Annotated in this window: 39 protein-coding genes and 1 riboswitch (1 of these 40 cut by a window edge); of the genes, 20 read left to right on the forward strand and 19 right to left on the reverse strand. The window is 47.7% G+C overall.

Going from position 1 to position 41,110, the window contains the following annotated elements; genetic code table 11:
• Both I4W93_RS05510 and I4W93_RS05515 read left to right on the forward strand, forming a co-directional pair.
• Positions 1-597, forward strand: partial view of an NlpC/P60 family protein gene (locus tag I4W93_RS05510; protein WP_205310392.1) — the 3' portion only. Its footprint begins 216 nt before the window's first position; 597 of the gene's 813 nt are visible here — the last part of the coding sequence; the start codon falls outside the window, past its left edge; its stop codon occupies positions 595-597.
• Between the two features lie 23 nt (positions 598-620).
• Entirely contained in the window at positions 621-1,064 is a 444-nt protein-coding gene (locus tag I4W93_RS05515; RefSeq protein ID WP_205310391.1) for a hypothetical protein, read from the forward strand.
• A gap of 78 nt (positions 1,065-1,142) precedes the next feature.
• Here I4W93_RS05515 and I4W93_RS05520 read toward each other — a convergent pair whose 3' ends face one another.
• Positions 1,143-2,078 (reverse strand): DUF3667 domain-containing protein, encoded by a 936-nt coding sequence (locus I4W93_RS05520; RefSeq protein ID WP_205310390.1) that lies wholly within the window; start codon positions 2,076-2,078, stop codon positions 1,143-1,145.
• Between the two features lie 215 nt (positions 2,079-2,293).
• On the opposite strand from I4W93_RS05520, the gene I4W93_RS05525 reads away from it, so the two are divergent.
• From I4W93_RS05525 to I4W93_RS05555, 7 genes are all read left to right on the forward strand, one after another.
• Positions 2,294-3,562 carry an efflux RND transporter periplasmic adaptor subunit gene (locus tag I4W93_RS05525; protein WP_205310389.1) on the forward strand — a complete coding sequence of 423 codons (1,269 nt, stop codon included), beginning with the start codon at positions 2,294-2,296 and terminating at the stop codon, positions 3,560-3,562.
• A 24-nt stretch (positions 3,563-3,586) separates the two neighbouring features.
• Positions 3,587-4,285 (forward strand): ABC transporter ATP-binding protein, encoded by a 699-nt coding sequence (locus tag I4W93_RS05530; protein ID WP_205310388.1) that lies wholly within the window; start codon positions 3,587-3,589, stop codon positions 4,283-4,285.
• A 10-nt stretch (positions 4,286-4,295) separates the two neighbouring features.
• A complete protein-coding gene (locus tag I4W93_RS05535) occupies positions 4,296-5,594 on the forward strand; it encodes an ABC transporter permease (protein ID WP_205310387.1) in 1,299 nt (432 codons plus the stop codon).
• A 5-nt stretch (positions 5,595-5,599) separates the two neighbouring features.
• Positions 5,600-6,793, forward strand: coding sequence for an FtsX-like permease family protein (locus I4W93_RS05540; protein ID WP_205310386.1), 1,194 nt, complete (start codon positions 5,600-5,602; stop codon positions 6,791-6,793).
• A gap of 3 nt (positions 6,794-6,796) precedes the next feature.
• Positions 6,797-8,122, forward strand: a complete 1,326-nt coding sequence (locus I4W93_RS05545) for a sigma-54-dependent transcriptional regulator (RefSeq protein ID WP_205310385.1) — start codon at positions 6,797-6,799, stop codon at positions 8,120-8,122.
• On the forward strand, positions 8,112-9,440 hold the full coding sequence (locus I4W93_RS05550; protein WP_224673290.1) for a sensor histidine kinase: 1,329 nt from the start codon (positions 8,112-8,114) through the stop codon (positions 9,438-9,440). Before I4W93_RS05545 ends, I4W93_RS05550 begins: the two co-directional genes overlap by 11 nt.
• A 186-nt stretch (positions 9,441-9,626) precedes the next feature.
• On the forward strand, positions 9,627-10,511 hold the full coding sequence (locus tag I4W93_RS05555; protein WP_205310383.1) for a hypothetical protein: 885 nt from the start codon (positions 9,627-9,629) through the stop codon (positions 10,509-10,511).
• Between the two features lie 4 nt (positions 10,512-10,515).
• On the opposite strand, the gene I4W93_RS05560 is transcribed toward I4W93_RS05555, so the two are convergent.
• The gene (locus I4W93_RS05560; protein ID WP_205310382.1) at positions 10,516-10,836 is read right to left on the reverse strand and encodes a DUF1840 domain-containing protein; all 321 of its coding nucleotides are present in this window, start codon (positions 10,834-10,836) and stop codon (positions 10,516-10,518) included.
• An 87-nt stretch (positions 10,837-10,923) separates the two neighbouring features.
• On the opposite strand from I4W93_RS05560, the gene glpK reads away from it, so the two are divergent.
• Both glpK and I4W93_RS05570 read left to right on the forward strand, forming a co-directional pair.
• Complete coding sequence (gene glpK, locus I4W93_RS05565) at positions 10,924-12,423, forward strand: glycerol kinase GlpK (RefSeq protein ID WP_205310381.1); 1,500 nt, start codon at positions 10,924-10,926, stop codon at positions 12,421-12,423.
• Positions 12,424-12,529: 106 nt separating this feature from the next.
• Positions 12,530-12,622, forward strand: a riboswitch (cyclic di-GMP riboswitch).
• A 120-nt stretch (positions 12,623-12,742) separates the two neighbouring features.
• Positions 12,743-13,114 (forward strand): DUF3718 domain-containing protein, encoded by a 372-nt coding sequence (locus tag I4W93_RS05570; protein ID WP_205310380.1) that lies wholly within the window; start codon positions 12,743-12,745, stop codon positions 13,112-13,114.
• Between the two features lie 96 nt (positions 13,115-13,210).
• On the opposite strand, the gene I4W93_RS05575 is transcribed toward I4W93_RS05570, so the two are convergent.
• Genes I4W93_RS05575 through I4W93_RS05585 form a run of 4 tightly spaced genes read right to left on the reverse strand, consistent with a single transcriptional unit; the run spans position 13,211 to position 15,367 of the window.
• Positions 13,211-14,761, reverse strand: coding sequence for a cation:proton antiporter domain-containing protein (locus tag I4W93_RS05575; RefSeq protein WP_205310379.1), 1,551 nt, complete (start codon positions 14,759-14,761; stop codon positions 13,211-13,213).
• A gap of 59 nt (positions 14,762-14,820) precedes the next feature.
• The gene (locus I4W93_RS20325) at positions 14,821-14,943 is read right to left on the reverse strand and encodes a hypothetical protein (protein WP_255604587.1); all 123 of its coding nucleotides are present in this window, start codon (positions 14,941-14,943) and stop codon (positions 14,821-14,823) included.
• A gap of 13 nt (positions 14,944-14,956) precedes the next feature.
• A complete protein-coding gene (locus tag I4W93_RS05580) occupies positions 14,957-15,112 on the reverse strand; it encodes a hypothetical protein (protein WP_205310378.1) in 156 nt (51 codons plus the stop codon).
• A gap of 9 nt (positions 15,113-15,121) precedes the next feature.
• Positions 15,122-15,367, reverse strand: coding sequence for a DUF1289 domain-containing protein (locus I4W93_RS05585; protein ID WP_205310377.1), 246 nt, complete (start codon positions 15,365-15,367; stop codon positions 15,122-15,124).
• Between the two features lie 149 nt (positions 15,368-15,516).
• Here I4W93_RS05585 and I4W93_RS05590 point away from each other — a divergent pair, with 149 nt between their 5' ends.
• Entirely contained in the window at positions 15,517-18,690 is a 3,174-nt protein-coding gene (locus I4W93_RS05590) for an amidohydrolase family protein (protein ID WP_205310376.1), read from the forward strand.
• Positions 18,691-18,833: 143 nt separating this feature from the next.
• Here the strand turns inward: I4W93_RS05590 and I4W93_RS05595 are convergent, their stop codons facing one another.
• The 5 genes from I4W93_RS05595 to I4W93_RS05615 form a co-directional block, all read right to left on the reverse strand.
• Positions 18,834-20,216, reverse strand: coding sequence for an FG-GAP repeat domain-containing protein (locus tag I4W93_RS05595; protein WP_205310375.1), 1,383 nt, complete (start codon positions 20,214-20,216; stop codon positions 18,834-18,836).
• Positions 20,217-20,359: 143 nt separating this feature from the next.
• The gene (locus tag I4W93_RS05600; RefSeq protein ID WP_205310374.1) at positions 20,360-21,211 is read right to left on the reverse strand and encodes a substrate-binding periplasmic protein; all 852 of its coding nucleotides are present in this window, start codon (positions 21,209-21,211) and stop codon (positions 20,360-20,362) included.
• 64 nt (positions 21,212-21,275) lie between these two features.
• Complete coding sequence (locus I4W93_RS05605; RefSeq protein ID WP_205310373.1) at positions 21,276-22,079, reverse strand: DUF1338 domain-containing protein; 804 nt, start codon at positions 22,077-22,079, stop codon at positions 21,276-21,278.
• A 46-nt stretch (positions 22,080-22,125) separates the two neighbouring features.
• Positions 22,126-23,154 (reverse strand): arginine N-succinyltransferase, encoded by a 1,029-nt coding sequence (astA, locus tag I4W93_RS05610; RefSeq protein WP_205310372.1) that lies wholly within the window; start codon positions 23,152-23,154, stop codon positions 22,126-22,128.
• A 3-nt stretch (positions 23,155-23,157) separates the two neighbouring features.
• Positions 23,158-24,363, reverse strand: coding sequence for an aspartate aminotransferase family protein (locus I4W93_RS05615; protein ID WP_205310371.1), 1,206 nt, complete (start codon positions 24,361-24,363; stop codon positions 23,158-23,160).
• A gap of 164 nt (positions 24,364-24,527) precedes the next feature.
• Between I4W93_RS05615 and I4W93_RS05620 the strand changes: the two genes are divergently transcribed.
• The 4 genes from I4W93_RS05620 to I4W93_RS05635 all read left to right on the forward strand — a co-directional run bounded on the left by I4W93_RS05620 (position 24,528) and on the right by I4W93_RS05635 (position 27,379).
• Positions 24,528-24,956: an Lrp/AsnC family transcriptional regulator gene (locus I4W93_RS05620; RefSeq protein WP_205310370.1), complete on the forward strand. Its 429-nt coding sequence runs from the start codon at positions 24,528-24,530 to the stop codon at positions 24,954-24,956.
• A gap of 103 nt (positions 24,957-25,059) precedes the next feature.
• The gene (locus I4W93_RS05625) at positions 25,060-26,112 is read left to right on the forward strand and encodes a hypothetical protein (RefSeq protein WP_205310369.1); all 1,053 of its coding nucleotides are present in this window, start codon (positions 25,060-25,062) and stop codon (positions 26,110-26,112) included.
• A gap of 119 nt (positions 26,113-26,231) precedes the next feature.
• A complete protein-coding gene (locus I4W93_RS05630; RefSeq protein WP_205310368.1) occupies positions 26,232-26,474 on the forward strand; it encodes a hypothetical protein in 243 nt (80 codons plus the stop codon).
• 71 nt (positions 26,475-26,545) lie between these two features.
• Positions 26,546-27,379, forward strand: a complete 834-nt coding sequence (locus tag I4W93_RS05635; RefSeq protein ID WP_205310367.1) for a tetratricopeptide repeat protein — start codon at positions 26,546-26,548, stop codon at positions 27,377-27,379.
• Positions 27,380-27,381: 2 nt separating this feature from the next.
• Here I4W93_RS05635 and I4W93_RS05640 read toward each other — a convergent pair whose 3' ends face one another.
• From I4W93_RS05640 to I4W93_RS05660, 5 genes are all read right to left on the reverse strand, one after another.
• The gene (locus I4W93_RS05640; RefSeq protein ID WP_224673278.1) at positions 27,382-29,295 is read right to left on the reverse strand and encodes a bifunctional metallophosphatase/5'-nucleotidase; all 1,914 of its coding nucleotides are present in this window, start codon (positions 29,293-29,295) and stop codon (positions 27,382-27,384) included.
• 183 nt (positions 29,296-29,478) lie between these two features.
• Positions 29,479-30,924 carry a GGDEF domain-containing protein gene (locus tag I4W93_RS05645; RefSeq protein ID WP_205310365.1) on the reverse strand — a complete coding sequence of 482 codons (1,446 nt, stop codon included), beginning with the start codon at positions 30,922-30,924 and terminating at the stop codon, positions 29,479-29,481.
• Between the two features lie 42 nt (positions 30,925-30,966).
• Positions 30,967-31,380: an HIT family protein gene (locus I4W93_RS05650; RefSeq protein WP_205310364.1), complete on the reverse strand. Its 414-nt coding sequence runs from the start codon at positions 31,378-31,380 to the stop codon at positions 30,967-30,969.
• Positions 31,381-31,503: 123 nt separating this feature from the next.
• Complete coding sequence (gene fghA, locus I4W93_RS05655) at positions 31,504-32,355, reverse strand: S-formylglutathione hydrolase (protein WP_205310363.1); 852 nt, start codon at positions 32,353-32,355, stop codon at positions 31,504-31,506.
• Between the two features lie 147 nt (positions 32,356-32,502).
• Positions 32,503-33,612, reverse strand: coding sequence for an S-(hydroxymethyl)glutathione dehydrogenase/class III alcohol dehydrogenase (locus I4W93_RS05660; protein ID WP_438646773.1), 1,110 nt, complete (start codon positions 33,610-33,612; stop codon positions 32,503-32,505).
• A gap of 326 nt (positions 33,613-33,938) precedes the next feature.
• On the opposite strand from I4W93_RS05660, the gene I4W93_RS05665 reads away from it, so the two are divergent.
• The 3 genes from I4W93_RS05665 to I4W93_RS05675 all read left to right on the forward strand — a co-directional run bounded on the left by I4W93_RS05665 (position 33,939) and on the right by I4W93_RS05675 (position 36,149).
• Positions 33,939-34,808: a LysR family transcriptional regulator gene (locus I4W93_RS05665; protein ID WP_205310362.1), complete on the forward strand. Its 870-nt coding sequence runs from the start codon at positions 33,939-33,941 to the stop codon at positions 34,806-34,808.
• A gap of 82 nt (positions 34,809-34,890) precedes the next feature.
• Positions 34,891-35,508: a thiol:disulfide interchange protein DsbA/DsbL gene (locus I4W93_RS05670; protein ID WP_205310361.1), complete on the forward strand. Its 618-nt coding sequence runs from the start codon at positions 34,891-34,893 to the stop codon at positions 35,506-35,508.
• Entirely contained in the window at positions 35,505-36,149 is a 645-nt protein-coding gene (locus I4W93_RS05675) for a DsbA family oxidoreductase (RefSeq protein ID WP_205310360.1), read from the forward strand. The genes I4W93_RS05670 and I4W93_RS05675 overlap by 4 nt, the downstream gene beginning before the upstream one ends.
• Before the next feature lie 43 nt (positions 36,150-36,192).
• Here the strand turns inward: I4W93_RS05675 and bktB are convergent, their stop codons facing one another.
• Complete coding sequence (bktB, locus tag I4W93_RS05680; protein ID WP_205310359.1) at positions 36,193-37,377, reverse strand: beta-ketothiolase BktB; 1,185 nt, start codon at positions 37,375-37,377, stop codon at positions 36,193-36,195.
• Positions 37,378-37,411: 34 nt separating this feature from the next.
• Positions 37,412-38,776 (reverse strand): pyridoxal phosphate-dependent decarboxylase family protein, encoded by a 1,365-nt coding sequence (locus I4W93_RS05685; protein WP_205310358.1) that lies wholly within the window; start codon positions 38,774-38,776, stop codon positions 37,412-37,414.
• Positions 38,777-38,866: 90 nt separating this feature from the next.
• Here I4W93_RS05685 and I4W93_RS05690 point away from each other — a divergent pair, with 90 nt between their 5' ends.
• Complete coding sequence (locus I4W93_RS05690) at positions 38,867-40,270, forward strand: aminotransferase-like domain-containing protein (protein WP_205310357.1); 1,404 nt, start codon at positions 38,867-38,869, stop codon at positions 40,268-40,270.
• A 5-nt stretch (positions 40,271-40,275) separates the two neighbouring features.
• On the opposite strand, the gene I4W93_RS05695 is transcribed toward I4W93_RS05690, so the two are convergent.
• Positions 40,276-41,110 (reverse strand): hypothetical protein (locus I4W93_RS05695; protein WP_224673280.1); only part of this gene is annotated, 835 nt, incomplete at its 5' end.

Below are 41,110 nucleotides of genomic sequence, written 5' to 3' on the forward strand. Positions count from 1 at the left end.
CCAGACGGCAAGATTGATGTAAATGGCAACAGCCAGCGAAAACTCAATGCCTTGCTGGCGGCTGAAGTGAGTAACACGACAAAGCCTGTTGTATTACCTACAACAACAGCATATTGGTTAAAAACAGCTGAAGCAGAAATTGGCCAAAAAGAAGTTGCTGGTACTGCAGCTAATCCGCGCATTTTAGAGTATTTCAGTGCCGGAAAATTTTGGGGTACCGATGACAGTGGCGCTAAAAACGCCTGGTGTGGCTGTTTTGTCGCTTGGGTCATGAAGCAGCATGGCTTTGAACCGGTAAAAAATGCTTTCAGAGCCAAAGAATGGGTGAATTTTGGCAAACAAATAAGCACTCCGGTGTCCGGTGCTATAGGGATTAAATCTCGTAGTGGCGGTGGCCATGTTGCCTTTGTGGTCGGCCAAAGCGCTGACGGCAGTCACTTATATATGCTTGGAGGTAACCAGGGTAACAGCGTACAGATTTCACGTTATAAAAAAGACGTTTGGGATCATTTCGTGGTACCAGCAAGTTACAATACCGACAATACAACCTTACCAATATACACCGGTAGCGCTGACAATGCGGGCAGTGAGGCATGATGAGACATTTGTTAGGCGTGGTTATGACAATTTGTATGGCGGCGTGTCAGGCAAAGCCCAGCGCTGATGACAGTTCAGACTATGCCGTAATGGGCTTAGCCGAAGCAGCAGTTCATACACCTTATCTGGCGAAAATTCAGCATGTTAATGTTGCATTAGAATTGGCTATAGATCCAAAAACTCAGGAAGAATACGCAAGACACATATACATAGCCGACGTACTGACTACATACCGCGGTAAACATTTAGCTAAGATTAGCTACGTTGCTCGTACCGAAAAAGACGATGAAGCTTTAATAGATAAAACACCAGTGATTGTAGCCTTATGCCTGGATGATTTCGGCCAACTATATTGGCCGGGCACCGGGTCACAATTTCCAGTTAACGCTAAAACTGAAATGTGGTTGAGTAATCACCAAACCACAACGTTGCAACAGCAAAGCAAAAATAGTTGGTGCCAGCAGTAACGTCTATAAGGTCGATAGCACAAGCTATCTGCCTTAGTTTCGAACCCAGCGGTTTTATTTATCGGCTTACAACCATTACTAGGCCCACAATACACTTAACACTATTAACCCCAACACTGCCGAGACGAAAAGTACATTGTATAACGAGCTGGTTAACCAGAATTTCAGCAAGGTTTTACCCCAGCTTTGCCGGTAATAAAACTTCTGGCATAACATTAAATAAATCGGGATCCAAAAAAACGTCGCACTGGCCAGCCAGTCTGTTGTTGTAGCCAGCCAACTCCAGTTGATTAGGCCGGTTAATTTTGACAATAACAGATAGAATACTGACATTTGCAAAATAAAACTGTGGCTGTGCAGTGCTACGATTAAATGCTCCATATAGTAGCGGTTAGAGCGGATGTACAGCAGCTTTAATAGCAAGGCAAACAGCGGCAACAGCAAAATCATCATTTGCGGCGCCAGGCTAAAAAATTTATTAACTGCTAATTTTGGATTGGCAACAATAGCGTCTAATTTAGTGTCGAACTCTCGCTGAGCGTCGTCAGACAAGAATGATATTTTACTATCGAATGGTGTTTCTTGCTGATTTTGCTGCAGATCCTGGTTAATTTCTGTCATGACTTCAGACAAGATAGTGCGGGCTTGCTCAGCATTCTGCAGCGGTTGTAAAGCTACAGCATCAGTGGGTGGTACGCTCGCCGAAGTATCGGGCAGTAGTTTGGCAAAAATTAGAAATGCAATTATCGACGTAAATAAATACAACCGCAGCGGCGGTACATAAGGCACGCGATGGCCATCGACATAACGGCGGCTTAAATAACCGGGGCGAAACCACAGCGGTACTAATGTGCGCCAGACCCGGGTATCCCAGTTACTAAACTCGCCGAAAAACTCGGTAACTACCCCGCTGACATTGCGGATATAGCTCTTTTTTTCCTGGCCACATTGATGGCAAAAGTCACCCTGTAACACGGTGTAGCAGTTATCACACTGCTGTACGGTTCCATTCATTTTAGTCTCATAGCTTTTAACGACTGTCCTGAGCTGATTCTACGTTAAGTAATTGTTTTGGCAATAGTTGTCCGCATCATTCTCGCGGACACTCAGGATGTCCGCGGACACTGCTTTAGTACAGGCAAAAATAAATAAATAGTTTTAATTCAGCAACTTAGGCATTGGCACCAAAACTGCTATAGCTAAACAGAAGTAACAGACGAGAACCACTAATGATCCAGGGTACCGAACAACAAGACAACATTATGCAGCGCCCGGCTAAAAGCGCGCTGCGCCGCTATCTGCCAGCGGTAGCCATTGCCGTCACCAGCCTGGCACTGGCGTTTGGCTTTTTCCAATCTGTTGGCCAAAGCGCCGGTTTAGTATTGCCGCGCAATCAAATGCAGTTTGCCACCGTGCAACGCGGCGATTTAGTGCGCGACATTGCGGTACAAGGCCGGATTGTCGCCGCTAACGCCCCTACCCTGTACAGCCAGGAAACTGGACAGGTGCAGTTATTTAAGCAACCCGGCGAAGCCGTAACCTTAGGCGATTTGCTGGCCACCATTACCAGCCCTACGTTACAAAACGACTTGCAACAGCAGCAAGCGGTACTGGCCGGCATGCAAAGCGAAGCAGAGCGCTCAGTGCTGGCGGCGCGCGAGCAGCAGCTGGATATAGAGCAAGTAATGAATAACGCTCAGGTGAACTTGCTGGCAGCACGTCGCGAGCTGCAACGGGCTAACCAATCCATTGAAATGGGCGTGATACGCGCGCTGGATTTTGATATTGCCCAAGATAATTTAACCAAAGCCGAGCTGGAATTTGACCATGCCAAACGTAAAGTCGAGCTGGCAAAAGACAAGCTGGCGTTTGAGCATAGCTCGCGTGCGCAGGACATTCATCGCCAGCAACTGGTGGTCAATGAACTTGAGCGTAAAGTGGCCGCGCTCAATATCACCGCACCGGTTACCGGCCAGCTGGGCAACTGGCTTACCGAGCAACAAAGCCATGTCTTGCCAGGCCAGGCGCTGTTAACCGTAATAGATTTAAGCCAATACGAAGCAGAGCTCGGGGTACCGGAAAGCTACGCCCGCGATTTAGCCGCCGGCCAACAGGTTGAAGTAAGCATGGGTAACCAGCAACTTAGCGGTGCAATAAGCACCATTGCCGCTGAAGTGCGCAACAACCAGGTAACGGCCAGAGTACGCTTTCCCGAGGCCGACAGTACACAGCTACGCCAAAGCCAGCGCTTAAGCGCACGCGTTATTCTGGAACACAAAGAAAATGTCTTGAAAATTGCCCGTGGTGACTTTGTCAGCTCTGGCGGGGGCCGCCAGGCTTATCAGGTGCTGGACAATCAGGCGCTGCGTAAAAATATCGAACTAGGCGCGTTGTCAGTGCAATGGGTAGAAATACTCAGCGGCGCGACAGAAGGCGAGCAGTGGGTGATCTCCAACCTGAGTGACTTTAAAGATTATGATCGGGTGAACCTGAACTAACGAACACTAAACAAGGAACAACAGATGATTACGTTAACTAATTTAAGCAAAATATTTCGCACCGAGCTGATTGAAACGCATGCACTGCGCGAGGTTAATCTGCAGGTAAATGAAGGCGAATTTGCTGCCCTTACAGGCCCGTCTGGTTCGGGTAAATCTACATTACTAAATATTCTTGGCACGCTGGAAAGCTTTGACAGCGGCGATTACCTGCTAGATGGCAAGTCGGTAAAGGGCTTGTCAGATGCAGCGCTGTCCAAACTGCGCAATGAAAAAATTGGTTTTATTTTTCAAAGCTTTAACCTGATAAAAGATTTCAGCATTTATGACAATATCGAGCTGCCACTGCGCTACCGAGGCTTAAAAGCCAGTGCGCGCAAACAGCGTATTGAACAAGCACTGGAACTGGTCGGCCTGCACGCCCGGCGCGACTATTTGCCGGGGCAGCTGTCTGGCGGTCAACAGCAGCGTGTTGCCATCGCCCGTGCCATTGCCGGACAGCCGCGTATTTTACTGGCCGACGAACCTACCGGCAACCTCGACTCATTAATGGCGCGCCAGGTTATGGAGCTGCTGGAGCAAATAAACCAACAAGGCTGCACCATTTTAATGGTAACCCACGACCCGGATCAGGCACGCCGCGCCGGGCGCAATATTCAGATTATCGATGGCCAGTTACACGACGCTACTATGTACGACCCACTGGCGGCGCAAAGCGCGTAAGGATCTGATAATGGAACAGTTTATCTACTACCTCAAAGTGAGCTTCAAAGGTATTAAGCGCGCCCCGCTACCTTATGCGCTCACCATCTTTATTTTAAGCGTGGGCCTGGGCGTGTTTTTTGCCAACGCCACCTTTTACTACCAGTTGAACAGCGACCCATTGCCGCATAAAAGCGACAAGCTGTTTTTTCCGATGGCATTAATGGCGCCCTATGAATGTAATGACTGCAAACCACCCAGCGTACTTAGCTACAGCAATATCGAAAAGCTTAGCCAGACCGACATTGCAAGCAAAGCCGCGGCCATGTACAGCGCTGATGGCTATCTGCGCCAGAGTGCAGAGCAAGCGCCGTTACCGGTAAGTATCCGTATTACCCAACGTGATTTTTTCAGCATGTTTGACGTACCCATATTGCACGGCAGTATCTGGCCGGATAACAGTGCCCGTGCTGAAGTTATTTTGACTAAAGCCAGCGCAGAAAAACTGTTTGGCCGCGCTGATGTTGTTGGCGAAAAACTGCTACTGGATGATCGCCATGTAACAGTAAGCGCTGTATTGGATAGCTGGCAAATGCTGCCACGGCTGTATGATGCCAATAATCGTAATCATTTAGGTGATGCAGACGATATTTATCTGCCATTGGAAAGTGGCTATGACATGAATTACCTGTCGAACAGCCAGTCGCAAACCTTTGATGATACCGACTATCGCCAGCTAAGTACGCAGGGCCGCAGCGGCGCTATGCACCAATTGCAGTACTGGGTGCAATTAGATACACCGGCACAACAACAAGCTTATCGCCAGTTTATGCACAATCTGGTACAGGATGAAAAAGCAGCTGGCCGCCATCCATCAGAACCGAATAATCAGTTAGTTGCTATGCGCGATATTGTGCACTACTTTGGCGGTGAAAGTAGCGATATCAAAGCCTTTGCGCTGGTTACATTGTTGTTTTTACTGGTGTGTTTATTTAATGCCAGCCATCTGTCATTAAACCGCTATTTAAGTAATCAGTACGAATTTAGCCTGCGCCGCGCACTGGGTGCCAGCCGCGCTCAGCTGCAACTACAGATGTTGGCTGACGTATTACTTATGGCATTGTTCACCATTCTTGGCGCGTTATTAACCGGTTATGCCGGTATCAAACTGATGAATCAGCTGCTACCGAGTAACCGGTTGTTTTCAAGTTGGGACATGCCATTACTGCTCAGTTTATTGGCTATTGCGTTTGCATGTAGTTATCTGGTTACGCTGTATCCCTCACTTCGTGCATCGTTTGGTTCGTTAAATCAGCAACTTAAGGAATAATGTCCATGTCATTTTATTTACTCTGCAAAGTGTTATTCAGCCGTAAAGTGGTGACCAGCTTATTGTTGCTACAGTTGGCAATGACATTGGCGCTACTGCTAAACAGTGTGTTACTGGCCCAGCAAACACGCCAGCAACTTAACCAACCAACCGGATTAGATCTGCAGAATATTTTGCTGGTACAGTTAAAACCCACTACAGCTACGCTGCGGGTATATCCGGCGCTGGAAGAGTTGTTAAACCGACAGCTAAGTGCAGTACAAGCCATTCCAGGTGTTATCGCTGCGGCTTATTCAAATCAGTCGGCTATTTTGCAAGGCGGTAATAACGGTAATGTCTATGTGGTAGAGCAGCAAGAACGCACTAATGTGTCTACGGTGCCAATGTACTTTGTCTCGACAGACTTCTTTAACGTACTGGATAGCCAGGTGCTGCAAGGTGAGCTGCCACAATACTCGGTGTCGCTGGACGCTCCGGGCGCCCCGGATGTAGTAATAACCCAAAGTTTGGCCGAAAAACTGTTTGCTGATGTGCTTGCGGCAGGCAAACACCTTAACCGTGGCCGGGTAGCTGCGGTTATCAGCGATTTTTACGGTCAGCGTAGTGGCGATCATGTCATGTATAACAGTGTACAGATCGCCCCGCCTTATAGTGTTGACTGGGGCTACAGCATTTTACTGCGCACTACACCCGCGCAGACCAATGCCGTAAGGCAACAGCTGGCCACTGTGCTACAAAACGTTGAGTCTAATATCGAAATCTTCCACATTCGCAGTCTGGCCGAGCAGCATCAGCGCCTGTACCGTAACGAATATGGCCTGGCGATGTTACTGACGATATTAAGTGCGCTGATGTTGCTGGTCACTATGGTATCAAGCTATAGCAGCAGCCACTTTCATGCCATAAAGCGCCAGCAAGAAATTGGTATCAAGCGCGCACTGGGTGCCAGCAAAGGTTTAATTTTACTGGAATTACTCAGTGAGAACTGGCTGTGTACGGCCCTGGGTGCCATGCTGGGGGTGGTGTTAGCCTTGTGGCTAAATCAGGCATTGGCTCAGGTTATTTCAATACCGGCATTAAACTGGTATCTGCCCATGGTAACTACCGCAGTACTCCTGCTTTGTGTCACTGTAGCAACATGGTATCCTGCGGCTATTGCTACCCGGGTGTCACCGGCCACTGCCACTAAAGCCTTATAAACTATGCTGAAATTATTGGTTATTGATGACAATCAGCCAATCTGCCAGGCCCTGCAAACGCTGTTTGCGCTGCACGGTTATCAGGTGCTTTGTGCTACATCGCCAGAGCAAGCCTGGCAAAGCCTTAACCAGCATGACATTGACCTGATTTTACAGGATATGAACTTTAGCGCCGGCCAAATGCAGGGCGATCAGGGCAAAGACTTGTTCTACCAATTGCGGCAACAGTATCCGGATACGCCTATCGTACTGATGACCGCCTGGACCCAACTGGAAATGGTAGTCGAACTGGTAAAAGCTGGCGCCACTGACTATATCGCTAAGCCGTGGGACGACCAACGCCTGCTGCTTACTGTCGCCAATGCGCTCAAACTTAAACAGCTAACCGAACAGCAGCAACGCACTGAGCAAGCGCGCAATGCTGCCTTTGCCGGTAAAGAATTATGTGGTTTGGTATTCGCCAGCAGCCAAATGCAGCAACTGCTGCAGATGGCTCTGCAGCTGGCCCCCTCCTCGGCCGCAGTGCTGATCACCGGCCCCAACGGTGCAGGCAAAGAAGGTATTGCCAATGTGCTACATGCCAACTCACCACGCAGTGCTAAGCCGTTTATTAAAGTGAATATGGGCGCCCTACCCGCTGATTTAATGGAAGCGGAACTGTTTGGCGCCGAAGCAGGAGCCTACAGCGGTGCCAACAAAACCCGTATTGGCCGTTTTGAAGCCGCTGACGGTGGCAGTATATTTTTAGATGAAATTGGCAATTTATCACTGACCGGCCAGGCCAAACTGCTGCGCGTATTACAAACCGGTGAGTTTGAGCGTTTAGGCTCCAGCCACACACGTAAAGTGGATGTGCGGCTGATAAGTGCTACCAACAGCGATTTAACCGCCGCAATCAGCCGCGGCGAATTTCGTCAGGATTTATTCTATCGCATTAATGTGGTGCAGCTGGCATTACCGGCACTGGCACAGCGGCCAGATGATATTTTGCCATTGGCGCGCTATTTTTTAGCCGGTAAAAAAGCCTTAAGCCCAAGTGCCGAACAGCTGCTGGCGCGCCATAGCTGGCCAGGCAATGTGCGCGAGCTGCAAAATGTGTGTCAGCGGGCGCTGCTGCTAAGCAACGATGACGTAATACAAAGCACTGAGCTTGGCTTAACCGAAGCGGGAAGCAATACTAAGCGCACTTTGGATGATTTTGATTGCGAGCAATTGCGCCAGGCCTTGTTGCAGGCCGGTGGCGTAGTATCACGGGCTGCAAAACAGCTGGGCATTAGCCGGCAAGCCCTGTACCGGCGCATGGAGTATTACGGTATTGATGCGCCCTGACCGCTGGCTATCTCTGGCCAGGCTCAGCAGTCAAAGCAGGCTTAACCTGCTGTGTCTGGCGTTAACACTGGTTGCGCTGGTGGCGCAGTTTAGCCTTTTTGGCAGCAACAGCCTTGTAACCGCAGCTATCTGTAGCGCCGCTATCTTACTGGCGCTGTTACTACATCTGTGTCTGCGGCCATTATTACAGGAAATTACCGCCCTTAACCTGCATGCGCAAAACCTACAGGACGGCAGCTTTAATACCGGCGCCAATCAGCTAAAAATCCATGCGCTGGCACCGTTAGCACAAAGTTTAAATACCATGTCGGCACAATTGCGCAGCGAACGGGCCACGCTGTATCAGCGCGAGTTGTTACTTGATACGGTGCTGCAAAGCAGTCCGACAGCCTTGCTGCTAACCGACGAGCACGATACGATTTTGATGGCAAACCCGGCCGCACGGCGATTACTTAACGCCGGCAAGGCCTTAAACGGCAGCAAGCTGGCTAGCAGCACCACTACCCTGCCCACTTTGGCACAGGCCATAACCAGCCGGCAACAGGGCTTATTGCATTTGCCGGATCACAGCATCTGGCATTTAGCGCAAAACCAATTTCAGCTAAACCAAAAGCAGCATAATTTATATCTGTTAAAACCAATGACGCGCGAAATACAGCGGGAAGAGCTTAGTGCCTGGAAAAAATTACTGCGCGTGATTGGCCATGAACTAAATAACACGTTAGCACCGCTATCGTCGGTAGCATACTCCGGTGAGCAACGCGCCTTACAACTAAAACAAACTGAGCTGGCACAGTTATTTAGCAACGTAAGTGAACGCAGTGCTGCATTAAACCAGTTTGTACAAGCCTATATTCAATTTGCCAAATTGCCCAAGCCAAGCCTTAGCCCGGTTAACTGGCCTCGGCTGATAAATCAGCTGCAGGATTTATACGAGTTTGACCTTGTCGGTGCCTTGCCAAAACTGTTATGGCAAGCCGACACAGCGCAGCTGCAGCAATTATTGCTAAATTTGCTAAAAAACGCCCATGAGTCGGGCTCTGACGCTGAACTTATTACACTACAGTTTGAAGAAAACTCACAGCAGCTGCGTATTACGCTGCAAGATGCCGGCCCCGGCATGAGCGAAGACCAACTGCAATATGCGCTGGTACCATTTTATACCAGTAAAAGTGAAGGTTCCGGCATTGGGCTTTCGCTATGCCGCGATATTATCGAAGCACACGGCGGCAGTATCAGCTTGCGTAACCTGGTTGCAGGGCTGGAGGTAAGCCTGCTGTTGCCCTCCTGCGACGCCGCTACTCGACCATTGCAGTAAACCTTGTACATTTAACTTGCCTGTTGCATTAGCGACAGGTAATGTAACGCAATATTATCGTTGTAGGCACTAAACCAAGCATTGAATTGCCTGCCTTAAAGCTGTCTATTTGGGAAAATTATGCGCGCTATTGTTTTATGCTTATTTTTAGGTGGGCTGGTTTTACCGCTTACTGCGGCAGAAAATATGAGCGATCATGAAGAGTTTTGCCAGCAATTGGCTACTGGTAGCTGCTTTGAGTATATTCAACAATCTTTAGCGTTAATGCCGCAGTACTCACCGTCCTGGTACAAAGTTAAATCTTACGAACTAGACTATTATTTTGACACCAGAGTGTTTGACACGCTTTATAAGCAAACTAGCCAACTGTTGCAACAACGCGTTCTGCCCGACGGATTCAAGCTGCAGCTGTATTTTTATCATGCAAAATCCCTGATTTCTTTTAAACGGCATGATGAAGCCAAACATTATGTCAATTTGGCTGTCGAGCAACTTGACGGTGCATTTGCTAATTTTGGTACACCACTTAGGTTAGTTGAATTGGCTAACATGCACTATTCCCTCGGTAATGTGCAGGAGGCGTTCGAGCTGTTGACACAGGCCGAACAAAATTTCAGCAAACATCGTGATCCATTATTCTGGTTTGAGCTTTACGCCAACCAGGCACTCATTATGCACCGGTGGGGCGATTTAGCCGCAGCAGAACAATTAAGAATTCAAGCATTAGAGGCAGGCTTAGTCATTGGTCATAAGAGCAAGTTAATGGTTGCCTACGGCAATCTGGCTCGCACCCAACAACTACTCGGAAATTATACATCAGCTTATCAGAACTATTTAAATTCACTACCCTACTTAATTGCCGGTGAAGATGATGTAACGCATGCGATTCATCAATTACGCCTGGCCGAAATAAGCTGGCAATCTGCGCAATATTCACAATCAGTGATGCACTTAAAACAAGTAAAACCGCAGTTACTACCCGATAGACACATGAAAAAATACCAACAACTGACTATCAAACCTGAACTTATGCCTTTGCTTGCCGCATTAAACACGCCAGATAAACCATAGCTCCCTATTCCCACAGCACCGGACAGTGTTTCTTTTGCGCTTTTTGTAACATCTCTAACAGTGGCACCGCCCGCACCGCAAGGCTGATTTGGGTTGTACCTTGCAGTTCTTCGTTATCGTTTTCAGTCTGAGCTGCTTTGACTCGCTCAGTTTCAGCTATAGCCGACAAACCTTGCTGTAATTGCGCCAACGCCTGGCTGATATCGTCGGCATACAACGCTGAGGGAACTTTATCATCGCGTCCCATTAGCTGTAGTAATTTTAGCGCGGCATCTTTAAAGTAAATCAAATCGCCACTGGCTTTGGATTTAAAGGTAACAATCATACAGACTCCGGTCGCTGGGAATAGGCAGAGTAACAGTTTACTGCTAGGCTGAACAATAACTTAAGCATAACGTTAAAAGCTGGCATCATGTCAAAATATTTGCTTGCCATCGATCAAGGCACCACCTCCAGCCGCGCCATTATTTTCAATCAGGCACTGCAGCACATTGCTTGTGCCCAACAAGAGCTAACCCTAAGTTATCCAAAGCCGGGTTGGGTAGAACAAAACCCAGAACTGCTTTGGCACAGCGTTCAACATTGCATGCTCACAGCCATACAGCAAGCAGGCCTTAGCGCTAATGACATTGCTGGCATTGGCATAAGTAATCAGCGCGAAACCACATTAATATGGCATAAAGGCAGTGGTAAAACGCTTTATCCAGCCATTGTTTGGCAGGATCGGCGCACCAGTGCACAATGCCAGCTGCTCAAAAACGCCGGGCTTGAGCCGATGTTACAGCAAAAAACCGGGCTACTGGCCGACCCCTATTTTTCAGCCACTAAACTGGCTTGGTTGCTGGACAATGTGCCGCATGCACGAGAGCAAGCACAACGCGGAGAACTCTGTTTTGGTACTGTCGATTGCTACCTGTTGTGGTGTTTAACTGGCGGTAAAGTGCACGCCACCGATGCCAGCAATGCCAGCCGAACAATGCTGTTTAATATTCATCAGCAATGCTGGGATGACGAACTGCTACAGCTGTTTAACATTCCCGCGCCGTTATTGCCCCAGGTTCGAGACAATGCCAGCCATTTTGGGCAAACACAGAGCGAAATACTGGGCAACACCATACCGGTTCTCAGTATGATAGGCGATCAGCAATCAGCATTGCTCGGACAAGCCTGTATTGAAAAGGGCATGGGTAAAAGCACCTACGGCACCGGCTGTTTTGTCGTGGTAAATACCGGCACACAGGTGCTAAACAGTCAGCATAAATTACTCAGTACTGTCGGCTGGCGCCTTGCCGGCAAAACCACTTATGCACTCGAAGGTAGCATTTTTATGGCCGGTGCTACAGTGCAATGGCTACGCGATAAATTGGGTATTATTCAGCACGCCCGCGATACTGAGGCGTTAGCACGTCAAAGTAACTATCATCAATCCGAGTTACTCATTCCTGCCTTTACTGGCCTTGGAGCTCCTTACTGGCAGCCCGGAGTACAAGCAGCGTTATTTGGTATGACACGCAACACTGGGCCTGCTCAGCTAGCTGCAGCAGCACTGTGCAGCGTGGCCTATCAAAGCCGTGATTTACTTTGCGCTATGCAGCAAGATGGCATCAGTATAGATAGCCTGCGGGTAGATGGCGGCATGACAGCAAACTACTGGTTTTTACAAGCACTGGCTGATCTTAGCCAAACTCCCGTTATCCGCTGTCATACCAGTGATGCCACAGCGTTTGGCGCGGCTTTTTTGGCCGCATTGCAACTAGGCTGGTTTAATCAAATGGCGGATATCACAGCGCTGTGGCAAAGCGATGCGCAATTTAGCCCAGGTCTGGCGGCAAATACGGCACTGGCGCTGCATCAACGCTGGCAGCGGGCCACCACTGCATTAATTGCTTTGAATTTGAGCTTGTCTGACTGAGATGTTTACTAGTTCGGTAACAAAGTTATAACCTACTGAGATAAAAATCTTTTTTAAAATTAAAAAAATAATCTTGCGTAATATTTACACAGCAATTAGAATGCGCTCGCTCGAAAGGCAAGTCTCCTGAAAAGGAGAACACGCAAAGCTTCAGGTCTAAGGGTTGCCGTAAGGCATCTACGATAGCTGGGCTGCCGTCGCAAAGTGCGATGTTTATTCTGCTCTGTCAGAGTTAAACGACATGCCTTATGTCCTTTCGTAAGCTGCAACCCAGGTTGCATAAATGATTGTAAATTAACTCACATTTTGGAGCTTGAATATGAACGTAAAATTATTCTCTTTAGCCACTGTTATCGCCGCAACTTCATTTATCAGTGCTCCAGTTGCCGCTGATGATCAATTAGCTATATCTATTTGCTCTTATGTTGCTGCCGATAGCAAAACCAATCTGCGCAAAGCCCTGTCTGACAATCGCTTACGTCTGCGTAATGTATATGACGGTATTGTGTGCGATGGTTTACCACTGGTTCGCCACGCAATTAAACACAATGCTGAAGACACAGCGGGTTTCATTATCAGCCAACTGCCAGGCAGCCAGGTTGCCGCATCAGGTGATGCTGAATGGGCTGCCAGCAATGGTTTTGCTGCATCGCCAATTATCAATGCGATTAAAGAACGCAGTGCCAGCTAATTAGCTTATTGATACAAACAAGGCGCCTAAACGGCGCCTTGTTGTTTTTACGCCACAGCAAATTTAACTGTACGCCATTGGTAAGCTACTCGCTGTTCAAACTTTGAGTGCAAAACAATGCTGTTTTACGTGTTCTGCAATACCTACTCCAGCCTCAGACATCGTTAAATAGGTTTGATCTGCACCGGCAGCGATAATGTCGCGTGCTTCATCATCGTGCATACTGTGCGACACAATAAAACCATTAAAACCCGCATTACGTAATTTGCTGGCGGCAATCATTTTCGCCTCAACGTCATTCATGCTAAGAATAACGGCTTCAACTTTGCCAAAATCCAAGCCCTGCCAAAACACTTGATCTTCGGCGTCCGCGTAAAAAATATTGATGCCTTTTTTCTGGTGCGCGGCAACTTTTGCCGGGTCAGAATCCATAGCAATAATATTGCGGCTGGTTTGCAAATAATTATATGCCGAGGTTCCGGTGCGTCCCATGCCCATAATGAGTACATCCGCATCGCCCAACGATACCGGTTGTTCGTCCGGGTGATGAATATTACGTTCAAATTTAAGTAGGTGCTGACAAAGCTTCTCATATAGCGGGTGTGCCATGCGGTTAAGTGGTGCAGAGATTACAAAAGATATCGCTACTGTTAACGCCAGCGGTATTAACCATTCCGGTAATACTACGCTGGCAACGATCAGACCAAATTCACTGTAATTGGTCAGGCTAATGCTGGTTAAAAATGCACTGCGTGCACGTAATTTAAATAGAATTAATAGCAAGAAGAATAGCAGTGCTTTAACAGGAAGCAGCAACGACATCACCCCGGCAAATAGCCAGGCATTAGCATCTGGTAAGCCATCGATGCCTATTTGCAAAAAGAAGCCGACCAGAAAAAACTCTTTAATGCTCCACAAAGATTTAGACAACTCGCCAGCACGGGCGTGCTTCGCCAACATGGCACCGAACACCAAAGCGCCCAATTCAGAGCTTAAACCTACCAGCTCAAAACCCTGACCGCCAATCACCAGCGCCAGCAATAAACCAAACAAGATCAGTAAGTCTTCATGACCGCTGGCATCAAGTAATTTGTAAAGCAGTGGCCGCAACAGTGGCAAAGCAAACACCAGTAGCGCCCACGGCGAAGGTGTCGTGCCATTGGCCAGGCTCATTACCAGTAAGGCTAGTAAATCCTGCATGATCAAGATCCCTATTGCCACCCGGCCGTGAAAAGCACGTATTTCGCGTTTACCTTCCAGCACTTTCGCCGCCAAAACGGTACTGGAAAACGCTAACGCCACCGCCAGCATTAACGCCTGATACCAGCTAACTTCAAAAATAAACAGCACTGCCGGCAGCGTTAAAATAATTGACAGCGCAAAATGCAACATGCTGCCACCCAACACCTCGGGTTTACCCAAGCTGCGCACATTAAGTTTTAAACCGACAGTAAATAACAGCAGCAAGACACCTAAATGAGCGATGTGATGAATAATCGACGGCCCCTCTGGCGGCAAGCTCATTTCTGAGGCGGTGGCCGAGATAACAAAACCAGCCAACAAATACCCTACTAGCGGCGGCAAACCAATGGCCCGCACCAGCAACCCCAATGAAAAAGCAAAACCAATCCAAACCGCTTCAAGCATCTGTAGATCCCATTTTTATCTTATATTCTTAAAACTACTTAAAATTTATTGCCACTGTATTAATGTGGATCATTAATGTCGTGTTTCACTGTGGCTACCGAGTCGTCTTTTCGCCGGGTAAACACATTACCATTGTTACGGTGTATCCATTCGTTATAGGTACGGTGTACACCACGACGCATTGCACTGAAAGCCTTACAACAAATCGATTCCCACTAACACTGCAATGACTAGCAGCGCCAATTTAATCGCGACCAGTTCCAAACCAATAATAAAACCACATAGCAACGCCGTACCTAGCTCGGTCCAGGCGAAAGGACTGATGTCAAAAATCAACTGCCAATCCAGCATGGTTGCTCCTTAGTCTTTGCGGGCCTGTAACTTTGCTGCCAACCATTCAGCCTGAGTTATTGGAGAGGTTTCAGTGTCACGCAACTGCTGTAAGTCTGCGTCCTGTTTTCGCTTAGCAAGCTTTTGTAATATAGCGTAATTTTCGCTATCCGTGCGCTTATTCCAATCGACAATTTCGGTAATATGACGAAAACAGCCAACGCACACTTTATCGGCATTTAAGCGACAACACGCCACACACGGTGATTCAACCATACATTTACTCCTGTTTTATCGGTTTTTGCCTGTGTTCTGGCGCAAGGTTATTGCGAATAACTTAACTCCGGCGCGTGTTTATGTCACTCTGCTGGTGCAGCATACCAACGACAATAAAAATAGCAAAAACAACTGACAGGAACCCGTACATGAAAACCCCTATCCCTACCTTGCTGGCACTGACTGTCAGCAGCTTTTTTTTACAGGCAGAAACCGAACAAGAACCCGCCTGGGATGTCAACGCACCACAAGGCCAGTTTGCAACAGTTAACATTAAGGTGACCCAAGGTAGTTGGATGAACGTGACGGTAAGCCCGGATGGCAAAACCATTGCCTTTGACTTGTTGGGCGATATTTACACCATGCCAATAAATGGCGGTACTGCCAAACAACTGACAACAGACATTGGCTGGCAAATGCAGCCTACCTTTAGCCCCGATGGCAAACACATTGCTTATACCAGTGATGAAGGCGGTGGCGATAATATATGGCTAATGAACAGCGACGGCAGCGAACCCCGTGCGGTTACCAATGAAACCTTTCGGTTGTTAAACAGCCCGGCCTGGAGCCCGGATGGTGAATTTATTGTCGCCCGCAAACACTTTACCGCCAGCCGCTCCTTAGGTGCCGGCGAGATATGGCAATACCATAAAACCGGCGGCAGCGGCATTATGCTGACTGAGCGGCCAAATGATCAGAAAGATTTAGGCGAGCCGGCATTTTCGCCCGATGGCAAATACATTTACTTTTCGCAAGATGACACCCCGGGTAAAACCTTTCATTACAGCAAAGACTCAGAAAGCGGCATTTACCAAATAAAACGCTTTGAGCGCGACAGCGGTAAGTGGGACGTAGTGCTGGACGGCGCCGGTGGTGCTATTCGGCCAACGCCGTCGCCCGACGGTAAATACCTGGCTTATATTCGCCGGGTAGATTTTCAAAGCACGCTGTTTTTATACGATTTAGCCAGCGGAGAACATATCAAACTGTATGATGGCTTAGACCGCGATATGCAAGAAACCTGGGCTATCCATGGTGTTTACCCCACGCTGGCCTGGACGCCGGATAACAAAGCGCTACTGTTTTGGGCCGGCGGCGATATTAAAAAATTAACTGTCGCCGATAAAAAAGTCAGTACGGTGCCGTTTAACGTCGACACCAACAAGCAAATTCAAACAGCAGTACGGGTAAAACAGGATATCGACAAAGAGCAGTTTAATACTAAAATGCTGCGTTTTGTGCAGGTATCACCCGATGGTAAACAGGCAGTATTTACCGCACTCGGACACTTATATATTACCGATGTCGACAACCCAAAACCGCGCCGCTTAACTAAGCAAAGTACCGACTTTGAATACTACCCACAGTTTTCCCGCGACGGTAAAGAGCTGGTATACGTTAGCTGGAACGACAACAGCCAGGGCGCGGTAAATGTGCTGAATTTGCGTAACGGTCGCATCAGCAAGCTGACCAGCGAGCCAGGCAAATACGTTGAGCCAGCATTCAGTCCTGATGGTAAAACAGTGGTATACCGTAAAGCCGGTGCAGGAGATTTGCTACCACGGCAATGGTCATTAAACACAGGTCTTTACCAAATCAGTAGTAAAGGCGGTAAAGCGGACCTTATTAGCCGCAATGGTCACTCGCCGATGTTCGCTGAACGTAATGATGTGGTGTATGCCATGGACTACGGTAAATCTCCCAGCCTAATCCGAATTGATTTAACCAAACACAGTCAGCAAACGCTGTATACCGCCAAATTTGGTACCGAATTTAAACTGTCACCCGATGGCAAATACCTGGCGTTTGCCGATCGCTTTAAAGTGTTTGTAACGCCGTTTACCGAGCGCGGCAGTGTCATTGATATCAGCGGCAACGATAAGCAGTTTCCGGTAAAACAACTGTCGGTGCGTGCCGGCGAGCACATAAGCTGGAGCGGCAACAGCCGTCATCTTTACTGGAGCTTAGGCCCGGAACTATATCATGCCAGCATTGAAGGCTTATTCGAGTTGGCTGATAAAACCGATTTTACCGCCAAAAACGGCGTTAATCTGGGTTTTAGTGTGCCCACCGACAGCCCGCGCGGCAACGTGGCCTTCGTTGGCGGCCAGGTCATTACCATGAACGGCGATGAAGTTATTCAAGATGGCGTAGTACTGGTAGAAAACAACAAAATTAAAGCGGTAGGTAAACGCGGAGAAATTGCGGTGCCAACCAGTGCAACAATATTTGATGTCACTGGCAAAACTATTATGCCAGGATTGTTTGACGCCCATGCCCATGGTAGTCAGGGTAGCAATCAGATAATACCGCAGCAAAACTGGCTGAATTATGCCTCGCTGGCTTTTGGTGTAACAGCAATCCATGACCCGTCAAACGACACCCGTGAAGTGTTTGCCGCCAGTGAAATGCAGCAAGCTGGACGAATCGCAGGGCCACGTATTTTCTCAACCGGTACTATTTTATACGGCGCCGAAGGTGCGGGTTATACCTCGCATATTGATAGCCTCGACGATGCAAAATTTCACTTAGAACGTTTGCAAAAAGCCGGCGCTTTTAGTGTGAAAAGCTATAATCAGCCCCGAAGGAATCAACGCCAACAGGTGATACAGGCAGCGCGCGAGTTGAACATGATGGTGGTACCGGAAGGTGGCTCGTTAATGCAACATAACCTGACCATGATTGTCGATGGTCACACTACCATTGAACATGCATTACCCGCGGCAAAGGTGTACGACGATATCAAGCAGCTGTGGCAAGCCAGCAAAACGGCCTACACGCCAACGTTAAACGTGGCTTACGGCGGTATTTGGGGCGAAAACTATTGGTATGACAAAACGGAAGTGTGGAAACATCCTAAACTGCGCACCTATGTGCCAATGGACCAGCTGGCACCTCGCAGTATGCGTCGCCCCACCGCACCGGATAATCACTACAACCACTTTAATGTGGTGAAAACCGCCAAAGAACTGAGTGATGTTGGTGTAGTGGCAAATATTGGTGCTCACGGCCAACGTGAAGGTTTGGGCGCTCACTGGGAAATCTGGATGTTTGCTCAAGGCGGCATGAGCCCGCTGGAGGCATTAAAAACCGCCACCATTAACCCGGCAAAAACTTTTGCAATGGATCATCAGTTAGGCTCGCTTGAGCCTGGCAAACTTGCCGATTTAATTGTGATAGACGGCAATCCATTAGAGGATATACGTGTTAGTGACCGGGTTACCCATACCATGGTAAACGGCCGCTTGTTCGATGCCAATACGTTAAACGAAATCGGTCTGCGCGACGTGAAGCGCCTGCCGTTTGAGTTTGAACCGCGTTAATTCAGTGGGTCTTCCAATAGGGGCAAAGTAATTTGCCCCTATTTTTATGCTTATTACTCAAATAATTACTATCAGCACAACTTAACAATGTAGACTTTAGCTGAGAGTTCATTTGTACAACTCCTGCTACGCAGTCAAACAACTTAAGGCATGAGTAGTAAATGCAACTGATTGCGATATTGTTCTTCTTCCTGGCTATCAAATGGCAAAACTACATCGTCTTTACCGTTGCCGGTTAAATCAAATACCCGCACTTTGCGTGCATCACGTGGTAGGTTGAGCTTAAAGCGCTCGCTCTTGCGACTGAATAAACGTTTAGTTTCATGCTGATAGAGTCGCAGTTCAGTCGTACCCTCGCCCAGCAACAATGACTTCTCACCGTTGCCTTGCGTATCGGCCAGTAAAAACAGCGGCATATCGTAGCGCAGGTTTCCTATGCTAACGTCAATAGTGGCGTGCTGGCGAAAATCGGCTTTTTCGGCGTATTGCCGCTGTGTATTTAACAGATAGAAATCGATGTCCAAATTAGCACTACCACGCAACAGCACCCGAATAATAGTGCCAACGCCAAAGTGGGTACTGGGAATATAAAAGTCTTTGCGGCCATCATTGTTAAAGTCATCTATTACCACATCTATTGGCGAAGTATCGGTGGTTATAAAGGTGTCAGGTTCAACGTTAAAGGCTAGTCCCTGTGGTGTTACGCGGCCAAAGTGAACGCGAAAACTGTTATTACGCTCCAACGCATCGGCTAACTGCTCGCGGTTAATCACTAAATCCGCCACACCGTCGCCATCTATATCGCTAATGTCGCGCAGCGTATCAATATTCTGGCCATTGTAACTGCGCCCGGCGTCGTTACGCTGATCGGCTTCCTGCTCGGTTGACAAGGTTACTGGCCAATCAGCCATAACCGGTTCAGTGGCAAAACCACCATCGGCTTGTTGTAAGAACAGTTGCACTTTCCCCTGCCAGACAAAAGCAATGTCTGGGCGATTGTCCTGATTAATATCAACAATATAATGTTGCCTTGGCGTGTAATCGGGGCTGTTGCGCCAGCTTTGTACCTGTGCAGGAATAGCCAGTGCATAATGCTTAAAACTGCCATCGCTTTGCTGACGGTATAAATGCGTGTATTGAAAATCGGCGATAAGGAAATCGGTTAAACCAGAGCCTAAATCAACAACAAACTCAGCCTCTCGTAAACGATTCTGATCCAACACTCGATATATAGATTGCGCTGTAAAAAGCACTTTCGCTCCACTGCCGTCACTGTTTAGCCGGCTAACGCCACCCAGCCCCAAAAAAACCAAGGTCGGCGCCTTTTCCCCCACCAGTTTAGCCTGATTAAAAAACTGTGCATCTTCGGGTATGCTCAGCGGTCGGCTCGTGTACGTGGTCAAATCGACCAGACTTAACCCGCGGAAAAACTGGCTATATCCCGATACTGCCAACTGCTTACGCTCAGCTAAATGAAGCAAGCTGCCATTGGGAGGATGAGGCAGCTGTATTATCTGAGTAGTCATAGTGCCCGCCTGCGCAAGCGCAGAAAAACCAAACAGTAACAAAGTTGCCAGGTATCTATTCACGTCGACGTTGTCCTTGTTATCGCCAGTAAGTTAGCTCTGATAACAGTACTGCGATAAAGTTGCTGGTGATTAATAAAAACTTAGGGCTGACGGTTTAATATTTGCGCGCGGATCTGCGCCACCTCACCACTATCGACCATTTGCTGCCAATATTGTTGCAGTTGAATTTGCATAGCGGGTGCAATACTGCGGCGGCTAAATGCGAAGTACACCGGGTTTTCGTGCAGTACAAAAAATTTAACATACCGCTTAGCGAGTTCAGGTCGGCTCAGTAATTCGTCGACTATCATTTCATCTTCCAACGAAGCTATCACTCGACCAGAAGCCAGCATGGCTAGTTTCTGTTGGTTGCCTGATGCATAAAATAATCTACTTGTTAGCTGCGGATCATCAGCCAACATATGATGCCATTCAGGCCCGTAATACGCGCCCTCTGTTACTGATATTGCACCATTCATACGTAATAACTGTGCAAGACTATTCACGGTATGAGCAAGGCGCCGATAGCCGACAACCACCATGCGTTCAGTATGATGCGGACCAATAAAATAACTATATTGGCTGCGCTCGGCCGTCTCTGACATGGCCACCATAACGTCGAGCTCTCCGTCTTCCAACATTTTAATCGCCCGCCCTGCCGGTATTGACACCGGCTGCGCCGTACAATTAACTTTTTGTAGCAGATGGTCAAGTAAGGCATAAGATTGCCTTGATAACCAAGTCTGGCTATGTGCGCCTGCAGCGTCACTTTGCTGCTCCGATTCTACACGCACACTGAATTGACACGGTGTTTGCTGTGCACTAACCGAAACACAGCTAAACAGCAGCAGTAAGGCTAATAGCCATTGCTGACGGGATAACCACATTATCTCTAACTCTGAGTAAGCATTAGGGTCAATATAGCCTTGTGCTAAACCTGCAGCAAGCTGCATTTTCCCTTATAAAAAAGCCAGCAATTTGCTGGCCTTTGAAGTTGAACACACATTAAACTGAAAATTATCGCGCGTTAGTACTCTCAAAAATTTTATCAGCGGAAGCTGCAACAAAACCGGTATACAGCAAACCGTCAGCTACCGCATAACGGCGGGCAAACTCGTAAAAGCAGCTGGGAATGGTTGCCACAACATCACTAAACTGCACCTGATGCAGATCGGCCAGCGTGGAAGACTGCTCTAAATACACCTGTGGCGTACCTTTTATTTCGCCACCCGACATATTTAGTAAAAAACCAGCCTCTTTCAGTGCGTTGTTAACTTGCTCTAAGCTATCAAAGCTATGTAAGTCATTCACGCTTACTGTGAAGTGGTTTGCACGATAGCCCCAGGCAGACACCCAGGCAGCATATTCGCTTTCTGCTAACAGCTTCTCGTAGGTTGCCTGGCTTACCTGCCAATGCGTGCCACTGTAGAGGAAGTTATCTGCCGTTACTGCCTCTGCGGGTATTTGCTCGACTAACGCTGTGATAGTGTCTCGCAAATAGGCTGAACACTTATCTAGTAGCAGTTCGGAGATAAATACTTTCGGCAAACTGCGATCGGGGTGCTCGTAATGTTTGGCATACAGCTTTTTTGCTTCAAAATGGTATTCACCACATTCTTCATAGCCCAGCGCTTTAAAATGCGCCGCTAACTTCTCCAACCCTACCTTTTCCAGGTTAAAGGTACGCAGCGCGATATGGTCGTTTATCACGTCATCTTGCTGCGAGCTGCCGAGTAACTGGTGTACTTGTTTGGCAGATGGGGTCACCGCTACATAGTCTTGCCACAGATTGGCAAACAACACTTTTACATCAGTATGCATTTTTAATCCGCCTTAACATTTTTTCCGGTTATTACTTGATTGGCCCTCAGGCCTTATCCAACACTATAAATCTTGCCATGTCGCCATTGTGCAGGCGCAGTGTATCGGCAAATTCTGCGCTTAGCAGCAACAGCTGCTGATCTGCATCAAACTTTGCGTTTTTACTAAAGCTGGCGCGAAAGCCTTGCAGTTCGGTATTCGCCACGGCCAGCGTTTGCTCACCTTGCACATCGGCAATTTTCACCTGTACTTTCTTACTTGCCGCCACCGACTTTATCTGGCTTAGCCTCGCCTCTACTGTCGGGCCGGCATCAAACAAGTCGATATAACCACGATGAGCAAAGCCTTCACTTTCCAGCATCTTCAGTGCCGGTTTGGTATTTTGATGCACCTGGCCTATTACCTGCTGCGCCGACTCTGGCAACAAACCCACATAAATCGGATGGCGCGGCATCAGCTCAGCAATAAAGGCTTTTTTACCTACCCCAATCAAGTGATCTGCGGTTGGGAAATCAATGGTTAAAAACAGCTTTTGTAACCAGTGCCAAAATGGCGGTTGGCCGCTTTCATCAGCCGCACCACGCATCTCAGCAATGACTCTATCGCTAAATCGCTGTGGATGCTCTGCCATAAACAAAAACCGTACCTTGGATAAAAACCGGCCGGCGTGGTTGCGCCGATAGCTTTCACGCAAAAACAGCGTACAAATTTCTGACGCACCGGTGTAATCGTTACACAACGTCAGGGTGCGCAGCTGGTTAAATACATTTAACTCAGCGCTATGGTGAATCACTGTATTCTGCTGAAAGTGATACAGCGGCGTGCTTAAGCCCACCGCAGCTTCAATACCGGTAGTGCCGACAATTTCACCCGTCTGGGTATCTTCCAACACAAACAAATAACCCTGATCACCCGGGCCATCAATCTTGGCGGCAAAGCTGTGCTCAGCATGGTCAATTTTTTGCTTTAAACGCACATCGTTTACCGGCAGCGAGGTAAAACCAGCACCTGACTCGATAGCGATCTGCTTTAACGCTGTGAAATCTGCTGCCGTTATCGGCCGGATCACTAACATGATTTACGCCTTCACTACTTGTGCAACAGCATTCTCAAAGCGCGCTAAGCCTTCAATGATATCGGCATCAGGGATAACCAGTGACGGTGCAAAGCGCACTACGCTAGTACCGGCAACCAGTGCCATTAAGCCCTGATCTGCCGCCGCTAACATAAAATCACGCGCTTTTCCGGCGTAATCGCTGTTTAATACCGCACCTATTAACAAACCTGCACCGCGCACTTCACTAAATACATGGTACTTTTCGTTAATTTTTGCCAAGCCATCTTTAAACAGCTGCTCTTTTGCTTTAACGCCAGCAAGTACCCCAGGGGTATTTACGGTGTTAACTGCTGCTAAGGCCACAGCGCAGGCCAAGGGGTTGCCGCCATAGGTAGAGCCGTGTGTGCCAACAACTAAATGCTTAGCAATTACAGTCGTGGTTAACATAGCACCAATCGGGAAGCCGCCGCCCAGTGCTTTTGCGGTAGTTAAGATATCCGGCGTAACGCCGTAGCCCATATAGGCATAAAGCTCACCCGTACGACCCACACCGGTTTGCACTTCATCAAAAATCAGCAGGGCATTGTGCGCATCGCACAGCTCACGCACGCCTTGAATAAATTCAGCTGTGGCCGGCATTACACCGCCTTCGCCTTGCACCGGTTCAACCATTACCGCACAGGTATTGGCGTTAATCAGCGCTTTTACGCTGTCCAGATTGTTAAACTCACCGTGTACGATCGCTTCTGGCTTAGGGCCAAAACCGTCTGAATACGCAGGCTGGCCACCCACGGTGACGGTAAAGAAAGTACGGCCATGAAAGCCTTGCTTAAAAGCAATAATCTGGTTTTTTTGCTCACCGTAGTTATCTTTAGCCACGCGACGTGCCAGTTTTAATGCCGCTTCGTTGGCTTCGGCGCCAGAGTTAGCAAAATAGACTTTCTCAGCAAAGGTGCTGTCAACCAGGGCTTTAGCCAACAGCAACGCCGGTTCGTTGGTCATCACGTTAGATAAATGCCACAGCTTATCAGCCTGATCTTTTAACGCAGTAACTAACGCTGGATGGCAATGCCCTAAGCAGTTAACGGCGATACCGCCGGCAAAATCGATAAACTCCGCACCGTTTTGATCCCAAACACGAGAGCCTTCGCCTTTTAGCGGAATAATTTTTGATGGCGCATAGTTGGGTACCATCACGTCATCAAATAAACTTCTTGTTACCTGCATAAAAACCTCACTGTTGCGTTAAAGCGGCCTGCCTTTATTTACATAGTCGGTGGCTGGCACGGGTAAATGTAGCGCTATTATATTGCGTGCAGCCGTCATATTGCAGTATCATTATCGACAATTTTAATGGCCAACACTGCAATTTAACGCAAAGGATTAGCAAAATGATAAGCAAGGAAGATGAAAAGCTATTGGCGGTGCTAAAACACAACGCCCGCGCCAGTATTTCTGATTTAGCCCGCATGCTGGATTTATCCCGCTCCACGGTACAAACCCGTATTGCCCGCTTAGAGCAAAGCGGCGTGATTAAAGGCTATTCCGTCGATTACGGTGAAGACTACCTGGCGTCACTGGTTTCGGCCCATGTCAGTATTAAAGTGCGACAAAAACTCACCGCCAAAACCAACATTGAACTTAAACAAATCGCCCAGGTATCTGCACTTTACGCCATCAGCGGCGAGTACGACCTTATCGCCATAGTACAGGCACAAAGCACTGAACAGCTAAGCCATATTCTGGATGATATCGGCAATTTAGACGGCGTAGAGCGCACCAACTCCTCGGTGATCTTAGAAACCAAGTTTAAACGTTAAAGTGATAAATAAAGAAACCTATAGATAACAAGTTGTAAATAAAACTTGCTGTAGCCATAACCACGTTTTAAAATTCGTGCAATTTACCGATAAGGATATGGTTATGGCTGAGATTCTACTTCCTACCCGAGCAACCAGAGCAAGCTCATTATTTACAGATAACGCTGCGCAACTGCAGCACGCTAATAATGTTAACCGCAATATCGTTACTGATATCATGCCGGCATACAAGCCTTACCTGCTGTCTGCCGGAGTAAACGACTCTCGTTTTCATCAACAAATGTGTACTATTCCAGAAAAGAATCTCACTGTCATCGCAGAAACTGCTCAACACTATGGTGATATGACAGTTCCTATTGCGGAGCTTGTTGAAAATGAGATTGTCCCATTTTTACATAATTATCAGGACTTTGGACTGCCCGCATCCTCCGCAGTCATAGGTGCAATGTCAGAACAAGCAACTGGCCTACACAAAGCTCTGGCGAAGTATCAAGCAGCGTTAGTCGACTTACACAACACGAGTAAATCACAACAGCAGCAGTCTGGTGCACGAGCGAAAGGCGCTTACAATCCTGTTATCAAGCAAAAAGTGACAAGAGTAAAGCTTGCGCATGCTGAGTTAAACAGTATGTTTAAACACCAACTTGAACGATATGCCGCTATTCACAAAAGTAGTAAGGTGCAAAGCGTTTTAAGCGATGTAAACAAAGGCATCAATATTGCCAAAGATGGTAAAGATATGCGCGGCTCTTCAAGAGGCAGTTTACGTACAGCGCAATCCCTCACCATTACCAGTAGTAAGCAAGTCAGCACGTTAAGTAACTATGCAAAACATGCCAGACTTGGTGGTTCTGCATTAATTGTTGTTGACGCAGGTTTGAGGGTCAACAAGGTGCGTTCAGCCAGAGCCAGAGGCCAAGATGCTAACCGCGTTGCAGTAACCGAAGGCGCTGGTTTTGTTGCATCGACCGCGGCAGGTATATTTACTGCGAAAGCAGTTATAGGCTTAGGGATAGCGCTTAGCGTGACACCTGTAGGCCTTTTTGTATTAATTGGAGTTGGCCTCACTGCAGGTTACTACGCAGCAACCACTGCTGATGAGAAAACCAAACAGTGGGCAGGTAACGAGTATGACCGTTATAGAAATGGTAATTAATTGTGGGTGAGTCAGTTTATGAGCTCTGGATTGGCCGCACTGCCCTGCTACTGCTGGTATCTTTGGTCATTTCATGGCTAATATTTGCCAGTTTTAGTATGCGCCCAATAGAAAAAAAAATGCGTGATGCTGAATTAAATGATGTAAGTCAGCTTGACGGTCCGGGCTGGCGAGTTGTTTGGTATGCCTGGGCTATTTTTCTACCGATATGCTGGTGTAATAATGCAAGTGATCCAGTGCTGAATCCCGTAAATGTGAAAAAATTTGCCACCCGTAAAGATTGGTGGTTAGCAGCCTGGTTTTTTCTATCTGGCTATATGTTTATTGCCCTGATTATTATTGATGAAATTTTTTGGTCCTAAAAATGTAATTTATAAGATACCCGCTGCCAACGTCATTCGGCATATTCATTAGCTTTAACAAGGATGTATGCATGCCATTTATGCAAAAACTACGCTTGCGCTTTAAATATGGCCCTGAGCTTTTAAAACTGCAGCAACAAGTTGACCAATTACAGGCAGACAAAGCCGGGGATGCAGCTTTGGAGCCGGTGCTAGCCAAACTGGCAGAACGTTATATTGATTTTAATTTTAAAGCCGAAGGTTTGGCGTTATTACCTGAGGTAGTGCGCCTGCAGCAAAAGCTATTTGGTCAATACAGTGAACAGCTGCTGGCGACCTATGAGCAATACTGCTTTGCTTATGACGGCGATAAAAAAGTAATACCCTATTACCGCTTAGTTCTTCAACAACTGCAACACTTACGTGATACTAAACACGATGAGGCTGCTACCTTGTATGAGCTGGCAGAGCTTTATGAAGATTGGGATTTACTGGCAGACGCTGAGCACTACCTGCAGCAAAGCCTTGAAGTAGCCAAAAGCTGCGTGGTTAAAGATGATGAGGATTTATCATCCTATGTTTATTTCCTCGCTGACTTTTATGGCCGTCATCAACGACACGATGACGCAACTGCCACCGTTAACCTTTATCTGCTGCATATTGGCCGAAATGGCCCGCCTTCGCGCTTTGCCTACAGTGCATACCTTAGAGTATTAGCTGGTGTATATGAAAACAAAGGCGACCTGCTTAAGCAACAACAACTGATAAAAAAAGCCGACTCTATAATCGACGACTCGTTCGTCGCTGTGGACATGCACTCGCCTACCGACTCAGTAATATCAGTTGACAAGGCATCACTACGCAAGCCCGCGATGCTGCTGTTTGTAATAGCAGCTGTAATTATCGCTGGACTGCCGTTTATTTGAGCTTACTTTAACAAGGTTACCGTTGGCTCGCGCTGTTGTTGCCACAGCGCCGGGTTAGCGCGTAAATACGCAATAAACGCCTGGGCGGCGACTTTACAATCTACACCGTCTGTTTTGCACGGTAGCGCGGCAACATTATGATATTGCGTAGTAAAAGACTGCTGACCGCTACTGTCTTGTATAGCGATAACGCGTTTAACCGGATATAACACCACTTGCTGCTGGCGCAGGATAATATCCAGCCGGTCGCTGTGTTCTGCCTGCAGTTGCTGCAGCAACTGCCAACCGTCATTGCCATCGGCCAGATAACTGGTGGTTACCAGGCTATAACGTTGTAGCGGCTGAACAGTTTGCCAGCTGCCGTCGTGTTTAATATCCAGCGTGGTTAATTCTGCGGTAGCCGGGCCGGTTTGCTTCGCCACATAGCGTATTCCGGCAACATAAGGAAACTTACCGGTATGGGCACCGGCGACCACCGACTGACTAATAATATCGGTCAGTAGCATGCGCAAATCTGTACCGCTGATACTCAGCACGCTAAGCGGTGTATCAAACGGCAGTACTTCCAGGCGAATATTACCTTCGCGCACCTCACCGGCCGCCAAAGGCGCACGGATATTGCCAGCCGCAACCAATGACAGCTGCACCGGGCGTTTCATAAGGTGTTGTACCGCATCCTGGTTAACATAGTTAAGCATGGCATCGGCTATATGCCCTGCCAGCGGCGAACCATGCTGGTCGCTGCCGCCGCTACCGGGCAGGCGCACATGCGGCACTTCGCTTTCGGTGCTGCTAATCACTGCACCGTAGGCTTGCTGTACAGCCGGTAAATAACTGCTATCCAGTACAGCGCGCAGCGCGGTATCTTCGGCCACAATGGCGGTGCGCGGCAGACCGGCAACATAACGCTCTGTCGCAGCTTGTTCAGCTGCAGCAATACGGCTGGCTTCATTACGCAGCGCTGAGCGAAAATAATCTGTGCCCGCCAGCAAGGTATTTTGCCCGGCACAGCTTAGCAGAGCACCGGTTGCGTCAAATTTAATTTCAGCCAAGCCCACAGCCTGCGCAAACTGCCCTGCCTGCACCACACAGGTCTTACCTTTGCCATCCGGGTTAGTTACCAGCTGAGCATAGGGCCGTTGGTTGCCTAAGTACCAGTGGCGAAAATCACCTAGCAGACTGTGCGAGTGGCCACCGACAATGGCATCGATACCATTTACCACGCTGGCCAGCGCCAGGTCGCGCTGATTCCCCAAGTGCGTTAGCGCGATAATGTGCTTAACTCCCTGCGCCGTTAATACATCGACGGTATGCTGCGCACTTTGCATTTCATTGTTAAATATTACCGCACCGGTATCGGGTGCTATGGCGCGCATATCCTCAAGCGCAAGGCCAAATACCGCCACCAGCTCACGCCCTGCTGCTGCATCAACACTCGCCACAGCTTTCAATTGGTTGTTGTCCAGTACAAATAAGCTGTAAGGCTTCAGGTTTTGGCTATTTACCAACAGCGGCTCAGCCCTGGTATCAACGTTGGCAGCCAGCAAAGGAAAGTTTACCTTGTCGACAAAGTCCGCCAGTTTGCTCAGGCCAATATCAAACTCATGGTTACCCAGCGCCATGGCATCAATGTTCATTCGGTTTAACACATCGATATTGATGCGCTGCTCAAACAGCTCAAAATAAGCACTGCCTTTAAACGCATCACCGCCATGTAAAAACAGCGCTGGCACACCCTCTTGCGCAGCTTGCTGCCTTAACTGCTTAGCTTGGGTCAATAAACGCGGATGACCGCCAATGAAGGTAAAGATAGGCTCACCGGCAGCGTCTTTTACGTTAGCCGGGCTGGCATCGAATTGTGAGTGGGTGTCGTTGATATGTATAAGACGTACAGTAAAAACCTGTTGTTGCGGCATTGGCACAGTGCAGCCACAGAGTATTAAAGCAACGGAAACTAGAGAGCAGACAAAACGCATACAAATACCTTTGAGACAACACCAGCATAAGCCGTAATGGCTGCTACCTTAAGCACAAATCTACACTGACTCAAGTAAAAATAGCGTAGCACCGCATGCACCTACTCACAGCAGCCAACCCACTTAATGCCAGGCGACCTGACTGCGCCCCTGCTGTTTAGCACGATACAGAGCACTGTCGGCACGCTCAAACAAACTACGAAAGCTATCGCCGCTTTGTAGCGCGGCCACACCAAAACTAGCGGAGACCTGCAATTGATCTGCCAGCTCAATCTGTAGCAAGCGTTCAATAATACGCTGGCCTATAGCGACGACGGCATCTTGTTCGGTATTGGGTAGTATCACGACAAACTCATCACCGCCATAACGACCAATTACATCAGTTGGCCGCAGAAGATGCTGCGTTACCTGACACGCTTGCTGCAATACCTGATCGCCGACACTATGGCCTAACTGATCGTTAATCTGCTTAAAATGATCAATATCAAACACCATCAAGCACAGCGGTTGAGCTTGCTCCAGGCAGCGGCTGATTTCCAGCTCGGCCCGTTGTTGTAAATGATCGCGTGACGCCACCTGAGTTAAACTGTCAGTTGCGGCGATAAGCCTTAGTTGATAATTCGCGGCTGTCAGCGTAGGCACAGCTAATGCAAATAATGCATTGGCTGCGATAACATTAATAGCAAATTGGTACACCATCACATAGTCCATCAACGCCAGCAAATTAACCAACAACGCGATAAAAAAACTGCTCAATGCCACACTAACTGCGTTGAAAAAGGCAGACTCGGTACAGGCAATCCACATATGCGGTATCACCAGAAAAAAAACGGCAAAGGCGCTCTCGGGTGTATTGGCATACCAGGCCAATAACATTGCCAACGTTAACAACGATAAAGTAAGCGCAAGTTTGTACTTAAATTGTGCTGTGGCGATGCGTTGCTGCGGGCCGATATAGTTTTCCAATACAAACTTCGGCGCTGGATACAATACGCTAAGCACGCTGGCAAACAACGGCGCAATAACGACTACGCCGGCTAAATCACCAATCCAGAAGGGTAACCAGGTGCTACTGATTGCAGAAAATGGCAGCATGGCAGATAGCACCAACGCGGCGATAACTGCAATAGTAGCCAGTATTGAACTAAGTGCGGCAATGAGCAAAAAGCCAATAACAAATAACGGCAGGTTGAATTGACCACGATTAGCCAGCTGGCGCAAGATTCGGGCACCGGCATAGTATGGAATGATATGCGCGACACCAAATAGTAAGCCGCCTTGCAGCAACTGCCAAGAATCCAGCTGCAGCTGATAATAATGTCCGGCCCAGAAAGTGATAAGAACACAAGCCGACAACAAGGCTGGAATAGCACGCACACCGACAATAAACAACGCCGCGAAAGTCAGACCGGCAGCCGGGAACCAAACGCTGGCGTGTTCGGTGTATTCCACCAGCAATCCTAGCATCCATACTGCCAACCACAATACGAACAGCAACAGATTCCGCAACAGCATTGATGTAGAAAGTTGCCGGGCAAAACTGGATAATCGCTGATAGAAGTGCGTCATATGCTGCTTATTATTGTTATTTCAGCAAAAGCTTAAGACTGATTATAGCGCTGCGCGAATTTTTTCCGCCAGTGCTTTTATTTTTTCCATATCGCCCATTCCAGCTCCATGGCCGGATAATTTAGATAAATGCTCCGGAATTAAGTGAAAGTGCAAGTGCGGTACTGTCTGGCCTGCAGCAGCGCCGTTTAACTGCATTAGCACTACGCCTTCAACGCCAAGGGTAGATTTAAGCGCCGACATCACTTTTTGCACCGTGGTCATGGTATGGCTAAGCTCGTCTGCCGGAATATCTAACAGCGTCTCAGCCTGAAATTTCGGGATCACCAGGGTATGGCCGTCGGCCTGCGGCATAATATCCATAAAGGCCAGCGTGTAGTCATCTTCGTACACTTTAAAACTGGGGATTTCATCACGCAGAATTTTGGCGAAAATATTGTTGTTATCGTAGCTCATGCAGTTCTCCTTAATGCGGGCCAATACAGCAAACTTAGTCGATTATGCCAGTACTTGACGATATTAAACCAGCTTTTGACGGAACAGATTAGTACGCAAACACGGGTGTTGCAGCAAAGCGTTTTAACTGCACAAATACCGCGCATGAAACCGAAGATGCTGTTCTATAAAGCTGGCGATAAAATAGTAGCTGTGGTCATAACCTGCCTGCAGGCGGATCTCAACCGGCGCAGCGCTTTGCTTGGCGGCAGCAATTAAGCTGTCGGTGCGCAATTGCTCAGGATAAAAACTGTCTGCCGTACCCTGGTCAACCAATAGCGGCAGTGGCTTCTCTGCACTACTTAACAGTAAAGATGCATCATATTGCTGCCATTGGCCTTTATCATCGCCTAAATAGCCGCTAAATGCCTTAATACCCCAGGGGCAATTAACCGGATTGCAAATAGGTGAAAACGCCGAAATGCTGCTATAGCGCTGCGGGTTACGCAGACCAATGACTAAAGCGCCATGACCACCCATCGAATGGCCGCTGATAGCGCGCTTATCCGACAGCGGCAGTGCGGCTTCAATTAACTGCGGCAGTTCGTTAACAATGTACTCGTACATGCGGTAATGCTTAGCAAACGGCTCGCGCGTAGCATTAACGTAAAAGCCGGCGCCAAGGCCAAAATCATAAGCGCCGTCTGCATCATCCGGTACGGCATCACCGCGCGGGCTGGTATCCGGCATAATCAACGCGATACCCAGCTCAGCGGCTACTCGCTGCGCCCCGGCTTTGGCGGAAAAATTCTCATCAGTACAGGTTAAACCCGACAGCCAATACAGCGCCGGCACAGCTTGTGTTTCTGCCTGTGGCGGTAAAAACACCGAAAACTGCATATCACAGCTCAGCGCAGTGGATGTATGGGTAAAACGAATTTGTTTGCCACCAAAGCAAAGCTGTTCGCTGACTTTGCTTAATGTTGAAGTTGTCATAGATTATCCATAGTTTTAAGTCTGGACAGCTTACAACACCCGCCTTGGCTCGTCACAGCAACTCGTTCGCGCTTGCGCGCTCGCTCAGACACTCTGTGCCGACCAAAACGGGGTTCTAATCCGTCCATCACTTACATCTGCTTCTCACTAAAAATGAATCACGGTGCGAATAGACTTACCCTCATGCATCAAATCAAAGGCTTCGTTGATCTGCTCCAGCGGCATGGTATGGGTAATAAAGGTATCCAGCTCAAATTCGCCGTTTAGATACCGCTCAACATAATCCGGCAACTCAGTGCGGCCTTTTACGCCACCAAAGGCCGTACCACGCCACACCCGGCCGGTAACCAGCTGAAATGGCCGGGTCGAAATTTCCTGGCCGGCACCGGCTACACCAATAATGACCGACTCGCCCCAGCCTTTATGGCAGCACTCCAGCGCCGAGCGCATAACGTTAACATTACCGATACACTCAAACGAGAAATCTACGCCACCATCAGTCATTTCAACGATAACGTCCTGAATTGGCTTGTCGAAATTTTTCGGGTTAATAACATCAGTAGCGCCAAGCTTGGTGGCGATATCAAACTTACTTTCGTTAATATCAATAGCGATAATACGGCTGGCTTTGGCCATTACCGCGCCAATAATGGCAGACAAACCGATACCGCCTAAACCGAAAACAGCTACGGTATCGCCCTCTTTCACCTTGGCTGTGTTCATTACCGCGCCCATACCGGTGGTGACACCACAGCCGAGCAAACACACTTTTTCCAGCGGGGCGGCTTTATTAATTTTAGCCAGCGAAATTTCCGGCAAAACTGTGTATTCAGAAAACGTCGAAGTGCCCATGTAGTGATAAATTGGCTTGCCGTCCTTAGAAAAGCGCGTGGTGCCGTCGGGCATTAGCCCCTTCCCCTGGGTGGCACGAATGGCCTGACACAGGTTAGTTTTACCGGACAAACAAAACTTACATTTGCCGCATTCCGGGGTGTACAACGGAATAACATGGTCACCCACTGCAACCGAGGTTACGCCCTCGCCTACAGCTTCTACTACACCACCACCTTCATGGCCTAAAATCGCTGGAAAAATACCTTCAGGATCTTCACCCGACAGCGTAAAAGCATCAGTGTGGCACACGCCGGTGGCGATAATTTTAACCAGCACTTCGCCTTTTTGCGGTGGCATTAAATCCACTTCTTCAATCGATAATGGCTGGCCCGGCCCCCAGGCCACAGCGGCGCGTGTTTTTATCATTTGCATCAGGTTGTCCTTTTTGTTGTTTGCACAGGGCAAAAATCTGTTACCAGCAAGTGTAACCTGATTTTTATTTTTGCCATATCAGTATGAATGCAACTAAAATGCAAATCAGTTTTTCATATATGCAAAACTATGCAAGTAAAAGGCACGGCAGCTTGCGTTACAACGCCCGCCCTGGCTTGCCGCAGCAACTCGTTCGCGCTGGCGCGCTCGCTCAGACACTCTGTGGCAACCAGAACGGGGTTCTAACCGCTGCCTTAGTGCAGTTTCGGGACTGCAGCTTTACTTCAGCAAAGCCGATTTAATACAGGAAGGTTTAATTGAAACAGTGGATTGGCATCAGCGAATTTGTCGCCGTGGCAGAGCTGCAAAGCTTTACCAAAGCCGCCAAACAACTGGGTATTTCAGTCGCCCAGGTTAGTCGCAATATTGCCGAGCTTGAAGCCATGCTAGCGATAAAACTGCTGTATCGTAGTACACGCAGTGTTAGCTTAACCGAAGAAGGCCAATTGTATTTGCAGCATTGCCGGCATTTGGTCGCCAGTTTAGCAGAAGCTAACCGCACGCTGGCAAACTTAAAAGCCACCCCTCGCGGCCAAATCAAACTTACCGCGCCGGTGTTTTATGGTGAAACCCGCATCGCCCCGCTGTTGCATGATTTTATGCGCCTCTACCCCGACACGGAGCTGGACTTACAGCTGAGCAACAACAAACTGGATTTAGTCCAGGGCGGCTTTGACCTGGCTATACGCCTGGGCACTCTGGAAAGCTCCAGCCTGATAGCACGCAAGCTGGCAAGCAGAACCCAGTATGTAGTGGCCTCACCGGCTTATCTGGCACAAAACGGTACACCACAAAACCTGACGGAGCTGGCGCAGCATCAGTGTTTAACCGGCACCGTAGCGCAATGGCGTTTTATGCAGCAGGGCAAAGTGGTCCAATTTAAGCCGCAGGGCCGTATTGTCTGTAACAGTGGTGTGGCATTGTTAGATGCCGCTCTGAAAGGTTTAGGCCTGGTGCAGCTGCCGGATTATTATGTCGGCGAAAAACTTCAACGCGGTGAGCTGGTAGCCGTACTGAACCAGCTGCGCCAGCCTGACGACGGCATTTGGGCGCTTTATCCGCAAAACCGGCATTTGTCTGCCAAGGTGCGGGTGCTGGTTGACTACCTTGCCGCTAAGCTGAATTAATGCGGTTTTCACAGCAAACCAGCTTGGTGCTTAATCTGTGCTGTGATAGCGTTTTAGCATTAACCACAATTTTGGACCCATTATGAAATACCTGCTTTGTGCTTTTACCCTGCTGCTTGCCAGCCTAAGTTACGCCAACGACAGTTTTAACGAGGGTGAGCATTATCAAACCCTGCCCATACCAGCAGCCGACACGGCTAATGTAGTGGAGTATTTCTCTTATTATTGCCCGTTTTGTTATAACTTTGAGCCGATAGTTGCGCAGTTAAAGTTGGCACTGCCTGCAGACGCCGCGTTCTACAAAATACCAGTGGCTTTTCACGGCGGTCCAATGGCGCCGGATGTGCAGCGCGCTCATGCACTGGCCGAAACGTTAAATGTGGCGCCGGCGTTTTCCACTGCGCTGTTCGCACAAATTCATCAGCAGCGTACACCACCGCAAAATCGTGATGCGCTAAAACAGTTATTTGCTGAGCTTGGCGTGGACAACGATAAATTTGATGCCAACTTTAGCAGCATGCCAATAAATACGCTGATCAGCGAATACGACCAGGCGATCCGTGATGCCAATATCCGCTCAGTGCCAAGCTTTATCGTCAACGACAAGTACTTGGTCAACATCAGCGCAGTGTCATCGCAACAGCAGTTTAATGCGCTGATCAACCACCTGTTAAGCTTAAAGCCCGGAGCCGCAGAATGACCACATTGAAAATCGACCTGGTTTCAGATATCGCCTGCCCATGGTGTGCTATCGGCTACGCTCGGTTGCAGCAAGCCCTGGCGACATTGCCTCAGTTACAAACTGAGCTGGAATGGCATGCCTTTGAACTTAATCCGGACAAAAACGCGCCGCAAGAGCCTATTTTACCGGCATTAAGCCGCAAATATGGCCGTTCTGAGGACGAAATGCGCGCAGCGCAAGCCAATATGATGCAAATAGCCGCTGATCTGGGGCTTAATTTTACCAGGATGCAGCAGCGTTTTACCTGCAATACCTTTGATGCACATCGGCTGGTAAAATGGGCAGCCACTCAGAACAAAGCCACCGCTATGAAGCTGGCGTTATTTGATGCCTATTTTGGCGAGGCTAAAGATGTGTCCAACGCTGAAGTGTTAGCCAACTGCGCTGAACAAGCCGGGCTGGATAAAGACGACGCACAGCGTATTTTAACCAGTGATGATTTCAGCGCTATCGTCAGAGAAGATATCGCTAAATATCAGCAAGCTGGCATTTCTTCGGTACCGGCTTTTATTGTGAATAACAAATACCTGATCTCCGGCGCGCAGGAACCGGCCCAACTGGCCGCCAGCCTGCAGCAAATTGCCAACGAAATGGCCTAAACCTGCACTCGTCTAGCGCTTAGCAAAAACTAAGCGCTGTCTGTTAAAGCGCCTCAAGCAACAGCGCAATCCCCTGACCACCGCCGATACACATGGTTACCAAGCCATAACGGCCGCCAATACGCTTAAGCTCTGCCAATAATTTGATGATTAGTATCGAACCTGTAGCTCCCACCGGATGCCCCAGCGCGATAGCGCCGCCGTTGGGGTTGACCTTTGCGTTGTCAAAGCCCAGCGTCTGGCTTACTGCCAGTGCCTGGGCAGCAAAAGCTTCGTTGGACTCAATTACATCGATGTCAGCCACACTTAAGCCGGTTTGCTCCAGCACCTGCTGTACTGCCGGTATCGGTCCTAATCCCATCACACCCGGCTCCACGCCGGCAAACGCATATCCGACAAGGCGCGCTTGCGGCTTAAGGCCGCGTTTTTCCGCCTCAAACCGGCTGGTTAGCAACATGGCAGCAGCGCCATCGTTTAAGCCCGAGGAATTACCGGCGGTAACTATGCCATCTGGTTTAAACGCGGGCTTAAGCTTAGCTAAACTCTCTACTGTGGTATCCGCTCGGATATGCTCATCACGGTCAAATTGCACTTCTTTTCGGCCAACCTGAACGGTTAGCGGCACTATCTGACTGTCAAACCAGCCCTGCTGCTGTGCATTGGCAGCACGCTGCTGGCTTATTAGCGCAAAGGCATCTAAGTCGGTGCGGCTAAAGCCATATTGGGCGGCGATGGTTTCTGCGGTAATGCCCATATGGCCGCTGCCAAACGGGTCGGTCAGAATACCTAAAGTTAAATCTGTGATGCCAGCGTGGCCCATTTTTAAGCCGCGCCGCACATTCGGCAGTAAATAAGCGCCGTTACTCATGCTCTCGGCGCCACCGGCCAGCGCTATAGTGCTTTGCCCAAGTTGAATAAGCTGCGCCGCCGATATCACCGACTGCAGCGCAGAACCGCATAAGCGGTTGACATTAAAGGCGGCAGAACCGGCTGCCATACCGGCGTTTAATGCGATATGCCGCGCTAAATAGGCATCTTCTGCACCGGTGGTAATAATATGGCCAAACACGGCATGGTCGATATCCGTTGGCGCTACACCAGCACGGCTAATAGCTGCTTTGGCCGCCGCGGTGCCAAGCTGCGCCGGGCTTAAGCCCGCTAAACTGCCACCCAAGCTACCAATGGCGGTACGGGCACCAGCTAAAATCACCACGTCTGACAAATTCATCTAAACTCCCTCAATACAACTTTGACTCTAGTGCCTACAGCGTTGCTAAAATCGCAATCACTTTTTCAACATCCTCGACACTGATAGACCAATTACTCAGTGCCGCTCTAATTATTGGTTGTCCTTGCCAATTCCCCGGTGTTAAAAAAACTTGCCCAGATGCATTCAGCTTGGCGATGCATTCATTACTGGAAAGGTTTAACTTTGCTGAATTAGGTTTGAACAATACCACATTCAATTCACACCGTTTAACCAAGTCAAACTTAGCAGATTTGTCTAACCAACTTGCTAAAATAGCCGCTTGTTCAATATTAGCCTTTATATTAGCCCTAATTCCTTCGCGTCCATATCCCATAAGCGTAGCCCAAACAGGAAAGGCACGAAATCGTCTGGAATTTTCGATACCGAGTGACATAAAGGGAATACCATTTTCAGAACCTGCCAGGTAAGGCGCTGCTACTTCACAGCTAGCCTGCAGTAGTGGAATATGCCGGGTTAAAAATACACCACAATCATAAGGTACATTTAGCCATTTATGGCAATCAAGCGTGATGCTATCGGCATATTCTATACCGCGGGTTTTTCCATCTTTCCCCGTGATTAAGCGTTCAAATATTCCAAAAGCAGCATCTACATGCAACCATGCATTATATCTTTTGCAAATCTTTGAAATCGCAGTAAAGTCATCATAATCAGTCCCTGTTACGGTAGCTGCGCTTGCAATAACAATTTTGCTGCTTGCATTGCATGCATTTAAAGCTGCTTCCAATGCCGCAATATTCATAGATTCTTCGCCGTTATTGCATACTATGGGCTGCCAACTGTCCTGCCCAAGACCCGCTAATCCTAAACTCTTGATCATACTCGCATGTGGTGTGGCACTATAAATACTTACATTTACATGCTTCATGCCAGACTTTGCGACATCTATTCCTTGTTGTTTGCCTGCGTATTGACGTGCAGTGATTACAGCTAATAAATTCGCTGCGGTTGCGCCGGTGGTAAAAGTACCACCAAATGTTTGCGGCAACTCAAATAACTCACATAACCAAGCTAGCGTTTGTTGCTCCAAAGCAGTTGCGACTGAGTCTCCTCCTTTGGACACATTTTGATTAAATGTCGTTACAAGCCAATCCGCATAAGTTGCGATAGGGTTGGCGCCACCTGTCACAAACCCCCAATATCTACCACCATTGCTAGCTGATAACCCGGGTTGAATACAAGTTTCAATTAATTGGTCAAGCTGCTTAAAACTGATACCTCTCTCTGGAAAAGAAACTGTTGGTTGTGCCAGTTTTTTACTTGCCACGTCTCGTGCTTGAAGTGACTGATGAAAGATAAAAAACTGACGGGACAAAGCGTCCAGTATTGTTTGATTCGCTTGAAGTGAGTACTGCATTATGAGCTTCGCTATATTGAAAGATGTAACTAGTTTATGATGGGCAGCATTAGATAACAGATACAGATTTCAACATTTTTAAGATAACAGATGAACGCCGCCGCAAAATACGTAGTAATCGCTCAAAATGTGATTGCCAGCATTGAAAAAGGACATCTTCAGGCAAATTCAAAATTGCCTTCACTGAGACATTTTTGCAAACTGCATGATATCAGTATGACAACGGCTCTCACTTGTTACCGTTATCTAGAGCAGCGGGGCTACGTTGTCGCAGAATATAAAAAAGGTTACTTCGTTCTCCCGCTAAAAACTGAACAGGGCATTAAACATTTCCCGATATTTCAAAGTACCGTGACTAAAAACCTTATAAAACTTGAATTGCAGACCGACCTGATTAGCAAACCCTCTTTAGCAACCGCGCAACTCGATGCAGAGTTAATTGACGATACTCTGATAAAGCGCAGTTTTAGATCAATAACAAAACAGACTGAATTATCACTTCAATATGATGAAATTCAAGGCAACAAAGCATTGCGTTGGCAGTTATCCAATTACTTTAAAAAACAAGGCTTTATGTGTCATCATGACGATCTGGTCGTAACACACGGCTGCCTTGATGCAGTTTTAATAGCGCTCGAATGTGTGAGTAAACCCGGTGATGTTATCGCTGTTACCTCTCCATGTTACTCAGGTTTATTAAACGTGTTAGGGGTATTGGATAGAGCGATATTAGAGATCCCAAGCACCAATGAAGGAATTGAATTAGGGCAACTGGAACAAGCGATGAAACGGAAAGAAATAACCGCATGCTTGTTAACTGCTAACCATCAAAATCCAACAGGGCATAGCCTTAGCAACCAGCAGAAACAACTATTAATTAAACTTGCCAACCAATATAGCATTCCACTCATTGAAGATGACGTTTTTAGAGAGTTAAGCCATCAACAAACCATCCCGTTGCCATTGAAATATTTTGATCAACAAGGCTGGGTAATTTGGTGCAGCAGCGTGTCTAAAACACTAGCTCCCGGTCTGCGACTTGGTTGGTGTTTGCCTGGGCGATTTAAAAATGAGTTTATTCAACAACGAATGATACGTTCACTTGGTCACAATCAACCCATACAACTGGCCTTGGCTGACTATATTGCTAATGGATATTACGAGACTCACGTGAAAAGAGTTAACCGCGCCATCTCAGCGCAATGTTCTGACTACGTTAAATTTCTTAAAAACAATTTACCTGAGCAGGCAGAGATATTTGTACCCAGTGGTGGCTTGGTTCTTTGGGTAAAAATACCTAACGTAAATACCCAGCAATTAGCAGTGAAATTGGCAAAACAAGGGGTTTATATTAAACCTGGCAACCTTTTTTCGACGACCAAACTATATCAAGACTGCGTACGGCTTAATATTGGGTTGATTCCAAGCAAAGCAATATACTCACAACTAGAGCTGTTATGTCAGCTCGTTCATATTGAAAAAAACGTTTTATAATTGCCCTAAAATCTCCAGAAATCATCTTTAGTTTTATCTTTAAAGCTTCCGTAATATACAGTCCCTTCCAATTCTACGAATTGCTTTTCTCCCATTCCCTTCTTTCGATGTTTTGCCCAAACTTTGTCAGTTGCACCGGTTGCCATTATCGCGTATAGCAATGCTGTAATACTATATTGGTTTACAATACTAATGCCCTCCAAGTTGTAGCCTATGTACAGAAAATTGTCTTTCTCTACAACAAATGAAAATCCGTCAAAGAGATTTTCAGGGCCTTCCTCCCAACGATCGTCAACGAAGGATGAAGGCCATTTTATTTTTTTAGGATCATATGAATTAAACGCTTCTTTGAATGAACTTTCATCTTCAATCAAAAAAATTGATTTTAATCCTTCGCGTTTCTTCTCTGACTTCACTCTAGCCCTTAACAACAGAGTGTTATCATTCCCATCTTTACCATCAAAGATAAAAGTCTCTTGCTCTTTGTTTGCTTGTTTTCTAGACATCCATTCAGCAAAATCAATTTCAACGACTTCATTTTCATTAAATGAGTAATATACATACTCACCAACAGATTCGTGAAAAATTTTGATTAATGCGTCAAAACCACCTTCCGCAAGAATTAATTCAAATATTGGCTTGCATAATTTTTTGTTAAATTCATCTAACATTTCCCCATATATATTTACTTCATCTTTTTTACGCTCAACCCCCGTATTGACTGGCGGTTCAGTACTAATTGTATTTAGCACGCATTCTTCAATCTTTTTCAGATTCTTTTTAGGTGGGAATTTAAATTTAATTTCATAGAAAATCATAAGTCTTCCATTTCTGCTAACG

This window comes from Rheinheimera maricola (genome assembly GCF_016918075.2).
Taxonomy (GTDB): Bacteria; Pseudomonadota; Gammaproteobacteria; order Enterobacterales; family Alteromonadaceae; genus Alishewanella; species Alishewanella maricola_A.

Coding starts and splice junctions, on each gene's coding strand:
- I4W93_RS05515 (WP_205310391.1), top strand. CDS start 621: ATGACAATTTGTATGGCGGCGTGTCAGGCAAAGCCCAGCGCTGATGAC.
- I4W93_RS05520 (WP_205310390.1), bottom strand. CDS start 2,078: ATGAATGGAACCGTACAGCAGTGTGATAACTGCTACACCGTGTTACAG.
- I4W93_RS05525 (WP_205310389.1), top strand. CDS start 2,294: ATGATCCAGGGTACCGAACAACAAGACAACATTATGCAGCGCCCGGCT.
- I4W93_RS05530 (WP_205310388.1), top strand. CDS start 3,587: ATGATTACGTTAACTAATTTAAGCAAAATATTTCGCACCGAGCTGATT.
- I4W93_RS05535 (WP_205310387.1), top strand. CDS start 4,296: ATGGAACAGTTTATCTACTACCTCAAAGTGAGCTTCAAAGGTATTAAG.
- I4W93_RS05540 (WP_205310386.1), top strand. CDS start 5,600: ATGTCATTTTATTTACTCTGCAAAGTGTTATTCAGCCGTAAAGTGGTG.
- I4W93_RS05545 (WP_205310385.1), top strand. CDS start 6,797: ATGCTGAAATTATTGGTTATTGATGACAATCAGCCAATCTGCCAGGCC.
- I4W93_RS05550 (WP_224673290.1), top strand. CDS start 8,112: ATGCGCCCTGACCGCTGGCTATCTCTGGCCAGGCTCAGCAGTCAAAGC.
- I4W93_RS05555 (WP_205310383.1), top strand. CDS start 9,627: ATGAGCGATCATGAAGAGTTTTGCCAGCAATTGGCTACTGGTAGCTGC.
- I4W93_RS05560 (WP_205310382.1), bottom strand. CDS start 10,836: ATGATTGTTACCTTTAAATCCAAAGCCAGTGGCGATTTGATTTACTTT.
- glpK (WP_205310381.1), top strand. CDS start 10,924: ATGTCAAAATATTTGCTTGCCATCGATCAAGGCACCACCTCCAGCCGC.
- I4W93_RS05570 (WP_205310380.1), top strand. CDS start 12,743: ATGAACGTAAAATTATTCTCTTTAGCCACTGTTATCGCCGCAACTTCA.
- I4W93_RS05575 (WP_205310379.1), bottom strand. CDS start 14,761: ATGCTTGAAGCGGTTTGGATTGGTTTTGCTTTTTCATTGGGGTTGCTG.
- I4W93_RS20325 (WP_255604587.1), bottom strand. CDS start 14,943: ATGCGTCGTGGTGTACACCGTACCTATAACGAATGGATACACCGTAAC.
- I4W93_RS05580 (WP_205310378.1), bottom strand. CDS start 15,112: ATGCTGGATTGGCAGTTGATTTTTGACATCAGTCCTTTCGCCTGGACC.
- I4W93_RS05585 (WP_205310377.1), bottom strand. CDS start 15,367: ATGGTTGAATCACCGTGTGTGGCGTGTTGTCGCTTAAATGCCGATAAA.
- I4W93_RS05590 (WP_205310376.1), top strand. CDS start 15,517: ATGAAAACCCCTATCCCTACCTTGCTGGCACTGACTGTCAGCAGCTTT.
- I4W93_RS05595 (WP_205310375.1), bottom strand. CDS start 20,216: ATGACTACTCAGATAATACAGCTGCCTCATCCTCCCAATGGCAGCTTG.
- I4W93_RS05600 (WP_205310374.1), bottom strand. CDS start 21,211: ATGCAGCTTGCTGCAGGTTTAGCACAAGGCTATATTGACCCTAATGCT.
- I4W93_RS05605 (WP_205310373.1), bottom strand. CDS start 22,079: ATGCATACTGATGTAAAAGTGTTGTTTGCCAATCTGTGGCAAGACTAT.
- astA (WP_205310372.1), bottom strand. CDS start 23,154: ATGTTAGTGATCCGGCCGATAACGGCAGCAGATTTCACAGCGTTAAAG.
- I4W93_RS05615 (WP_205310371.1), bottom strand. CDS start 24,363: ATGCAGGTAACAAGAAGTTTATTTGATGACGTGATGGTACCCAACTAT.
- I4W93_RS05620 (WP_205310370.1), top strand. CDS start 24,528: ATGATAAGCAAGGAAGATGAAAAGCTATTGGCGGTGCTAAAACACAAC.
- I4W93_RS05625 (WP_205310369.1), top strand. CDS start 25,060: ATGGCTGAGATTCTACTTCCTACCCGAGCAACCAGAGCAAGCTCATTA.
- I4W93_RS05630 (WP_205310368.1), top strand. CDS start 26,232: ATGCGTGATGCTGAATTAAATGATGTAAGTCAGCTTGACGGTCCGGGC.
- I4W93_RS05635 (WP_205310367.1), top strand. CDS start 26,546: ATGCCATTTATGCAAAAACTACGCTTGCGCTTTAAATATGGCCCTGAG.
- I4W93_RS05640 (WP_224673278.1), bottom strand. CDS start 29,295: ATGCCGCAACAACAGGTTTTTACTGTACGTCTTATACATATCAACGAC.
- I4W93_RS05645 (WP_205310365.1), bottom strand. CDS start 30,924: ATGACGCACTTCTATCAGCGATTATCCAGTTTTGCCCGGCAACTTTCT.
- I4W93_RS05650 (WP_205310364.1), bottom strand. CDS start 31,380: ATGAGCTACGATAACAACAATATTTTCGCCAAAATTCTGCGTGATGAA.
- fghA (WP_205310363.1), bottom strand. CDS start 32,355: ATGACAACTTCAACATTAAGCAAAGTCAGCGAACAGCTTTGCTTTGGT.
- I4W93_RS05670 (WP_205310361.1), top strand. CDS start 34,891: ATGAAATACCTGCTTTGTGCTTTTACCCTGCTGCTTGCCAGCCTAAGT.
- I4W93_RS05675 (WP_205310360.1), top strand. CDS start 35,505: ATGACCACATTGAAAATCGACCTGGTTTCAGATATCGCCTGCCCATGG.
- bktB (WP_205310359.1), bottom strand. CDS start 37,377: ATGAATTTGTCAGACGTGGTGATTTTAGCTGGTGCCCGTACCGCCATT.
- I4W93_RS05685 (WP_205310358.1), bottom strand. CDS start 38,776: ATGCAGTACTCACTTCAAGCGAATCAAACAATACTGGACGCTTTGTCC.
- I4W93_RS05690 (WP_205310357.1), top strand. CDS start 38,867: ATGAACGCCGCCGCAAAATACGTAGTAATCGCTCAAAATGTGATTGCC.